General features: G+C 69.7%; 62 protein-coding genes and 1 riboswitch (2 of these 63 only partly in view). Of the genes, 35 read left to right on the top strand and 27 right to left on the bottom strand.

The features are described from left to right. A protein-coding gene (locus ACE3T2_RS12035; protein ID WP_374657612.1) for a GNAT family N-acetyltransferase crosses the window boundary here: on the bottom strand, positions 1-132 show its beginning. The gene continues 552 nt to the left of window position 1, outside the view; only the first 132 of its 684 coding nucleotides appear in the window; the start codon lies at positions 130-132; its stop codon lies beyond the left edge, outside the window. A 90-nt stretch (positions 133-222) separates the two neighbouring features. Between ACE3T2_RS12035 and ACE3T2_RS12030 the strand changes: the two genes are divergently transcribed. Next, on the top strand, positions 223-747 hold the full coding sequence (locus ACE3T2_RS12030) for a dihydrofolate reductase family protein (RefSeq protein ID WP_374657610.1): 525 nt from the start codon (positions 223-225) through the stop codon (positions 745-747). A 60-nt stretch (positions 748-807) separates the two neighbouring features. On the opposite strand, the gene ACE3T2_RS12025 is transcribed toward ACE3T2_RS12030, so the two are convergent. The 3 genes from ACE3T2_RS12025 to ACE3T2_RS12015 all read right to left on the bottom strand — a co-directional run bounded on the left by ACE3T2_RS12025 (position 808) and on the right by ACE3T2_RS12015 (position 2,606). Beyond that, positions 808-1,485 carry a nitroreductase gene (locus tag ACE3T2_RS12025; RefSeq protein WP_374657608.1) on the bottom strand — a complete coding sequence of 226 codons (678 nt, stop codon included), beginning with the start codon at positions 1,483-1,485 and terminating at the stop codon, positions 808-810. Positions 1,486-1,567: 82 nt separating this feature from the next. Next, positions 1,568-1,969: a GFA family protein gene (locus ACE3T2_RS12020; RefSeq protein ID WP_374657606.1), complete on the bottom strand. Its 402-nt coding sequence runs from the start codon at positions 1,967-1,969 to the stop codon at positions 1,568-1,570. A gap of 10 nt (positions 1,970-1,979) precedes the next feature. After that, positions 1,980-2,606, bottom strand: coding sequence for a LysE family translocator (locus tag ACE3T2_RS12015; RefSeq protein WP_374657604.1), 627 nt, complete (start codon positions 2,604-2,606; stop codon positions 1,980-1,982). A 218-nt stretch (positions 2,607-2,824) separates the two neighbouring features. Here ACE3T2_RS12015 and ACE3T2_RS12010 point away from each other — a divergent pair, with 218 nt between their 5' ends. The 7 genes from ACE3T2_RS12010 (at position 2,825) to ACE3T2_RS11980 (ending at position 9,620) form a co-directional block, all read left to right on the top strand. Next, entirely contained in the window at positions 2,825-3,895 is a 1,071-nt protein-coding gene (locus ACE3T2_RS12010) for a DUF898 family protein (protein ID WP_374657602.1), read from the top strand. After that, positions 3,870-4,223, top strand: a complete 354-nt coding sequence (locus ACE3T2_RS12005) for a YciI family protein (protein WP_374657600.1) — start codon at positions 3,870-3,872, stop codon at positions 4,221-4,223. The genes ACE3T2_RS12010 and ACE3T2_RS12005 overlap by 26 nt, the downstream gene beginning before the upstream one ends. 4 nt (positions 4,224-4,227) lie before the next feature. Continuing rightward, positions 4,228-5,433, top strand: a complete 1,206-nt coding sequence (locus ACE3T2_RS12000; RefSeq protein WP_374657598.1) for an RNA polymerase sigma factor — start codon at positions 4,228-4,230, stop codon at positions 5,431-5,433. 217 nt (positions 5,434-5,650) lie between these two features. Then, the gene (locus tag ACE3T2_RS11995) at positions 5,651-7,420 is read left to right on the top strand and encodes a feruloyl-CoA synthase (protein ID WP_374657596.1); all 1,770 of its coding nucleotides are present in this window, start codon (positions 5,651-5,653) and stop codon (positions 7,418-7,420) included. A 2-nt stretch (positions 7,421-7,422) separates the two neighbouring features. After that, positions 7,423-8,964: an acetolactate synthase large subunit gene (locus ACE3T2_RS11990; RefSeq protein ID WP_374657594.1), complete on the top strand. Its 1,542-nt coding sequence runs from the start codon at positions 7,423-7,425 to the stop codon at positions 8,962-8,964. Between the two features lie 31 nt (positions 8,965-8,995). After that, positions 8,996-9,448 (top strand): four-helix bundle copper-binding protein, encoded by a 453-nt coding sequence (locus ACE3T2_RS11985; RefSeq protein WP_374657592.1) that lies wholly within the window; start codon positions 8,996-8,998, stop codon positions 9,446-9,448. A gap of 49 nt (positions 9,449-9,497) precedes the next feature. Continuing rightward, complete coding sequence (locus tag ACE3T2_RS11980; RefSeq protein WP_374657590.1) at positions 9,498-9,620, top strand: hypothetical protein; 123 nt, start codon at positions 9,498-9,500, stop codon at positions 9,618-9,620. A 63-nt stretch (positions 9,621-9,683) separates the two neighbouring features. Here ACE3T2_RS11980 and ACE3T2_RS11975 read toward each other — a convergent pair whose 3' ends face one another. Next, a complete protein-coding gene (locus ACE3T2_RS11975) occupies positions 9,684-10,805 on the bottom strand; it encodes a hypothetical protein (RefSeq protein ID WP_374657588.1) in 1,122 nt (373 codons plus the stop codon). A 120-nt stretch (positions 10,806-10,925) separates the two neighbouring features. Here ACE3T2_RS11975 and ACE3T2_RS11970 point away from each other — a divergent pair, with 120 nt between their 5' ends. The 3 genes from ACE3T2_RS11970 (at position 10,926) to metA (ending at position 14,037) form a co-directional block, all read left to right on the top strand. After that, a complete protein-coding gene (locus ACE3T2_RS11970; RefSeq protein WP_374657586.1) occupies positions 10,926-11,417 on the top strand; it encodes a GNAT family N-acetyltransferase in 492 nt (163 codons plus the stop codon). A 112-nt stretch (positions 11,418-11,529) separates the two neighbouring features. Continuing rightward, entirely contained in the window at positions 11,530-12,912 is a 1,383-nt protein-coding gene (locus ACE3T2_RS11965) for an RNB domain-containing ribonuclease (RefSeq protein WP_374657584.1), read from the top strand. 56 nt (positions 12,913-12,968) lie between these two features. Continuing rightward, a riboswitch (SAM-I-IV-variant riboswitch) is annotated at positions 12,969-13,075 on the top strand. A 44-nt stretch (positions 13,076-13,119) separates the two neighbouring features. Further along, positions 13,120-14,037: a homoserine O-succinyltransferase gene (gene metA / locus ACE3T2_RS11960; protein WP_374657582.1), complete on the top strand. Its 918-nt coding sequence runs from the start codon at positions 13,120-13,122 to the stop codon at positions 14,035-14,037. A gap of 63 nt (positions 14,038-14,100) precedes the next feature. Here the strand turns inward: metA and ACE3T2_RS11955 are convergent, their stop codons facing one another. After that, a complete protein-coding gene (locus tag ACE3T2_RS11955) occupies positions 14,101-15,423 on the bottom strand; it encodes a hypothetical protein (RefSeq protein WP_374657580.1) in 1,323 nt (440 codons plus the stop codon). Between the two features lie 163 nt (positions 15,424-15,586). On the opposite strand from ACE3T2_RS11955, the gene ACE3T2_RS11950 reads away from it, so the two are divergent. From ACE3T2_RS11950 to ACE3T2_RS11940, 3 genes are all read left to right on the top strand, one after another. After that, positions 15,587-16,651 (top strand): MBL fold metallo-hydrolase, encoded by a 1,065-nt coding sequence (locus ACE3T2_RS11950; protein WP_374657578.1) that lies wholly within the window; start codon positions 15,587-15,589, stop codon positions 16,649-16,651. Positions 16,652-16,869: 218 nt separating this feature from the next. Then, positions 16,870-17,649 carry an enoyl-CoA hydratase-related protein gene (locus ACE3T2_RS11945; RefSeq protein WP_374657576.1) on the top strand — a complete coding sequence of 260 codons (780 nt, stop codon included), beginning with the start codon at positions 16,870-16,872 and terminating at the stop codon, positions 17,647-17,649. Positions 17,650-17,652: 3 nt separating this feature from the next. Then, the gene (locus ACE3T2_RS11940; protein ID WP_374657574.1) at positions 17,653-18,612 is read left to right on the top strand and encodes an oxidoreductase; all 960 of its coding nucleotides are present in this window, start codon (positions 17,653-17,655) and stop codon (positions 18,610-18,612) included. 50 nt (positions 18,613-18,662) lie between these two features. Here the strand turns inward: ACE3T2_RS11940 and ACE3T2_RS11935 are convergent, their stop codons facing one another. Then, positions 18,663-19,004 (bottom strand): TfoX/Sxy family protein, encoded by a 342-nt coding sequence (locus ACE3T2_RS11935; protein ID WP_374657572.1) that lies wholly within the window; start codon positions 19,002-19,004, stop codon positions 18,663-18,665. Between ACE3T2_RS11935 and ACE3T2_RS11930 the strand changes: the two genes are divergently transcribed. After that, the gene (locus tag ACE3T2_RS11930; RefSeq protein ID WP_374657570.1) at positions 19,003-19,509 is read left to right on the top strand and encodes an N-acetyltransferase family protein; all 507 of its coding nucleotides are present in this window, start codon (positions 19,003-19,005) and stop codon (positions 19,507-19,509) included. The two genes, ACE3T2_RS11935 and ACE3T2_RS11930, sit on opposite strands and share 2 nt — an antisense overlap. Before the next feature lie 4 nt (positions 19,510-19,513). Next, positions 19,514-19,837 (top strand): hypothetical protein, encoded by a 324-nt coding sequence (locus tag ACE3T2_RS11925; RefSeq protein ID WP_374657568.1) that lies wholly within the window; start codon positions 19,514-19,516, stop codon positions 19,835-19,837. A gap of 48 nt (positions 19,838-19,885) precedes the next feature. Here ACE3T2_RS11925 and ACE3T2_RS11920 read toward each other — a convergent pair whose 3' ends face one another. Next, on the bottom strand, positions 19,886-20,575 hold the full coding sequence (locus tag ACE3T2_RS11920; protein WP_374657566.1) for a cation transporter: 690 nt from the start codon (positions 20,573-20,575) through the stop codon (positions 19,886-19,888). Between the two features lie 43 nt (positions 20,576-20,618). Between ACE3T2_RS11920 and ACE3T2_RS11915 the strand changes: the two genes are divergently transcribed. Further along, the gene (locus tag ACE3T2_RS11915; protein WP_374657564.1) at positions 20,619-21,041 is read left to right on the top strand and encodes a helix-turn-helix domain-containing protein; all 423 of its coding nucleotides are present in this window, start codon (positions 20,619-20,621) and stop codon (positions 21,039-21,041) included. Positions 21,042-21,066: 25 nt separating this feature from the next. Here ACE3T2_RS11915 and ACE3T2_RS11910 read toward each other — a convergent pair whose 3' ends face one another. Next, positions 21,067-21,870: a hypothetical protein gene (locus ACE3T2_RS11910; RefSeq protein ID WP_374657562.1), complete on the bottom strand. Its 804-nt coding sequence runs from the start codon at positions 21,868-21,870 to the stop codon at positions 21,067-21,069. An 84-nt stretch (positions 21,871-21,954) separates the two neighbouring features. Beyond that, a complete protein-coding gene (locus ACE3T2_RS11905; RefSeq protein ID WP_374657560.1) occupies positions 21,955-22,512 on the bottom strand; it encodes a TetR/AcrR family transcriptional regulator in 558 nt (185 codons plus the stop codon). A 66-nt stretch (positions 22,513-22,578) separates the two neighbouring features. On the opposite strand from ACE3T2_RS11905, the gene ACE3T2_RS11900 reads away from it, so the two are divergent. Together ACE3T2_RS11900 and ACE3T2_RS11895 are read left to right on the top strand one after the other, a co-directional pair. After that, positions 22,579-23,019 carry a tautomerase family protein gene (locus tag ACE3T2_RS11900; protein ID WP_374657558.1) on the top strand — a complete coding sequence of 147 codons (441 nt, stop codon included), beginning with the start codon at positions 22,579-22,581 and terminating at the stop codon, positions 23,017-23,019. A gap of 64 nt (positions 23,020-23,083) precedes the next feature. After that, on the top strand, positions 23,084-23,689 hold the full coding sequence (locus ACE3T2_RS11895; RefSeq protein ID WP_374657556.1) for a GNAT family N-acetyltransferase: 606 nt from the start codon (positions 23,084-23,086) through the stop codon (positions 23,687-23,689). A gap of 52 nt (positions 23,690-23,741) precedes the next feature. Here the strand turns inward: ACE3T2_RS11895 and ACE3T2_RS11890 are convergent, their stop codons facing one another. The 3 genes from ACE3T2_RS11890 to ACE3T2_RS11880 all read right to left on the bottom strand — a co-directional run bounded on the left by ACE3T2_RS11890 (position 23,742) and on the right by ACE3T2_RS11880 (position 26,627). After that, positions 23,742-24,311 carry a hypothetical protein gene (locus ACE3T2_RS11890; protein ID WP_374657554.1) on the bottom strand — a complete coding sequence of 190 codons (570 nt, stop codon included), beginning with the start codon at positions 24,309-24,311 and terminating at the stop codon, positions 23,742-23,744. Between the two features lie 118 nt (positions 24,312-24,429). Next, a complete protein-coding gene (locus ACE3T2_RS11885) occupies positions 24,430-25,338 on the bottom strand; it encodes an SDR family NAD(P)-dependent oxidoreductase (protein WP_374657552.1) in 909 nt (302 codons plus the stop codon). A 32-nt stretch (positions 25,339-25,370) separates the two neighbouring features. Further along, positions 25,371-26,627 carry an MFS transporter gene (locus ACE3T2_RS11880; RefSeq protein ID WP_374657550.1) on the bottom strand — a complete coding sequence of 419 codons (1,257 nt, stop codon included), beginning with the start codon at positions 26,625-26,627 and terminating at the stop codon, positions 25,371-25,373. A 240-nt stretch (positions 26,628-26,867) separates the two neighbouring features. Between ACE3T2_RS11880 and ACE3T2_RS11875 the strand changes: the two genes are divergently transcribed. The 6 genes from ACE3T2_RS11875 to ACE3T2_RS11850 all read left to right on the top strand — a co-directional run bounded on the left by ACE3T2_RS11875 (position 26,868) and on the right by ACE3T2_RS11850 (position 30,955). Next, positions 26,868-27,353, top strand: a complete 486-nt coding sequence (locus ACE3T2_RS11875) for a GNAT family N-acetyltransferase (RefSeq protein WP_374657548.1) — start codon at positions 26,868-26,870, stop codon at positions 27,351-27,353. A gap of 202 nt (positions 27,354-27,555) precedes the next feature. Beyond that, the gene (locus ACE3T2_RS11870; RefSeq protein ID WP_374657546.1) at positions 27,556-28,125 is read left to right on the top strand and encodes a DUF1285 domain-containing protein; all 570 of its coding nucleotides are present in this window, start codon (positions 27,556-27,558) and stop codon (positions 28,123-28,125) included. Next, positions 28,122-28,763: a CoA pyrophosphatase gene (locus ACE3T2_RS11865; RefSeq protein ID WP_374657544.1), complete on the top strand. Its 642-nt coding sequence runs from the start codon at positions 28,122-28,124 to the stop codon at positions 28,761-28,763. Before ACE3T2_RS11870 ends, ACE3T2_RS11865 begins: the two co-directional genes overlap by 4 nt. Further along, entirely contained in the window at positions 28,756-29,031 is a 276-nt protein-coding gene (locus tag ACE3T2_RS11860) for a hypothetical protein (protein WP_374657542.1), read from the top strand. The genes ACE3T2_RS11865 and ACE3T2_RS11860 overlap by 8 nt, the downstream gene beginning before the upstream one ends. Positions 29,032-29,057: 26 nt before the next feature. Then, positions 29,058-30,266, top strand: coding sequence for a CCA tRNA nucleotidyltransferase (locus tag ACE3T2_RS11855; protein WP_374657652.1), 1,209 nt, complete (start codon positions 29,058-29,060; stop codon positions 30,264-30,266). After that, the gene (locus ACE3T2_RS11850) at positions 30,263-30,955 is read left to right on the top strand and encodes a type 1 glutamine amidotransferase (RefSeq protein WP_374657540.1); all 693 of its coding nucleotides are present in this window, start codon (positions 30,263-30,265) and stop codon (positions 30,953-30,955) included. The genes ACE3T2_RS11855 and ACE3T2_RS11850 overlap by 4 nt, the downstream gene beginning before the upstream one ends. 76 nt (positions 30,956-31,031) lie before the next feature. Here ACE3T2_RS11850 and hemF read toward each other — a convergent pair whose 3' ends face one another. After that, positions 31,032-31,910 (bottom strand): oxygen-dependent coproporphyrinogen oxidase, encoded by an 879-nt coding sequence (gene hemF, locus ACE3T2_RS11845; protein WP_374657538.1) that lies wholly within the window; start codon positions 31,908-31,910, stop codon positions 31,032-31,034. Next, on the bottom strand, positions 31,907-32,368 hold the full coding sequence (locus ACE3T2_RS11840) for a tRNA (cytidine(34)-2'-O)-methyltransferase (protein WP_374657536.1): 462 nt from the start codon (positions 32,366-32,368) through the stop codon (positions 31,907-31,909). Before ACE3T2_RS11840 ends, hemF begins: the two co-directional genes overlap by 4 nt. Before the next feature lie 227 nt (positions 32,369-32,595). Here ACE3T2_RS11840 and petA point away from each other — a divergent pair, with 227 nt between their 5' ends. The 4 genes from petA (at position 32,596) to ACE3T2_RS11820 (ending at position 37,234) form a co-directional block, all read left to right on the top strand. Next, on the top strand, positions 32,596-33,153 hold the full coding sequence (petA, locus tag ACE3T2_RS11835) for a ubiquinol-cytochrome c reductase iron-sulfur subunit (protein WP_374657534.1): 558 nt from the start codon (positions 32,596-32,598) through the stop codon (positions 33,151-33,153). Positions 33,154-33,158: 5 nt separating this feature from the next. Beyond that, the gene (locus tag ACE3T2_RS11830; protein WP_374657532.1) at positions 33,159-34,478 is read left to right on the top strand and encodes a cytochrome bc complex cytochrome b subunit; all 1,320 of its coding nucleotides are present in this window, start codon (positions 33,159-33,161) and stop codon (positions 34,476-34,478) included. Positions 34,479-34,485: 7 nt separating this feature from the next. Then, complete coding sequence (locus tag ACE3T2_RS11825) at positions 34,486-35,334, top strand: cytochrome c1 (protein WP_374657530.1); 849 nt, start codon at positions 34,486-34,488, stop codon at positions 35,332-35,334. Positions 35,335-35,464: 130 nt separating this feature from the next. Next, positions 35,465-37,234 (top strand): tetratricopeptide repeat protein, encoded by a 1,770-nt coding sequence (locus tag ACE3T2_RS11820; protein WP_374657528.1) that lies wholly within the window; start codon positions 35,465-35,467, stop codon positions 37,232-37,234. Positions 37,235-37,240: 6 nt separating this feature from the next. Here ACE3T2_RS11820 and ACE3T2_RS11815 read toward each other — a convergent pair whose 3' ends face one another. After that, positions 37,241-38,020: a hypothetical protein gene (locus tag ACE3T2_RS11815; RefSeq protein WP_374657526.1), complete on the bottom strand. Its 780-nt coding sequence runs from the start codon at positions 38,018-38,020 to the stop codon at positions 37,241-37,243. 116 nt (positions 38,021-38,136) lie between these two features. Here ACE3T2_RS11815 and ACE3T2_RS11810 point away from each other — a divergent pair, with 116 nt between their 5' ends. After that, positions 38,137-38,613 carry a hypothetical protein gene (locus tag ACE3T2_RS11810; protein ID WP_374657524.1) on the top strand — a complete coding sequence of 159 codons (477 nt, stop codon included), beginning with the start codon at positions 38,137-38,139 and terminating at the stop codon, positions 38,611-38,613. Here the strand turns inward: ACE3T2_RS11810 and ACE3T2_RS11805 are convergent. The 8 genes from ACE3T2_RS11805 to ACE3T2_RS11770 form a co-directional block, all read right to left on the bottom strand. Next, entirely contained in the window at positions 38,610-39,113 is a 504-nt protein-coding gene (locus ACE3T2_RS11805) for a GNAT family N-acetyltransferase (protein ID WP_374657522.1), read from the bottom strand. The two genes, ACE3T2_RS11810 and ACE3T2_RS11805, sit on opposite strands and share 4 nt — an antisense overlap. Further along, positions 39,110-39,790: a dienelactone hydrolase family protein gene (locus ACE3T2_RS11800; protein WP_374657520.1), complete on the bottom strand. Its 681-nt coding sequence runs from the start codon at positions 39,788-39,790 to the stop codon at positions 39,110-39,112. The genes ACE3T2_RS11805 and ACE3T2_RS11800 overlap by 4 nt, the downstream gene beginning before the upstream one ends. A 3-nt stretch (positions 39,791-39,793) precedes the next feature. Further along, positions 39,794-40,462, bottom strand: a complete 669-nt coding sequence (locus ACE3T2_RS11795; RefSeq protein WP_374657518.1) for a dienelactone hydrolase family protein — start codon at positions 40,460-40,462, stop codon at positions 39,794-39,796. A 179-nt stretch (positions 40,463-40,641) separates the two neighbouring features. Then, on the bottom strand, positions 40,642-41,739 hold the full coding sequence (gene ychF, locus ACE3T2_RS11790; RefSeq protein ID WP_374657516.1) for a redox-regulated ATPase YchF: 1,098 nt from the start codon (positions 41,737-41,739) through the stop codon (positions 40,642-40,644). A 208-nt stretch (positions 41,740-41,947) separates the two neighbouring features. Further along, a complete protein-coding gene (gene pth, locus ACE3T2_RS11785) occupies positions 41,948-42,559 on the bottom strand; it encodes an aminoacyl-tRNA hydrolase (protein WP_374657514.1) in 612 nt (203 codons plus the stop codon). A 27-nt stretch (positions 42,560-42,586) separates the two neighbouring features. Further along, the gene (locus ACE3T2_RS11780) at positions 42,587-43,192 is read right to left on the bottom strand and encodes a 50S ribosomal protein L25/general stress protein Ctc (protein ID WP_374657512.1); all 606 of its coding nucleotides are present in this window, start codon (positions 43,190-43,192) and stop codon (positions 42,587-42,589) included. Positions 43,193-43,318: 126 nt separating this feature from the next. After that, positions 43,319-44,362, bottom strand: coding sequence for a hypothetical protein (locus tag ACE3T2_RS11775; protein WP_374657510.1), 1,044 nt, complete (start codon positions 44,360-44,362; stop codon positions 43,319-43,321). 158 nt (positions 44,363-44,520) lie between these two features. After that, positions 44,521-45,456, bottom strand: coding sequence for a ribose-phosphate pyrophosphokinase (locus tag ACE3T2_RS11770; protein ID WP_374657508.1), 936 nt, complete (start codon positions 45,454-45,456; stop codon positions 44,521-44,523). 137 nt (positions 45,457-45,593) lie between these two features. Here ACE3T2_RS11770 and ACE3T2_RS11765 point away from each other — a divergent pair, with 137 nt between their 5' ends. Further along, positions 45,594-46,670, top strand: a complete 1,077-nt coding sequence (locus ACE3T2_RS11765; protein ID WP_374657506.1) for a calcium:proton antiporter — start codon at positions 45,594-45,596, stop codon at positions 46,668-46,670. Positions 46,671-46,767: 97 nt separating this feature from the next. After that, positions 46,768-47,838: a mechanosensitive ion channel family protein gene (locus ACE3T2_RS11760; protein WP_374657504.1), complete on the top strand. Its 1,071-nt coding sequence runs from the start codon at positions 46,768-46,770 to the stop codon at positions 47,836-47,838. On the opposite strand, the gene pgeF is transcribed toward ACE3T2_RS11760, so the two are convergent. Genes pgeF through lgt form a run of 3 tightly spaced genes read right to left on the bottom strand, consistent with a single transcriptional unit; the run spans position 47,835 to position 50,508 of the window. Beyond that, entirely contained in the window at positions 47,835-48,608 is a 774-nt protein-coding gene (pgeF, locus tag ACE3T2_RS11755; protein WP_374657502.1) for a peptidoglycan editing factor PgeF, read from the bottom strand. The two genes, ACE3T2_RS11760 and pgeF, sit on opposite strands and share 4 nt — an antisense overlap. Further along, on the bottom strand, positions 48,605-49,660 hold the full coding sequence (locus ACE3T2_RS11750; protein WP_374657500.1) for a class I SAM-dependent methyltransferase: 1,056 nt from the start codon (positions 49,658-49,660) through the stop codon (positions 48,605-48,607). Before ACE3T2_RS11750 ends, pgeF begins: the two co-directional genes overlap by 4 nt. Beyond that, on the bottom strand, positions 49,657-50,508 hold the full coding sequence (gene lgt, locus ACE3T2_RS11745; RefSeq protein ID WP_374657498.1) for a prolipoprotein diacylglyceryl transferase: 852 nt from the start codon (positions 50,506-50,508) through the stop codon (positions 49,657-49,659). The genes ACE3T2_RS11750 and lgt overlap by 4 nt, the downstream gene beginning before the upstream one ends. An 83-nt stretch (positions 50,509-50,591) precedes the next feature. Here lgt and ACE3T2_RS11740 point away from each other — a divergent pair, with 83 nt between their 5' ends. The 3 genes from ACE3T2_RS11740 to proC form a co-directional block, all read left to right on the top strand. Then, positions 50,592-50,837: an accessory factor UbiK family protein gene (locus tag ACE3T2_RS11740; RefSeq protein WP_374657496.1), complete on the top strand. Its 246-nt coding sequence runs from the start codon at positions 50,592-50,594 to the stop codon at positions 50,835-50,837. Positions 50,838-50,979: 142 nt separating this feature from the next. Then, complete coding sequence (locus tag ACE3T2_RS11735; RefSeq protein WP_374657494.1) at positions 50,980-51,483, top strand: YbjN domain-containing protein; 504 nt, start codon at positions 50,980-50,982, stop codon at positions 51,481-51,483. 93 nt (positions 51,484-51,576) lie between these two features. Further along, a protein-coding gene (proC, locus tag ACE3T2_RS11730) for a pyrroline-5-carboxylate reductase (RefSeq protein WP_374657492.1) crosses the window boundary here: on the top strand, positions 51,577-51,980 show its 5' portion. Its footprint extends 391 nt past the window's final position; only the first 404 of its 795 coding nucleotides appear in the window; its start codon is at positions 51,577-51,579; its stop codon lies off the right edge, out of view.

Here is a 51,980-nt window from a genome sequence, read left to right as displayed (position 1 = left end):
GCCGCCATAGGCCGAGCTCGGGGGCGCGGTTCCGCGCGAGCGCGCCCAGCCTTCGACCCAGGCCCTCACGATCTCATCGAGCGTTTCGGGCGCGGGGCGGGCGATCATGGCGGCGGCGTCGTCCGGGGGCATCGAACTCATCTCCTGGCGAGCGCGCATTCTTGCCCCGGGCGGCGCCAGAACATGGCAGCATGGTGCGGGGTTTCGAGAGGGAGTTTGCGCATGGCCAAGCTGGTGTTCGGGATGAACCTCTCGCTGGACGGCTATGTCGACCACGACGCGATGGAGACCGGGCCGGAGCTGTTCCGGCACTGGACCGAGCACGTGGGCGGCCTGGCGGGCAGCGTCTATGGGCGGCGCATGTACGAGATCATGCGCTACTGGGACGAGGACGATCCCACCTGGGACGATGCGCGCCGGGACTTCGCAAGGGCTTGGCGGGCGCAGCCGAAATGGGTCGCCTCGCGCACGCTCAAGTCGGTCGGCCCTAACGCCACGCTGATCGAAGGCTGCGTCGAGGCGGCGGTCGCCGAGCTGAAGGGCCGGCTCTCCGGCGAGGTCGCGGTCTCCGGCCCGGTGCTAGCGGGGAGCTTGCCTGGGCTGATCGACGAGTACCGCCTCTATCTGCATCCCGTCGTGCTGGGGCGCGGCGCGCCGTTCTTCACCGGCCCGCGGCCGCCGCTGCGGCTGGCGGCGCAGGAGATGATGGGCGAGGGCGTGCTGCGGCTTACCTACGTGCCGGCCTAGTCGCTCAGACTGCAAAAGAGGCGGTCATCCCGGGATGACCGGAGGGTAGGGGCGGCGGGCCTAGTCCCCGAAGCCGACGAAGACGGCGGCTTCCTCGACGCTCTTGCGCTCCGACACCACGGCGTTTGCGGGGAAGCTGTCGTCGGGCCAGCCGAGGGCGACGCTCTTCATGATCACCTGGTCGTCGGCGATGCCGGCGTGTTCGCGCACCACCGGGGACTGCATGATGCCCTGGCTGTTGATCACCGCGCCCAGGCCGCGCGACCAGGCGGCGTTGACCAGGGCGGTGGTGACCGCGCCGCAGTCGAAGGGGGTGTCGTCGCTGCCGTCCAGGACCTTGTCGTAGGTCACGATGATGCAGACCGGGGCGTCGAACTGGCGGAAGCCGCGCAGCACCCAGTCCTGGCGGCCCTCCTTGTCCTCGCGGGCGATGCCCATGGCGGCGAAGAGCTGCTTGGCCACCCCGACCTGGCGGTCGCGGTGCGTGCCGGCGAACGGCTGGCCGGTGCGGAATTCGCGCGAGTGCGGCACGCCGGCCAGGTTGCGCTCGGTGTTGCCGGCGCGGATGCGGTCGAGCGGCTCGCCGGTGATGACGTAGAAGTTCCAGGGCTGGGTGTTCATCGAGGACGGCGCGCGCATGGCCAGGCCGATGATCTCCTCGATCAGCTTGCGCGGCACCGGGTCGGGCTTGTAACCGCGGATGCTGCGGCGGCCGAGGATGACGTCGTCGAACTGCATGAATGGCTCTCTGAAATGGTCGCGCGGTCCAATTTCGGGAAGCTGTCAGCTTTCGCGGGCCAAGCCAATCGGCGCCGCAGCGTCAGGTCTTCGGAAAGCCTTCGGGGAACTGCGGGTGGGCGGCGTCCGGGTCGTACCAGCTGGCGCCGTCCGAGCGCCAGATGTGCGCCTGGCGCGCGACCGTGACCGGGGTGTCGAGGCAGCCGAGCCGCAGCATCAGCATCGGAGCGCCCTCCCGCTCGGCGACCAGATGCGAGCCGCAGGCCGAGCAGAAGCGGCGGGTCTTGCCGGGCGAGGAGTCGAAGGCGGCCAGGGCCTCCTCGCCCCGCGTCCAGCGGAAGCGCTCGCGGGGGACGGCGGCCAAGCTGGAGAAGGCCGCGGCGTGGGTCTTGCGGCAGGTCTCGCAATGGCAATGGACGATGGCCTCGAGCTGCGTGTCGGCCTCGTAGGCGACAGCGCCGCAGAGGCAGCTTCCGGTCAACATCGTGGGCTCCTCAGCTCTGGGCGGTGGCGAGTTTCGCCGCCAGGCCGACGAAGATCAGGCTGGCGACGCGGTTCATGGTGATCTGGGCCTTTTCCGATCGCATCAGCCGCGCGCTGATCACCCCGGCCATCACCGAGATCAGCGAGAAGGCGAACAGCGAGCAGGCGATGAACACCACGCCCAGCACCGCGACCTGGGGCGCGAAGGGGCCGGCGGCGGGGGTGATGAACTGCGGCAGGAAGGCCAGGAAGAAGATCGCGACCTTGGGATTGGTCACGTTCATCACGATGCCGCGCAGGTAGAGGCGCCAGAACGGCTGGGGCTTGAGCGCCTCGCCCTCGATCGAGGCCGGGCCGGCGCGGAAGGCGCCCCAGGCCAGATAGAGCAGGTAGGCTGCGCCGGCGAACTTCAGCAGGGTGAAGGCGAGCGCCGACTTCTGGAAGATCACCGCCAAGCCGAAGGCGACCAGGGCGGTGTGGACCAGGAGCCCCGTGCAGAGGCCGAGGGTGACGCTGACCCCGACCTTCCAGCCGCGCATGGCCGCCTGGGTCAGGACGAAGATGTTGTCCGGCCCGGGGATGAAGGCCAGCACCAGGGAGGCGCCGACAAAGGCGATCAGCATCTCGGGCGAAGGCATGGGCGGCTCCGGGTCTGGATGACGTCGTCCTGACTGCCACAAAATCGCGGCCGGCCCACGCGGCAATTCGCTCCGTTTCGGAAACGTGCGCCGATGCGGCCGAAGGCGGCCGGCCTTCGGTTCTCGGAAACTCTTGGCGGCTAGGCTATAGTCGCCTGAGCGGGGTGGCGCTTCGGCGCCGCAGTGACAGGCTCGGTCACGCGCGTAGTGAGGAGTAGATGTCGCGAACCGACGTCGCACCCGGCGGCACGAGCCTGTCGCCTGAACAGCACCTGGACACGGAAGCCTTCCGGGCCTTGAGCCTGCGCGGCGCGCTGCTGGCCGTTCCGACCCTGACCCTGCACCGGTTCTGGGGGCGCAGCGAGACGCGGCGCTGGCTGTGGGACGCCACCGACCTGGGCGGCGATCCGCTGGATTACGGCGGCAGCGGCGGCGAGCTGCTGGCCGGCTTCCTGATCAAGTGGCTGGTGATCGGAGGCTGCCTGCTCGGCGCCTGGACCAGCCTGCAGGCCATGGGCGCGTGGGGAGCGCCGCTGATCGTGCTGCTGGTCGCCGGCGCGGTCTACGCACATGGGTTCACCCGCTTTGCAGGCTTCGTCTACCTGGCCAGCCGCACGGCCTGGCGTGGGGAGATGTTCGAGGTCGAGGGCTCGCCCGTCGCCTTCGCCGCGCGCGAGCTGCGCGACGCGGCCCTGATGGTCGTCACCGCCGGCTGGTGGGCGCCCCGTGCGCAGCGGGCGCGGACCGCCGCTCTGTGGGGCGGGCTGCGACATCCGGGCGCGCGGCTGGGCTTCGACGCCGGGGCGGCGGGGCGCGAGCCGCTCTACAGCGCCTTCGCCATCGGCTGGTTCGCCAGCGTGATGATCTTGCTGTTCATCGCCGGCGTGATGCTGGGTCTGGCCTCCGGCTTCTTCCCGACCCCCGACGTAGGCGCGGCGCCGAGCGTGGGGCAACTGGCGGCGCTGGCCCTGCTGCTGGCCGGGCTGTGGGTGCTGCTGCGGGCGGCCTGGGCGCCCTATTGCGAGGCGACGCGCGCGGCGACGGCGGCCGGCTTCCATCTGCGGCTGCGGCGCGACGAGAAGGCCGCGGCGCGCGCCGCCCTGACGGACGGGGCGATTCTGGCAGGATCCCTGGGCCTGCTGGCGCCCTGGGTGGCGGCGCGGAAAAGCGCGCGATTGTTCGCGGCCCTGTCGAATCGCGGCGAGCCGGCGCGTCTATCTGTCGACGCGGAGCGCGCGTCGCTGCGAACCAGGGGTGAGACCCATGCAATACATGCTGCTGATCTATGAGCCCGAGGCCGCCTACGAGGGCGAGCCGGGGCAGGCGCTGCTGATGGAGATCGTCGGCAAGCACATGGCGCTGTCGGGCGAACTGCGCGAGGGCGGGGTCCTGGTGGGCGGCGACGGGCTGGAGCCTGCGTCCACGGCGACCACGGTGGCGACCGACGCGACCGGCAAGCAGACCCTGCACGACGGGCCTTACGCCGAGACCCGCGAGACCCTGGGCGGCTACTACCTGATCCAGGTCGAGGGGCTGGACGCCGCCCTGGCGGTGGCGCGGCGCATACCGGTGGTTCCGGGCGGCAAGGTCGAGGTCCGCCCCGTCTCGCAATACTGACCCGATGGACATCGGACGCGCCGTCGAGGACGCCCGGCTAAAGGTCGTGGCCGGCCTGGCGGCGCGGTTCGGCGACCTGGACCTGGCGCAGGACGCCTTCGCCGAGGCCGCCGCCGCGGCGGTGAGCGCCTGGCGGAGCGAGCCGCCGCGCGATGCGGCCGCCTGGCTGTGGCGGGCGGCCCTGCGCAAGGGGCTGGACGCGCGGCGGCGGGCCGGCGTGCGCAGCCGCGCCGTCCATGATCGGCCCGAGCCGGAGCCGACCCCGGAGGAGGCGCTGATGGCCGCGCAGGCCCCGATCCCCGACGAGCGGCTGAGCCTGATCTTCGCCTGCTGCCATCCGGCCCTGGCCGCGGAGGCGCGCATCGCCCTGACCCTGAAGGTGGTCTGCGGCCTGTCGAGCGGGGCGATCGCGCGGGCCTTCCTGACGCCCGAGCCGACGATCTTGCAGCGCATCACCCGCGCCAAGAAGAAGATCGCCGCGGCCCGGGTGCGGTTCGAGGTCCCGGCCCGGGAAGCCTGGGCCGAGCGGCTGGAGGCGGTGCTGGCCACGGTCGAAATCGCCTACGCCCTGGCTTACGAGGACGCCGCCCTGGCCGGGGAGGGAGCGGTGTTCGCGGGCGAGGCCATGCGGCTGACCGGAGTGCTGGCGGCGCTGCTGCCCGACGAGCCGGAGGTGCTCGGGCTGGCGGCGCTGGTGCGGCTGGCCGAGGCGCGGCGGCCGGCGCGGCTGGACGCCGGCGGGGCGATGGTCCCGCTGGCCGAGCAGGTCGTCGAAGAATGGGACGCGGTGCAGATCGGGCAGGCCGCGCGGCTGCTGGACCGGGCGGCGGCGATGCGGCGGACCGGCCCGCGGCAGGTCCTGGCGGCGATCCACGCGGCGCACGTCTCGCGCCTGCAGACCGGCGTGACGCCCTGGCGCGAGATCGCGACGCTGTACGAGGCGCTGGCGGTGCTGCGGCCGGGGCCGATCAGCGCGGTGAACCGGGCGGTGGCGATCGGCCATGCCGACGGCGCGCAGGCGGGGCTGGCGGCGTTGGAGGCGAGCGAGCGGCTGGAGGCCTGGCTGCCCTGGCAGGTCGCGCGGGCATGGCTCAGCGCGCAGGCCGGGCGACCAGAGGCGGCGAAGGACGCCTATCGCGCGGCCCTGGCCCTGGGCCCCGCGCCGGCCGAGCGGCTGTATCTGGAGCGGCGGCTGGCGGAGCTTCCATAGGTGTCATCCCGGTTTGCGAAGCAAGACCGGGACCCATTGCCGCCAGATGGCCGAGGAGATGGCGCGGCCGAGCCCCTTTCTGATCCATCCGGTGTTCATGGGTCCCGGTCTTCGGCCTTCGGCCGAAACCAGGATGACACGAGAGGGAGAGACACCTCGGGAGACGCGCGCGGAGGGGATAGCGCCCGCCGCGCGGCGCCGCTAAGGCTATCGGCCCATGGACGCTAGAATCCGCCTTGTCGACGCTCCCTTTCGCGATCCGCGCTACGCACCGCGGCGGCTGGAGGTCGAGGACCGGGGCGGGGGCGAGCTGATTCTCACCAACCCGACGCCGCACGCGACGAACTTCGTCACCATGACCCAGGCGATGGCGCGCTGGGCCGTCGAGGCGCCGGGGCGGACCTGGATCGCCGAGCGGTCGGGCGAGGGTTGGCGCGAGGTGTCGTTCAGCCAGGCCTGGGATGTCGTGCGAGCTTTGGCAGGCGGCCTTCGCGAACTGGGCGTGGTCGGAGAACGGCCGCTGCTGATCCTGGCCCGCAACGGCGTCGACCACGCGCTGATCAGTTATGGCGCGATGAGCCAGGGCATGCCGGTCGCGCCGGTCTCGCCGCAGTACGGCCTGCCGGGGGCGAACCTCGCGCGCTTGGCCCATGCGGTCGAGGTGCTGAAGCCCGCCGCGGTCTATACCGAGGATGCGGCCCTGTTCGGCGAGGCGCTCGACGCGCCGTTCCTGGCCGGCCTGCCGGTGATCGCGGGGAAGAACGCGCGGGGCGGGGACGTGCCGCTGGAGCGCCTGCTGGCCGCAACGCCGGCCGAACCGACGGCCCAGCCTGAGGACCACGCCAAGTACCTGTTGACCTCCGGCTCCACGGGCCTGCCCAAGGCGGTGGTCTGCCTGCACAAGGGGATCGCGACGAACGCGGCCCAGATCGACGCCTGCTTTACCGACGACGAGCCGCCGGTGATCGTCAACTCGGCGCCCTGGAGCCACAGCCTGGGGGCCAACTCGATCCTGCACATGGCCCTGCACCGGGGCGGCAGCGTCTATGTCGACGCCGGCCAGCCGGTGGCGGGGCGGTTCGGCGATACGGCGGCGAACCTGAAGCTGGTCTCGCCCACCTATCACAACATGGTGCCGGCGGGCTGGATGCTGCTGGCCGGCGAGCTGGAGCGCGACGAGGCGCTGGCGAAGATGTTCTTCGCGCGCGTGCGGGTGCTGCAATACGGCGGCGCGGCCCTTGGCCAGGACATCTGCGACCGCATCCAGGCGGTGGCGGTGGCGACTGTGGGCGAGAAGATCAGCTTCGCGTCCGGCTATGGCGCGACCGAGACCGGGCCGACCGCCTGCAACGTCCACTGGACCAACGAGAAGATGGGCCTGATCGGCCTGCCCGTGCCGGGCACCCAGGTGAAGCTGACCCCCGCCGCCGGCAAGCTGGAGTTCCGGGTGAAGGGGCCGCAGGTCTCGCCCGGATACCTGGGGCGTCCGGATCTGTCGGCGCAGAGCTTCGACGAGGACGGCTTCTACCTGCTGGGCGACGCGGCGCGGTTCGTCGAGGCGGGCGAGCCGCAGGCCGGGCTGGCCTTCGACGGACGGATTTCCGAGAACTTCAAGCTGGCCAGCGGCACCTTCGTGACGGTTGGCGACCTGCGGGTGAAGGCGGTCTCGGCGGTGGGCGACGCGGTCACCGACGCGGTCGTCTGCGGCGAGGGGCGCGAGGCGCTGGGCCTGCTGTTCTACCCCAACCCGACCTGGGCGCGGGCCGAGGTCGAGGCGGCCGTGCGCGAGGGGATCGCCCGCTACAACGCCGCGGCCAAGGGATCGGGCGGCCGGATCGCCCGGGCCCTGGTGCTGGCCACGGCCCCCGACCCGAACGCCGGGGAGATCACCGACAAGGGCTATATCGCCCAGCCCATCGCGCGGTCCTTGAGGGCCGGCGAGGTGGAGCGGCTGTTTTCAGAAGCAATTGATGTGATGGTGTTTTGAGCATGAACGGCGCCGACGCCCTGATTACGACCCTCGTCGACAACGAGGTCACCGCCTGCTTCGCCAATCCGGGCACCAGCGAGATGCAGTTCGTGGCGGCGCTGGACCGCCAGCCGAAGATGCGCCCGGTGCTGTGCCTGTTCGAGGGCGTGGCGACGGGGGCGGCGGACGGCTACGGACGCATCGCCGGGACGCCGGCCTGCACCCTGCTGCACCTGGGCCCCGGCTACGGCAACGGCCTGGCCAATCTGCACAACGCCCGGCGGGCCTTCACCCCGATCGTCAACGTGGTCGGCGACCACGCCACCTATCACCGCCAGTACGACGCGCCGCTGAACTCGGACATCCCGACCATCGTCGGGCCGAATTCGCTGTGGGTGAAGTCGGCCGACAGCCCCGACACGGTGGCCGACATCACCGCCGAGGCGATCGAGGCCAGCTATGGCCCGCCCGGCGGCCCGGTCAGCCTGATCCTGCCGGCGGACTCCGCCTGGCTGGAGACCGGCAAGGTCAGCGCCAAGGCCGAGCGTCCGGTGCGCGCCGCGCCCGGCGCCGGCGTGGTCGAGGACGTGGCCAAGGCGGTGCGGGCGAGCGCCAGGACCGTGGTGCTGCTGGGCGGCGACGCCACCGGCGCGGCGGCGCTGGAACAGGCCGCACGGTTGCAGGCGGCGGGCCTGCGGGTGATGGCCGACACCTTCTGCGCGCGCCAGCCGCGCGGGGCGGGGATCTTCCAACCGGCGCGGATGCAGTATTTCGGCGAGGCGGCGCTGGCCGATCTGGCCGGGACCGAGCTGATGGTGTTCGTCGGCACGACGACGCCGGTCGCCTTCTTCGCCTATCCCGACCGGCCCAGCGTGCTGGTCCCCGAGGGCTGCGAGACCATGACCCTGGTCCAGCGTTCGGAAGACGCCGTGGCGGGCCTGGCGGCCCTGGCCGACGCCCTGGGCGCGCCGGCCAGCGGGCCTTCGCAACCGCTGAAGGTGGCCGACGCGGCCCCGACAGGGCCGCTGACGCCGCAGTCGGCCGGGGTGTCGGTGGCGCGCCACCTGCCCGAGGGCGCGATCATCTGCGACGACTCGGTGACCTCGGGCGGCGGGATCGCCGTGCCCTGCGCGACCGCCAAGGCGCACGACGTGCTGGCCCTGACCGGCGGGGCGATCGGCATCGGCGGGCCGCTGGCGATCGGGGCGGCCACGGCCGCGCCGGATCGCAAGGTGGTCTCGCTGAACGGCGACGGTTCGGCCATGTACACGGTGCAGTCGCTGTGGACGATGGCGCGCGAGAACCAGGACGTGACCGTGGTGGTGTTCGCCAATCACAGCTACCGCATCCTGAACATCGAGATGGGCCGCACGGGGTCGGGCAATCCGGGGCCGTCGGCCAGCCAACTGCTGGACCTGGGCAATCCGAAGATCGACTGGGTGTCGCTGGCCAAGGGCCTGGGCGTGCCGGCCGTGCGCTGCGAGACGGCCGAGGACTTCGACGCCGCCTTCGCCCGCGCCATGGCCGAGCCGGGCCCGAAGTTCATCGAGGCGGCGATCTAGGAGCGGCGGAACATCGGCGCGGACCGGTGGGTTGAAGGGACATCCCCACAACCCACCCCGGAGCGGCGCCATGCACGTCCAGCAGATCATTTCCACGCACCCACAGGCTCACGGCGAGGCCAACGGCGCGCTGATCGCCTGTATCGAGGCCTGCTACGACTGCGCCCAGACCTGCACCTCGTGCGCGGACGCGTGCCTGGGCGAGGCGCGTGTGGCCGATCTCGCCCAGTGCATCCGAAGCTGCCTGGACTGCGCCGACGTCTGCGGCGTGGCCGGGACGCTGGCGACCCGGCGGACGGGGTCGAACCAACTGCTGGTCCAGCGGACGCTCGAACTCTGCCAGGAAGCCTGCCGGCTGTGCGCGGAGGAATGCGAGCAGCATGCCGCACACATGGCGCATTGCGCGGTCTGCGCCGAGGCGTGCCGCAGGTGCGAGAACGCGTGTCGCCAAGCTCTGACAGAGAATTTTGCGACGCAGCATTGATTTTTTGTGCGTCGCAACATAAGTGAGCCTCAGCAATTTGGAGGCGATCATGTTTGCCGATTACAGCAACGTCGAAGGCCAGCTTGCGATGCAGCGCGTCGTGTACGCCTTCGTCCAGAAGGTCCTGCACCGCCTGCGCGGCGAGGGCGCCCACGCCCACTCGGCCGCCTAAGCCGAACCGGACCTTCGACGAAAAAAGGGCCCGCGGAGCGATCCGCGGGCCTTTTTCGTGCGCCTAGTGCGGCAATCCCCAGCGCTTGGGATCGAGCAGGGCCTTCGGAGGCAGAACGTCGGCCATCCGCAGCTTGGCGCGGCTGACGAAGACAGCGGTGAAGTTGCGTTCCGTACCCCAGCTCCACTCGGTGATCTTTAAGGGCGCGCCGTCCGCGGCGCGGCACTCTCTGCGTCCGTCATCCTCGATGTCCGTTACGAGATTGACCCACTGGCACCGCTCTCCGTTGACGACCTCCCAGCGACCGAGCGTTTGGACGCGAGCACGTGTGCTGGGATTAGGTCTGCGGAAGTCCAGCGAACGGTCTGCGCCGCCGGCTGAAAGGGAGAAATACAGCGCTACGCTGTCGTCGGCCCTGCGGCTTTCGACGCTTCGGCCAGCAGGATAGCGGACGTCGTTGTAGAGCCAGTCGCCATGGCGGCGTATCGTGATGGACGACCCAGGCCGCGCCCCCTTAAGCATGACCTCGTAATCGCCCGCGGAGGGGGCGGCGGAGGCGTCGCCGACCCAGGGGGCAAGATCGAGCAGGTCGCGCGGAGGCTGGACCTCTTCGGCGTCGAACCGCCGGCGCGTCACCTGGACCGCCTCGGCCGGGTGTTGGTCTTCTCTACGACGCCAGAGTTCGATCCCATCGGCGGTGACGCAGCCGATCCGTTGCAGCGGTCTTTGCTTCGGGGCGGGCGGCTCTTCGCGCCAGACGCTCCAGACCTCGCAGGGCTCCCCGAGCACCTGTCTGCGTTCGCTGGTCTTGAAGCTGCGGTAGTCGGTTTTGGGCGAGGGCTTGGATCTGCGGATGAAGATCGAGGCGTAACGGCCTTGGGCGTCGCTGGCGACCACGATCTGGCTTCCTGTCGACAGGCCAACATAACTGGCGAACCTTTGCTCGGTCGTGCCTTCGCTCACCCGCAGCCAGACACCCTTTCGGTGGACGATCACGGGGTCTTTGCCGCGGAGGAAGACGGCTTCATAGTCGGCGCCGTGCGAAGGATCTGGCACAAAGACGCCCTGCAGGCTGGCCAGCCAGCCAGGCGAGAGTGTGGTCTGGCCAGGCGCGGGACCTGCTGTCAGCAGGGCCACGGCCATGACCGCCGCGATGGCGGAACCCTTCAGCCAAGGCTGGGGCATAGGCGCCTCGTCAATCCGCGCGATTATCGATTTTCCTACAATCTGACATTGTGATTGTCCGGGGCTTAACGCCCCGCGCGCTGGCTCGTCCTGGCGCGATCACGGTGGTAGCAACGGGCCATGAGCGCCTTTTCCTTCCGACGCTACGCCGCCGCCGACGCCGAGGCGATCGGGCGGCTCTATTTCGACTCCGTGCGGGCGCTGGGCGTGCGGGCCTATACCGAGGCGCAGGTCGCGGCTTGGGCGCCGGCGCCGGTCGCGGCCGAGCAGGTTCAGGCGCGGGCCGGCGACGGGCGGCTGACCCTGGTGGCGGAGGACGGCGCCGGACAGGTGGCGGCGTTCGGCGACCTGGAGGCCGACGGGCATGTGGACATGCTTTACGCGCGGCCTGACGCCGCCGGAACCGGGGTGGCGGGCGAGCTGCTGGACCGGCTGATCGCCGCGGCGCGCGAGGCGGGAGCCGATCGCCTATACGTCGAGGCCAGCGAACTGGCGCGGCCGCTGTTCGCGCGCAAGGGCTTCGCCGTCGTGCGGCGGCGGGATTTCGAGGTGCGCGGCGTGGCGATCCACAACTACGCCATGGAGATGAGGCTGGAGCCGGATCCGGCCTGACCTGATCCGGCTCCAGGCCCTTTGAATTCGGAGCATTTTCTTCGCCGAACCGGCATCCACTTCGGCGGAAAATGCTCTGGCCTGATCGGCTTCGACCTGAGAGACCTTGGGCATGAAAGCCCTTGTCGATCCCGGCGCCGCCCTGAGCCAGGGCGTGGCCGAACTCCGCCGCCGCTACAAGGTTCCCGGGGACTTCCCGCCGCAGGTGCTGGCTGCGGCGCAGGCGGCGGTCGGGCGCAGGCCTACCGAGCACGCCGACCGCACGGACAGGCCGTTCGTGACCCTCGACCCGGCCAGTTCGACCGACCTCGACCAAGCCTTCGCCATCGAGGCCAGCGGCGGCGACCTCTTGCTGCATTACGCCATCGCCGACGTCGCCTGGTTCGTCGACAACGGCGGGCCGATCGACGAGGAGGCCTGGCGGCGCGGGACCACCACCTACATGCCCGGCGCCAAGGCCGGGCTCTATCCGCCGGTGCTGAGCGAAGGGGCCGCGAGCCTGCTGCCCGATGGCCCGCGGCCGGCGGTGGTGTTCACCGTGCGGGTCGGCGCGGACGGCGAGGTCGCGCTGGAGGGCGTGGAGCGGGCGGTGATCGCCAGCCGGGCCAAGCTGGCCTACGAGACCGTCAGGCCCGAGGAACTGCCGGCGGGCTTCGCCGAGCTGGCCGCGCGGATCGCCGCGGCGGAAGCCCGGCGCGGGGCTGCACGGGTCGATCCGCCCGAACAGGAGGTGGCGGTGGTGGATGGGCGGCTGCAGCTGCGCTTCCGCCCGCGCACGGAGGCGGAGGCGCAGAACGCGGCCCTGTCGCTGGCCACCAACCTGGCGGTGGCCGGGACGCTGCACGTCCACCGCACGGGCCTGTTCCGGGTGATGCCCGAGCCGGACGCGCGGGCGGTGAAGCGGCTGCGGCAGACGGCGCGGGCCTTTGGCCTTGTCTGGCCGCAGATGGAGAGCCTGGCGCAGTTCGAGCTTGGCCTCGACCCGGCAGATCCCAAGCAGGCGGCCTTCATGCTGGCGGTGCGGCGGGCCAGCGCCCCGGCCGGCTACGTGCCCTATCGCGAGGGCGCGCCGCCCTGGCATGCGGCCATGGCGGCGACCTATGCGCATGCCACCGCGCCCTTGCGGCGCCTGGCCGACCGCTATGTGGTGATGGCGGCCCTGGCGGTCGCGAACGGCAAGCCGGTCCCGGAAGCGGCGAGCGCGGCGTTCGAGAAGCTGCCGGAGGTGATGGCGCGGGCCGACTCCCGCTCGGGGCAGCTGGATCGGGCGGCCATCGACATGGCCGAGGCCTTGATGCTGCAGGGGCGGATAGGCGAGACCTTCCGCGCCGTCGTCACCGACATCGACGAGCGCGGCGCGCGCATGCAGCTCTGCGACCTGCCGGTGGTGGCGCGGGTGGCCGCGCACAAGGTCGAGATCGGCGACGAGATGACCGTGCGCCTGACCGCCGCCGACGCGGCCCAGCCTTCGACGAGCTTCCAGCGGACGGGGTGACGCGCTTTGGGGCAGGCCCCAGGACTTGCGGCCCGTGCCCGGCGGCGATAGAGCAGACCTCGCATCAAGAGTCGGGCCTTCGCCCGACGCCAACCTGCTTCCCGAGCAAGGTGGCGCTCCCGCAAGGGGGGATGTGGCCGAGACGGCAACGAAACGGGTGATCCCAGCTCCGTCGTCCCGCGCCGATTTCGAGACGAGGGCGAAGTCATGCCGATCAAGATTCCCGACACCCTGCCCGCGCGCGCCACGCTCGAGGCCGAAGGCCTGGTGGTGATGCGCGAGACCGATGCGGCGCGCCAGGACATCCGGCCGCTGCAGTTCGGCCTGCTGAACCTGATGCCCGACAAGCCGCGCACCGAGGCGCAATTCGCCCGGCTGCTCGGGGCGACGCCCCTACAGGTCGAGCTGTCGCTGATCCAGCTGGCGAGCCACACGCCGCGCAACACGTCGGCCAGCCACATGTCGGCCTTCTACCGGACCTGGGACGAAGTGCGCGAGCGCACCTTCGACGGCTTCATCGTCACCGGGGCGCCGGTCGAGACCCTGCCGTTCGAGGAGGTCGGCTACTGGGACGAACTGCGGCGGATCTTCGACTGGACGCGGACCCACGTGCATGCGTCGTTCAACGTCTGCTGGGGCGCGCAGGCGGCGTTGCAGCACTTCCACGGCGTGCCCAAGCACCAGCTGCCGCAGAAGCTGTCGGGGGTCTATGCGCACCAGGTCGTGGCGCCGGCCTCGCCGATCCTGCGCGGGTTGGCCGACGAGATCGACGTGCCGGTGTCGCGCCATACCGAGGTGCGACGGGAAGACCTGCCGGCCGACGGGCGGCTGAAGGTGCTGCTGGACTCCGAGGAATCCGGCCTGTGCCTGATCGAAGACGCCGGGCAGCGGGCGCTGCACATGTTCAACCACCTGGAATACGAGGCGACCACCCTGGCCGACGAGTTCGCCCGCGACGTCGCCAAGGACCCCTCGACCGCGCCGCCCGCGCACTACTTCCCCGGGGGCGATCCGGCCCGGACGCCCACCAACCGCTGGCGCAGCCACGCCCATCTGCTGTTCGCCAACTGGATCAACGAGATCTACCAGACCACCCCCTTCGACCTCGCCGCCATCGGGCGATAGGCCAAAGAAAAAGGCCCCGGGGAGCGATCCCCGGGGCCTTCGTCGTTCGGATCGGTCGGCCGATCAGGTGTTGCCGGGCAGCTTGCACTGGCCCGAGAAGGCGCAACCGATGGACTCGATCGGCTTCAGGTCGGCGGCGTACTCGATGACGTAGCCCTTCAGACCGTCGGCGCAGGCGACTTCCATATAGGTGGTGCCCTTGGCGGTCTTGCCGATGATGCGGGCGTTGGACACCGCGCAGGAGGCCTTGCCGGTCGCCTTCAGGTCGGCGGTGACGGCGCCGTAGCTATTGGCGTCCAGCTTGGTGAACGAGCAGCGATAGCCGGCGATCGGCGCGCGGGCGCAGTCATAGACCAGCGGCTTCTCGTTCGGGCCGCCGAAGACGCCGACGCCGCCGTCCGGACGGTTCGAGCAGGCCATCTCGACGATGTCCTTGCCGGCCGGGCCGGGGAAGGGCGCGTACTTGGAGACGTCGCAGTTGAAGCCGGCCGCCTTGGAGAGGCGGGTGTAGAGCCCGTTCTGCTCCATCATGGCTTCCTTGGCGTCGGTCAGGGTGCAGCCGCCCATGATCGCCGAGGCCTTGGCGCACTCGTAGGTCTGGGCCAGCTTGCCGGCGTCGACACGGTACATGTAGCCCTTGCCGTCGTTGCAGGACGCTTCGAAGAAGGTCGAGCCCGACTGCGACTGGCCGACGTACTTGCGGTCCTTCACGGCGCAGCCGTTGTTGGCGGCGGCCGCGACGGTGTCGACGATGGCCAGGCGCTGTTCCTTGGTGCGCAGGGTGCAGGAGATGTTCGACTGGCCGCCGTCATACAGCATGCAGTCGGTGGCCTCGGCCGGCTTGGCCGCATCCATCGGCGAGCTGGTCTTCAGGACATAGCCCTGGGGCGAGCCCTGGCAGGCGACTTCCAGATAGGTGGCGCTGGCGCTCTGGCCGATGCCGCGGACGGCCTCGGGAGTGCACTGCACCTTGGCGGCGGCCAGGATCGGGCCGAGATCCGACTTCGGATCGGCGTTGCCCGGCAGCTTGCAGGCCAGGCTGGACGGCTTGCCGTCCGGACCGGGCGAGTTCGCCTCGATGCAGGTGAAGGAGGTGGTCGCGCCGCCTTCCACGGCCGAGAGCACGAAGCCCACGCCCTGGTCGCAGTCGATTTCGTAGTAGCCGGTGGTCTGCTTGGTCTTCTTGTCGGCGTTCTTGCCGATGAAGCGCGCGTCGGTGACGTTGCAGGCGATGCCAGCGGCCTTGGCGAGGGCCGGAGCCTCGGCCATCCCCTGGGTGCGCGCCTTTTCCGGAATCTCCTCGGCCTTCTTGCCTTGGGAGATGGCGGCCGGCGCCAAGGCCAGCACGGCCAAGGTGGCGGCCAGCCCGGTGATGAATGGCCTCATGTCTCTCAAACTCCTGGGTGGTTCCCTTGCGGCGGACATAAGCCCCCCAGCGGCCAGTGGGTCAAGTTCGTCGTGAATGAGGGCTGAACTACGGTGCAGGTTGCATTTGCGCGGTTCGTCGGCGAGGCCGAAGATGGGCCGGTATGGACGAGAGGGCGGTGCTTTGCGTGACGGTTTCCAGGATGCTCAGGACGAGGCGCCGCGGGCGCGCCTGCACTATCCCTTCGCCGAGGGGCCGCAGGACGGCCAGGCCGTGGACGTCGCGCCGGGGGTGAAGTGGCTGCGCATGCCGCTGGGCGGCTCGCTGGCCTTCATCAACGTCTGGGCGATCGAGGAGGACGGCGGCTGGGCCATCGTCGACACGGGCATGGGCGGCTCGACCACGCGCCAGGCCTGGCGCGCGGCCTTCGCCGGAGCGCTGGGCGAGAAGCCGGTGACGCGGGTGTTCGTGACCCACATGCATCCCGACCACATCGGCATGGCCGGCTGGCTGACCCGCAAGTTCCAGTGCCGGCTGTGGATCAGCCGGCTGGAGTTCCTGATGTGCCGGAGCCTTGCCGCCGACACCGGCCGCGAGGCGCCCGAGGACGCGCTGAAATTCTATCGCGCCGCCGGCTGGGAGGAGGAGGCGCTGGAGGACTACCGCGCCCGCTTCGGCGGCTTCGGCAAGGCGCTGCACGCCCTGCCCGATTCGTTCCGCCGGCTCAGCGACCGCGACCTGGTCGAGATCGGCGGGCGCCCGTGGGAGGTGGTGGTCGGGTCGGGCCATAGCCCGGAGCACGTCTGCCTGTGGCAGAAAGACCTGAAGCTGTTCATCAGCGGCGACCAGGTGCTGCCGAAGATTTCGTCGAACGTCTCGGTGTTCCCGACGGAGCCGGACGGCGACCCGCTGACCGAATGGCTGACCAGTCTGGCGGCGATCAAGGCGCGGGTGAGCGACGACGTGCTGGTGCTGCCGGCGCACAACGAGCCGTTCAACGGCCTGCACGCGCGCATCGACCACCTGATCGGCGGGCACGAGCGGGGGCTGGCGCGGCTGCGCGAGCTGATCGCCGAGCCGAAGCGGGCGGTGGACGTGTTCCCGGTGCTGTTCCGCCGCAAGATCGACCACCATGTGCTGGGCATGGCCACGGGCGAGAGCCTGGCGCACCTCAACTGCCTGCTGACCCGCGGCGAGGCGGTGCGCGAGGCCGACGAAGCCGGGGTGGTCTGGTACCGGGCGGCCTGAGCTTGCCCCTAGGGTGTGACCCGGAAGTCGCGTCAGCGACTGCCCGGGACGCCGGGTTGACCGATAGGACTGCGCCGAGCCGCATCCTGACCCATCCGGCTGCGCCGAAACCGGGATGACACAGGATTGCAGGTGCGGAAAAGGTTGGCCCCTCCAACCCCGGCCGCGTTAGCATACGGCGTAAGTTCAAGACGCATTTCCGCAGGAGCGCATTTCCGATGTCCGACCATATCCTGATCGAGAAGTCCGGCGGGGTGCTGACCCTGACCATGAACCGTCCGGAGAAGAAGAACGCCCTGACGCGCGCCATGTACCAGGCGCTGGGCGACGCCATCGACCAGGCCGAGTTCGACAAGGACGTGCGCTGCGTGCTGATCCAGGCCAATGGCGATATGTTCACCGCCGGCAACGACATCAGCGACTTCGCGGCGGTGAACGCCGGCGACTCCAGCGCCAACGAAGCGCGGCGCGGCGGCAATCCGCTGCTGGCGGCGCTGGCGCGGGCCAAGACGCCTCTGGTGGCGGCGGTGAACGGCCGCGCCGTGGGCGTAGGCACCACCATGCTGATGCACTGCGACCTGGTCTATGTGGCCGAGAACGCGCTGCTGACCACGCCGTTCGTGAATCTGGCCCTGGTGCCCGAAGCCGCGTCCAGCATCACGCTGCCGAGCCGGATCGGCCATGCGCGGGCGTTCGCGATGTTCGTGCTGGGCGAGGCCGTCGACGCGAAGAAGGCGGTGGACTGGGGCGTCGCCAACGAGATCGTCCCGCTGGACCAGCTGCGCGCCAGGGCCCGCGCCGCCGCAGAGGCCGTCGCCGCCCGCCCGCCGGCCGCGGTGGCGATCACCAAGGCGCTGATGCGCGAGGAGACGCGCCTGGCCCAGCGCATGGACGAGGAGGGCGCGCACTTCGCCGCCCAGCTCAAGAGCCCCGAGGCCAAGGAGGCGTTCGCCGCCTTCGCCGAGAAGCGGGCGCCCGACTTCAGCAAGGTGTCCTGACCCATGATCCGCTCCCGCTTCGGCGCCTTCACCCCGGCCCGCGTGGTGGCCGGCGACCATGACCTCTCGGGCCGCAACGTCGTCGTCACCGGCGGGGCCAGCGGCATCGGCTACGAGACCGCCAAGGCGCTGGCCGCGGCGGGGGCGGACGTCATGCTGGCCGTGCGCGACCGGGTGGCCGGCGAGAAGGCGGCGGTGGCGATGAACGAGGCGATCGGCGCCGATCGGGTCGTCGCCGGCACCCTGGACCTTGCGAGCCTGGCCTCGGTGGGGTCGTTCGTCGACGCCTGGGGCGATCAGCCGCTGGACATCCTGATCAACAACGCCGGGGTGATGGCGACGCCGCTGCTGCGGACGGCCGAGGATCTGGAACTGCAGATCGGCACCAACCACTTCGGCCACTACGTTCTGACCGTGGGCCTGACCCGGGCGCTGCTGAACGCCGCCGAGGACGACCGCACCGCCCGGGTGGTGGCGCTGTCGTCGATCGGACACCGGCGCAGCGACATCAACTGGGACGACCCGAACTATCTCTCGCGCCCCTATGACAAGTGGGAGGCCTACGGCCAGTCGAAGACGGCCAATTCGCTGTTCGCGGTCGGCTACAACGCCCGCTTCGAAGAGCACGGCGTCACCGCCAACGCCGTCATGCCCGGCGGCATCATGACCCCGCTGCAGCGCTATCTGCCCAAAGAGGAGATGGTGGCGATGGGCTGGATGGACGCCGAGGGCAATGTCCGCGAGGGCTTCAAGACGCCCGAACAGGGCGCCTCGACCAGCGTGTGGGCCGCGGTCGGCGAGGAGCTGGAGGGAATCGGCGGGCTGTATCTGGAGGACTGCGCCGAGGCGGTTCCCTGGAGCGCGGACAACCCGATGAAGGGCGTCATGCCCTACGCGATCGATCCCGAGGCGGCCGACCGGCTGTGGGCGCTGTCGGAGGAGATCACCGGGGTTTCGGCTTAGGACCCTTCTGGGGTGTCATCCCGGTGTTCGGCGGCGCCGAAGCCGGGAGCTTATGATTTCTTCTTCGCCGCCTTGGCGCGCATCGCCGCATCGAGGGCGCGGGCGGTCCAGACGGCCATTTCGTCGGGGTCTTCGAGAGCTTCCAGGGGCACGGACCAGTAGCTCATCGGCTTGTCGCCGCCGAAGGGCTTGAAGGGCTCGCAGCCGGCGGCCTCGAAATCGGGGCGCGAGACCTCGTCGACCTTGAAGTAGAGGGCGTCCTCGGCGATGAGGGCGAAGAAGAGCTCGTGCCGGTAGAGGCCGATCCCGCCGAACATCCGGCGATGGCTGATCCCGCCCAGCGGGCTGAGCTGTTCGAGCGCGTAGTCGAGGAATTCCGGGGAGACGGCCATGAGCCAGGAGAAGACCGCCGTGGCGGCCAAGGTGCAAGTGCGGCCGGCGACGCCCGCCGACGCCGAGCTGATCTACGGCTTCATCCGCGCGCTGGCCGAGTACGAGAAGCTGCTGCACGAGGTCGAGGCGAGCCAGGCCGACGTGGAGGCGGCGCTGTTCGGAGCCGCGCCGCGCGCGTTCTGCGACATCGCCGAGGCGGACGGGGCGCCGGTGGGTTTCGCCCTGTGGTTCTACAACTACTCGACCTTCCGCGGCCGGCACGGGATCTATCTGGAGGACCTGTTCGTGGTTCCGCAGGCGCGCGGCCTGGGGGCCGGCAAGGCGCTGCTGCGCAGGCTGGCCGAGCGGTGCCGCGACGAGGGTTTGGGGCGGCTGGAATGGGCGGTGCTGGACTGGAACGCGCCGTCGATCGCGTTCTACGATTCGCTGGGGGCCAGCGCGCAGACCGACTGGATCGTGCGCCGCCTGACCGGCGAGCCGCTGGCGGCGCTGGCGGAGGGGTAGGGGCTTGTCCGACGGCTTCGCCGCACTGTTCCAGGAGGCGTCCGAGCAGCGGAAGTTGCGGCTGTTGGCCGAGCTCTCCTACGAGCTGACGATGCACGGGCGCGCGGCGTACGCCGCCGGGGCGGACGAGTTTGCTGACCCGCTGCGGATGCGCCTCGCTAACGAGGCGAACCATCGCATTCAGAGCTACCTGCGCGCCTATCTCGCCGACCGGTCGGACAGAATTCCGGATAAGGCGTTCGCGTTGGTTCTGCTGGAAAGCCTGGAACGGTTGGGGATTGCCGAATCCCGGCTGGTTGAAACGTTGGACGGGCTGTCAGGCGGATAGATCGTGGCCCCTCACCCTAACCCTCTCCCCCGCGGGGGAGAGGGGATTCTAAGCCGCCTGGGCTCTGAGTTCGTCGCGGGCCTGGCGGGTGATCTGCCAGGCGGTCGAGAGGAAGAGGCTGGCCATGATGGCGGCGACCGCCAGGTCGGCCCACTTCGTGGCGGTGGCCGCGACGATCCCGGCTGCGCAGAGCACCGCGACGTTGCCGATGGCGTCGTTGCGCGAGCAGAGCCAGACCGAGCGGACATTGGCGTCGCCGTCGCGGAAGCGCAGCAGCAACAGCGCTGAGATCACATTGGCGCTGAGGGCGAGCACGCCGACCCAGCCCATGGTCACCGCGTCGGGCGTTCCGGCCACGAAGGTGCGCCAGAGGGCGGCGGCCAGGACGTAGACGCCCATCAGCCCGAGGCTGACGCCCTTGACCAGGGCGGCCTTGGACCGGAAGGCCAGGCTCTGGGTGATGGCGAACAGCGACAGGCCGTAGGTGGCGGTGTCGCCGGCGAAGTCGAGGGCGTCGGCCTGGAGCGCCATGGAGCCGGCGAGCTGGCCCTGGATCGCTTCGAGCGCAAACATGCCCGCGTTGAGGCCGAGCACGATCCAGACGGCGCGGCGGAAGGCGGGCGAGCCGGTCTCGACGGCGCGGGCCGTGGCTTCGCAGCCGCAGCCGGCGCTGGCGCAGGCCGCGCCGTCTTCGACAGCGGGCGGCGGCGCCTTTCGGTGGACGATCTGGTAGGTCATGCCTAGATACTGACTCCTATAGTCACTGTAGGAGCAAGCGCCAATGCGCGGGGACCTCTCGATCGGCGAACTGTCGCGCCAGGCCGGCGTGAAGGTGACCACCATCCGCTTCTACGAGGGCGCCGGACTGATGCCCAAGCCGCCGCGCAGCGAGGGCGACCGGCGGCTCTACGAGCCCGCGCATGTGCGCCGGCTGTCCTTCATCCGCCACGCTCGCGAGCTGGGCTTCGAGATGGAGGACGTGCGCGCGCTGCTGGAGCTGAGCGACCGCCCCGACGGGGACTGCGGCCCGGCCGACGAGATCGCCGGGCGCCACCTGGCGGCGGTGGAGGAGAAGATCGCCAAGCTGACCGCGCTGAAGGGCGAGCTGGAGCGGATGATCGCGACCTGCAGCCACGGCGCGGTGGCCGAGTGCCGGGTGATCGAGGCCCTGGCCGACCACCGGCTGTGCGGCGGGGATCATTAGGGGGCGCAGTTCGAGGGTGCGCGAGTCAGCGCAGGCAGGCGTACCAAGTCTGGCCACGCACCTCGCGGCAGAAACTGGCGCCCCGATAGGTCTTGCCATCGGTCACGCAGATCGACCCAGCGAGGACGACGGTTGCGGCGCCGCTTCGGATGGCCTCCGCCTCCTCGATAGACAGGGCGACGGTCCGCGACAGGGTTTGGGGTGCATCCTCCGGGCCGATGAAATTGGCGTTCCGGTCAACGTCCCCGGTGCATTGCTTGATCTCGACTTGATCGCCGTTCCGACGGATGGACGTCGAGGACACGATCCAAAAGGTGCCGCTGGCTTCCGGGCGTCCGTTGGTCACGACGACGTCGAACTCGGGCTTGCCGCCGGCTTGGAAGCCGCGCCAGTTCATTTGGCGCTTCAACGACAGCAAAGGCCAACGCGCGTCCTCGGCGCGGCCACGCTCGAAGTCTAGGCGAGCGCGATCGGTCGCCGACAGCTCGACGGTCGCGTGGGCTGCGTTGCCGATAGAACTCGTCTGCTTCGCGCTCTCGCGGGCGATTGTGCCCTGGGACCGGGACGAACGCTCGGCCGCGTTCGCTTCGCGGACGTTGGCGTTCGCCGCTATGGCGCTAGTCTTGGCTATCGCCTCCATCGCCGCGAGGCGGCGTCGCGCGTCGGCGGCGTCTGCGCGAGCGCTGGCGGCCTGTTGGATCGCGACAATTGCGGCGGGCACGGCCAACGCGGCCGCGGCAATTGCGCCGAGGGCCGATACGGCGCCGGCGTGTTGCTTCCACCACGGTTCTTTTGCTGGCGGAACATTTCTGCGCGGCAGCTTTGACATGATGGCCCTCCCAAGCACAGCCTTGCAGAGAGTTCTGGCTATCACAACGCCTGTGGTTGAACCCTCCGGGAGGTTTACGGCAAGCTAATTGGCGGAAAGCTCACTGATCGCCAGCTGGAGGTTGGTCTCCAGCAGCTCGTCGGCCAGGGGGCCGTCGGGTGTGGCGCGAGCGAGCATCAGGGCGCCGACCATGCGGGTGACGACGCCGACCGCGCGGGCGCGGGCGTCGGACGTGTCGGGCAGGCGGGCCTGGACCCAGGCGATCATGCCCTCCACGCCGCCGGCGAAGGCGGTCTTGAGATCCTCGTCCCCACGCCCGGCGTCAGAGCCGAGGGCCGCGGCGGGGCAGCTTCGGCCCGGCGCCTTGCGGGCGGCCTGCGACAGGTAGTGGGTCAGCATTTCGGGCAGGTCGCGGGCCCGTTCGCGGTGGCCGGCCATGGTGGCGAAGGCCGCGCTGACCGCCTCGGCCGCCAGGGCGTCCTTGGACTTGAAGTGGTTGTAGAAGCCGCCGTGGGTGAAACCGGCGGCGCGGGTCAGGTCGCCGATGCCGATCCCGTCGAAGCCGCGCTCGCGGAACAGGGTGGCGGCGGTTTCGACGATCGCCTCGCGGTTGGCCTGGGCCTGTTCCTTGCTGATCTTCATGGCGGCTTGACTCGCTTTCGGACTCAATGATGATGATCGTCATTATTGAAGTCAAGGAGGCGGGCCATGCCGCTGTGGAAGATCTATCACCCGGTCGGGGTGTTCAGCCGGGAGGACAAGCAGGGGCTTTCGGAGGCGATCACGGCGATCTACGCCCGCAACCTGCCGAAGTTCTATGTGGGCGTCGTGTTCCAGGAGGTCGCGGCGGATTCGTTCTTCATCGGCGGCGAGCCGACGGGCGATTTCGTGCGCATCTGGGTCGACCACATCGCCCGGACCATGCCGACGCCGGAGATCCGGGCGAAGTTCATCGAGATGGTCGACGCGGTCCTGGCGCCCTATGTCCGCGACCGGGGCCTGCGGTGGGAGTGTCATATCGACGAGACGTCGTACGAGCTGTGGTCGATCCACGGCTATCGCCCGCCGCTGCCGGGCACCGAGGACGAGAAGCGCTGGCGGGCCGAGAACCGGCCGAGCCCGGTCGGACCGCGCGAGGTCACGGCCTGACGGAGGGGCTGGAAACGGCGGCGCGCAGGGATAGGCTCCTGGCCAGGCTTCAGGAGGACAGCTCATGAGCGCGCCGCCCAAGACCGTGCTGAAGGCCACGTCCGAGGAGGAGGCCGCGATCCGCAAGGCCGTGCGCGAGGCCGGCGACGGGGAGGGCCGCGTGGTCGCCGGGCCGCAGCACGTTGCGGGGCTGACGGCGCTGCTGGCCGACCCGCGCGTCTCCGATCCGATCTACGATCTGCCGCGGCCGATCACCCCGGAGAATGTCGGTCGCTGGGTGGCCGACAGCGCTGCGGCCCAGGCGCGAGGCGAATGCCTGCTGACCGTGTCGCTCGACGAAGCGGGCGAGGTGGCGGGCTATTCACGCTTCAGCGTCTGGCCCGACCGCTCGTCGGCGGAGATCGCCGGGGCGATGCGGGCCGACCGCCAGAACAGCGGCCAGGGCCGGGCGGGCGTCGGCCGCTCCATCGCCTTCATGTTCGAAACCCTGGGCGTGCGGCTGATCGGCCTGACCGCGGCGCTGGACAACGTGCGCTCGGCCGCGGCGATCGACGGGGCGGGCTTCCGCCGCATGGGCGAGGTGGCGAGCGTGCGGCCGGACGGGACCACGCGGCGCTCGCTCTATTGGGAACTGACCCGCGAGGAGTGGGAGAAGCGCCACCGACTGTAGCGATGTGTCATCGCGGTCTTCGGCTGCGCCGAAACCGGGCGGGTGAGCAGATCTAGCCCTTGCGGCCGAACAGGCGGGCGAAGAGGCCGCCAGGGCGGGGGCCGGCAGGGGCGTCCAGCGGGTGGAAGTCGGGCTGGCCCCAGTCGAACTCGGCGGCGTCGTGGCGGAAGCCGGTGACGGCCAGGGCCAGCTCGATCGGCGCCTCGAAAATGATGTCGACCTCGCTGTCGGTGATGTCCGAGGCCTCCTGTTCGGCGATCAGCCGCTCGAAGATCGCCTCGTATTCGGCTGGCGGACAGCCGGCGATCTCGGGGTGGCCGACCTCGCAGTCGTAATCGACGCGCCAGACCATGCGGCCGTCGTCGAACAGGGTGGCGGTGGCGCACATGACGGTCTCGGAGGCCTGGAGACCCACGACCGTGCGGCCGGCCGACAGGCGCTGAAGCCGCTTTTCAGATGCGAAGGCGAAGTCCTGCGAAACCAGGACCGTCCAGCCCGTCGGCAGCTCGGCCAGCGAGAAGCGGGCGCGGTCGGCCGGGCCGGCGGCCGGCGTCATGCCGAGGATGTCGAGGCACTCGGCGCGCCCGACGTTCTTGAAGCCGATCCAGGAAATGCTGCCCATGGCCAAGTTTCACCCCGAACGCGCGAAATGCGCAACCGCAGGCTGGGCTCTGAAACGGAAACGGCGGCGGAGCGTTTCGCCCCGCCGCCGTTCGGCGATTCAGCCTCTTGACGCGGGCTTACCCCTGGCTGGCGAGCGCCGGGCGCGACAGCGGGTAGAACTTGTCGGCCATGGCGGGCATGGCTTGCGACAGGATGGTCTCGACGCTCCAGCCGGTCTCGCTGGTCTGGGTGTCGATGGCGCGGGGCTGGCTGTAGAGGATGATGTCCTCGCCCGAGGCGCCGAAGATCTGGCCCGAGATGTGGGCCGCGGCCGGGGAGACCAGGGCCACCGACAGGCGGGCCGGCTGGTCGGGGCGGATCTTCTGGGCCATCACCGCGCGGCGGGCGGCGGCGGCCTCGTCCTTCACCGGCACCGACTGGGTCATGCGGGTCCAGGCGATCGGGGCCAGGCAGTTGGAGCGCACGTTGTTGCGCGCGCCTTCCATGGCGATGATCCGCGACATGCCGGCGATGCCCATCTTGGCCGCGCCGTAGTTGGCCTGGCCGATGTTGCCCAAGAGGCCCGAGGTCGAGGTGAAGAACATGTAGGCGCCGTCGTTCTGCTCGCGGAACAGCTCGATGGTGGCGCGCGCGACGTTGAACGAACCGCGCATGTGGACGGCGATGACCGCGTCCCATTCGGCTTCGGACATCTTGTGGAACATCGTGTCGCGCAGGATGCCGGCCGGGTTGATCACCGCGTGCAGGCCGCCGAATTCCTTCTTGGCCTGTTCGACCATGCCGTAGACGGCCTCGAGGTCGGTGACGCTGTCGGAGTTGGAGACCGCCTCGCCGCCCGCGGCGCGGATTTCCTGGGCGACCGCCTCGGCCGGACCCGCAGAGCCTTCGTCGCCGCCGCTGAGGCTGCCGCCGAGGTCGTTGACCACGACCTTCGCGCCTTCCTGCGCGGCGATCAGCGCGCAGTCCCGGCCAATGCCGTTGCCGCCGCCCGTAACCAGGACGACCTTGCCTGAAAGAGCACCCATCAAACTATCTCCCTAAAAGAATACCGTGTTTGTTATTCGAGCCGGTCGGCCTTGCGCAAGGCGGGAAAGAGCTTGGCCCAGAGGCCGGTGACGATCAACGCGGCCACCCCGCCGCTGACCGCGGCGGCCACCGCGCCCATGAAGCGGGCGGCGACCCCGGTGCGGAACTCGCCCAGCTCGTTCGAGGCGCCGATGAACAGGGAGGAGACGGCGGCGACGCGGCCGCGCATCTGGTCGGGGGTGACGATCTGGATCAGGGTCTGGCGGACATAGACGCTGAGCATGTCGGCCCCGCCGAGCACGGCGAGCGCTACGACCGAGAGCCAGAAGTGGCGCGAGACCCCGAAGACGACGGTGGCGAGCGCGAAGACCGCCACGCCCGCGAACATGATCGGGCCGGCGCGGCGGCGGATGGGGTTGGCGGCCAGCCAGACGGCGATGATCGTCGCGCCGATCGCAGGCCCGGCGCGCAGCATGCCGAAGCCCTCGGCGCCGACATGCAGGATGTCGCGCGCATAGACCGGCAGCAGGGCGGTGGCGCCGCCCAGCAGCACGGCGAAGAGGTCGAGCGAGATGGCCCCGAAGACGATCTTGTTGCCCCAGACATAGGCCAGCCCCTCCTTGATCAGGGTCCAGCCCGATCCCTCCTGCACCTCCGGCTGGGTGTTCATGGCGATCATCGAGACGGTGGCGACGGCCACGAGGTAGAGCGCGGTCGTGGCGCCGTAGGCGACGGCGGGCGAGAGCGAGACCAGCACCCCGCCCAGGGCCGGGCCGACGATGGAGCCGCCCTGCCAGGCCAGCGAGTTCCAGGCGATGGCGCGCGGCAGCAGGCTGCGCGGCACCAGCATCGGCCCCATGGCGGTGCCGGCCGGCCCCATGAAGGCGCGCGAGATCCCGAACATCACCGCCACGCCCAGCAGCAGCGGGATGGTGGCGAAGTTCAGCACCGAGGCGGCCAGCAGGACCAGGGCCGAGGCGATTTCGCCGGCGTAGCAGAACTGAAGGATGCGCTTGCGATCATAGCGGTCCGCGGCCTCGCCGGCCCAGAGCGCGAGCAGCAGCACCGGGATGAAGGTCACCAGCCCGATCATGCCGACATAGAAGGCCGATTCAGCCACCGTATGGGTGCGCCGCGCGACGGCGTAGACCTGCCAGCCGAGGGCCACGCTCTGGATCTGCACCCCGAGCGTGGAGGCCACGCGGGTGGACCAGAACAGCATGAAGTCGCGGCTGCGCAGCAGGGCGGCGGCGCTTGGATACGGCTCGGGCGGATCGTCTGACGGCATCGGAACTCTCGGCGGCCGGGGAGGGCGGGGCAACTTGCCGCGCGAGGGCTGTCACCGCAACGCGATTGACGTGCGGCCCCCATGGCCTTATGCGCGCGCTCCTGATCAACGGCCTGGATGACGTCGATGCGACGCCAGCGACGAACCGGGCGCGCCCGCCGCGCCGCTTGAGAGCCCCGCCCGCCGGCGCATGACGTCCGGCGGCGGACCCCGTCGTCCTCCGTCGCACAGTGCCCGCAAATGATCGCTCCCGCCGAACAGGCCCTTTCGTACACCCAGGAACAACCCGCCGACGCCGTCGCCATCGAGGCGCTGCTGGACCACGCCTTCGGTCCCGGCCGCTTCGTGAAGTCGTCCGAGCGCGTGCGCGAGTTCGCGCTGTTCCGTCCCGACATGTCGTTCTGCGCCTGGGACGGCGGGCGCCTGGTCGGCTCGGTGCGCATGTGGCAGGTGCGGGTGGGCGATACGCCTGCGGTCTTCCTGGGACCGCTCGCCGTGCAGGCGGCCGGCCGCAAGTTCGGCGTCGGCGGCGAGCTGGTGCAGATGGCCAGCGCCGCGGCTCGGGCTGCGGGCTTTCCTGTGCTGCTGGTCGGCGACGAGCCCTACTTCGGCCGTTTCGGCTACTCGGCCGCGCCCTGCCGGGGCGTGGTGATGCCGGGACCGGTCGACCAGCGCCGGGTGCTGGCCCTGGGCGCGGACAAGCTGGAAGGGCCGGTGCGGGCTTAGGGTCTTCCAAGAGTGTCATCCCGGTTTCGGCGCAGCCGAAGACCGGGACCCATTATCGCAGGGCAATGACGCTTGTGGCGCGGCCGAGCCGTATTCTGGCTGATCAGGTGTTCATGGGTCCCGGTCTTGCTTCGCAAACCGGGATGACACTTTCAGCAAAACGGCATTGAGGCGGCCCGCGGGGCTCCCTAATTTCCCGGGCATGGGAGACGCATCCGGAAGACTCGACGGCGTGATCGCGGCGGCCAAGCAGGCGCCGGGCCGGGGATTGCCGCCGGTGCACCTGTGGAATCCCGCGCACTGCGGCGAGATCGACATCGTGATCCGCAAGGACGGAACCTGGTTCCACGAGGGCACGCCGATCGGGCGCGAGGCGCTGGTGCGGCTGTTCTCGACGGTGCTGCGCAAGGACCCGGACGGCTTTCACCTGGTGACGCCGGTCGAGAAGATGAAGATCACGGTCGAGGACGCCCCGTTCATCGCCACCCGCGTCGACCGCGAGGGCGAGGGGCTGAAGTTCCTGACCAATGTCGGCGACGAGGTGACGGCCGGTCCCGACAACGAGATCCGCGTCGAGATGGACGAGGCCACCGGCGAGCCGCGGCCCTATCTGCACGTTCGCCGCGGGCTGGAGGCGCTGATCGCGCGTCCGGTGTTCTACGAACTGGTCGAGATGGCCGCCGAGCGGGAGACGCCGGAGGGGCCGCGCCTGGGCGTCGCTTCGGACGGCGCCTGGTTTCCGGTCGGGCCGGCCGGAGCCCACCGCCTGTGAGCCCGAGGGCCCCTTCCGCCGATCTGCGCGACTGGATCGCCGGGCATCTCGACCCGCTGGAGGTCGGGGCGAGCGCCCATGTCGCTTCGGACTTCGACCTCGGCCCCAACGCGTTTCCGAACGAGCCGGTGGACCTGAAACCGGCCGCGGTGCTGGTCGGTCTGATCGAGCGGCCGGCGGGCTATTCGGTGCTGCTGACCAGGCGCGCCGACACCCTGCGCCGCCACACCGGCCAGATCGCCCTGCCGGGCGGCCGCTCGGACCCGGGCGAGACGCCCTGGACCACCGCCCTGCGCGAGGCGCACGAGGAGGTGGGGCTGGCGCCGGACTTTGTCTCGGTGGCCGGGTTGTCCTCGCCCTATCGGACCGGCACCGGGTATCTGGTCACGCCGGTCGTGGGCTTTATTCAGCAAGGCTTCACGCTACAAGCCAATCCGGCCGAGGTGGCCGACATCTTCGAGACGCCGTTCGGGTTCCTGATGGACCCGGCCAATCACGAGCAGCACGAGCGCCAGGGACCGGGCGGGGAGACGCGGCGCTTCTACGCCATGACCCATGAGGACCGCTTCATCTGGGGCGCGACGGCGGGGATGCTGCGGGCCCTCTACGAGCGGCTCTACGGGGCGGCGGTTGCTTAGGATTTTCCTGACCCGGGCGCTGCTGGCGGCGGCGCCCTTCGCCTTCTGGTTCGCCTGGCGGGAGGTCGCCCGGCGGACCGGCCGGCCGATGGGATCCACCCCGTGGGGCTGGCTGATCGCGGCGGCGGGCGTGCTGGTCGGCGTCTCGCTGATGGCCAGCGTGGTTTTCCATAGCGACAATCGCGGCGAGACCTATGTTCCAGCCGAGGTGACGAGCGACGGCCATGTCGCCCCCGGACATTTCGAGAAGAAGGCGCAGCCCAAGTGACGCAGAGCATCGGACCCCGCCCCTGGATGAAGCCCGCCGCGCCGGTGATCGCGGCGCTGGAGGCCGCGGGCGGCGAGGCCCGGTTCGTCGGCGGCTGCGTGCGCAACGCGCTGCTGGGCGCGCCGATCGGCGACGTCGACATCGCCACCACCTTGACGCCCGAGGCGGTGGTCGCCGCGCTGGAGGCGGCCAGGATACGCGCCGTCCCCACCGGCGTAGACCACGGCACGGTGACGGCGGTGCTGGACAGCCAGCCGTTCGAGGTCACGACCTTGCGCCGCGACGTCGAGACCGACGGGCGACGGGCGGTGGTGGCCTTCACGACGGACTGGAGCGAGGACGCCCAGCGCCGGGACTTCACCATGAACGCGGTCTATGCCGACGCCGAGGGGACGCTGACCGATCCGACCGGGACGGGCGTCGCCGACGCCAAGGCTGGGCGGCTGGTGTTCGTGGGAGACCCGGCCACGCGCATCGCCGAGGATTCCCTGCGCATCCTGCGGTTCTTCCGGTTCCTGGCCTGGTACGGCAAGGGCGAGCCCGACGCGGCGGCGCTGGCGGCCTGCGAGGCCGGGCGCGGGCTGATGGCCAACCTGGCGGCCGAGCGGGTCTCCAAGGAACTGCTGAAGCTGCTGGAAGCGTACGACCCGCGACCGGCGGTGAGGCTGATGGCCAGGACCGGGGTGCTGGGCGCGCTGATCCCGGCGCCGGAGGACCTCTCGGTCTTCGAACAGTTGGTGGAAGTCGAGACCGAGCAGCTGTTCGAGTGCGACCCGCTGCTGCGGCTGGCGACCCTGTCGCCGGCCGACCAGGTCGGCGTGGCCAAGGCGGCCGAGGCCCTGCGCCTCTCCAACGAGCAGCGGGACCGGCTGGTCGCCGCGCGCGGCGTCAGCCCGAAGATCACCTCGTGGATGAGCCCGCGCGAGAGCCGGCGAGCGGTGTACCAGATCGGGGCGACGACCTTCGCCGACCGCATCAAGCTGGCCTGGGCGGCCTCGAGCCGTTCGGCGGCGACCCATCAGTGGCGCGGGCTGCTGGCCCTGTCGCAGAGCTGGACCCCGCCGCCGTTCCCGCTGACCGGCGAGGACGTGCTGAAGTCGGGCGTGCCCAAGGGGCCGATGGTCGGCCAGGTGCTCCGCGAGGTCGAGGACTGGTGGATCGACCACGACTTCATCGACGACAAGTTCTCGGCCATCGAGAAGCTGAAGGCCGTCGCCCAGGGGATGGCGTATTGAAGCTCGGCATCCTTGAGACCGGCGCGCCGCCCGAGGAGATTCGCGGGCGGTACGGATCCTATCCCTCGATGTTCCGCCGGTTGCTGGGCGAGGACGCCTACGACTATGCGGTGTTCGACGTCGCCGCAGGCGAGCTGCCGCAGGGCGTCGAGGCCTGTGGGGCCTGGCTGGTCACCGGCTCGTCGGCGGGCGTCTATGACTCGCTGCCGTGGATCGCGCCGCTGGAGGACTTCCTGCGCGCGGCCAAAGGGCGGGCGCCGCTGATCGGGGTCTGTTTCGGACACCAGGTCATGGCCCAGGCGTTCGGTGGCAAGGTGATCAAGTCGCCCAAGGGCTGGGGCCTGGGGCTGCAGCGCTATCGCGTCCACGAGACCCGCGGCTGGATGGACGGCGCCGAGCCGATCGCCGTGCCCGGATCGCACCAGGACCAGGTGGTCGAGGCGCCGGAGGGCGCCAGCGTGCTGGCCGGCAACGACTTCTGCACCCTCGGGATGCTCGACTACGGACAGCGGGCGATCTCGATCCAGCTCCATCCCGAGTTCGAGCCCGACTACGCCAAGGCCCTGATCGAGACCCGGCGCGGCACGCGGCTGACCCAGGAAGAAGCCGACAAGGCGGTGATGAGCTACGAGCAGCCTGACGACCGCGTGCGGGTCGGCGGCTGGCTGGCGCGCTTCATCGAGGGGTAGGCGGCGCCGAAGCTGTCACGTGTCATCCCGGTCTTCGGCTGAGCCGAAACCGGGATGACACCGAAGGTAGAGACGGTCAGGGCCAGCTGACCATAGGGGGCATGGACGACAGGATGGTGTCGATGTTGCCGCCTGCCTTGAGGCCGAACATGGTGCCGCGGTCGTAGAGCAGGTTGAATTCGACGTAGCGACCGCGACGGACAAGCTGTTCCTGGCGCTCGGCCTCGCCCCACGGCTCGCTCATCCGATGACGGACGATCTTGGGATAGACGTCGAGGAACGCCTCGCCGACCGCACGGGTGAAGGCGAAGTCCTTCTCGAAGTCGCCGCTGTTGTGGCGGTCGTAGAAGATGCCGCCGACGCCGCGCGGCTCGTTCCGGTGCGGCAGGTGGAAGTACTCGTCGCACCAAGCCTTGTACTTCGGGTGCCATTCGGGATCGTAGGGGTCGCAGGCTGCCTTCATGGCGGTGTGGAACAGGCGCGCGTCGTCGGCGTCCTGGCTGCGCTGCTCGTCGAGCATGGGCGTGAGATCCGCGCCGCCGCCGAACCAGCTTTCCGCCGTCGAGAGGAAGCGGGTGTTCATGTGCACGGTCGGCACGCGCGGCGAGACCGGGTGCACGATCAGGCTGATGCTGGCCGAGACATAGGTCGGGTCCTTGTCGGCGCCCGGCATCTGAGCGGCCATCTCAGGCGAGAAGCGGGCGAGCGCCGCGGAGGTGTGCACGCCGGCCTTTTCGAACAGGCGGCCCTTCAGGTGGCCGCCGATCCCGCCGCCGACGCCGGCCTGGCGGGTCCAGGGGCGCTGCTCGAACTGGCCGGGCTCGCCCGGATAGAGATCGGCGGGCGCCTCGTCCTCCAGGCGCTCCAGTTCGGCGAAGATGCGCAGCTGCAGGGATTCGAACCATTCCTTGGCGCGGTCGCGACGGGCTTCGATTTCGGGAGGCAGGCTGCTCATGGCGTCGGATTAGGAAATTGCCCGGTCTGGCGCAACGCCTCCGACAGGCCGATTGCGGCCGAGACGGTGACGTTCAGCGAGCGGCGGCCGGGGGTGAGGGGAATGAACACCCGCTCGTCCGCGGCCTCGTGCACCTCGTCCGGGACGCCCAGGCTCTCGCGTCCGAACAGCAGGATGTCATCGCGCCGGAAGGCGAAATCGTGCAGCGGCGAGGCGGCCTTGGTCGAGAACAGCACAATTCGACCCTGGCCCTTCGCGGCCTGAAAATCGCCCCATCCGGCGTGACGCACGACATCGGCCGGATCGCCGTAATCCATGGCCGCACGGCGGATAGCCTTGTCCGAAAGCGGGAAACCACAGGGCTCTATGACGTGCACCGGCACCCCCATACAGGCCCCGAGACGAAGGGCCGCGCCAAGGTTTTGCGGAATGTCCGGTTGAAAAAGCGCGAGCAGCATTCTAAGCGGTCCAGCCACGGGATTAGCCGGGGCCAGGGGCGAATCACGGAAGGTGGGCTGCATACTGCAATCCACAAGCCTTCCGCGGGTTTGCCCGGCGCCAGCGATTAATACCGATGGCCCTTACCAGAACCGCTGGCGGGGGTAGAAGGCGGGATCTCTTCGGGTCACACCGGGGAGGTCTGAAGGGTCGCGGTCCGCGGCCCCCAACGAAGGGTAGCTTTAAGGTGGCCGACACCGTCGCGGGCGCAAATCCCGATACCCACGCCGCGGGCGACGACCCGAACCGGCGTGATTTCATCCATATCGCGGCGGCCGTCGCGGCCGGCGGCGCCGTCGCGGGCCTGGCCTGGCCGTTCATCGACCAGATGAACCCGTCCGGCGACACGCTGGCGCTGGCGTCGGTCGAATTCGACCTGACCAAGGTCGAGGAAGGCCAGCAGGTCACGATCAAGTGGCGCGGCAAGCCGTTGTTCATCCGCAACCGCACCGGCGCCGAGATCGCCAAGGCGATCAAGGACGACAACGCGCCGGACCTGCGCGATCCGCAGAAGGACGAAGACCGTCACAAGCCGGGCAAGGCCCAGTGGCTGGTGCTGGTCGGCACCTGCACGCACCTGGGTTGCGTGCCGACCTTCGGCGGCGGCGACTACGGCGGCTGGTTCTGCCCGTGCCACGGCTCGCACTACGACACCTCGGGCCGCATCCGTAAGGGGCCGGCGCCTAAGAACCTGGCGGTGCCCGACTACACCTTCCTTTCCGACACCAAGGTCAAGGTGGGCTGACCCAGATGAGCGGACATTCCAATTACGAACCCAAGACCGGCATCGAGCGCTGGCTCGACACCCGTCTTCCCGTCGTGCGCCTGGCGTACGACTCGATGATCGACTTCCCGACCCCGAAGAACCTAAACTACTGGTGGACCTTCGGCGGCATCCTGGCGGTCTGCCTCGGCATCCAGCTGGTCACCGGCATCGTGCTGGCCATGCACTACGTGCCGCACGTCGACCACGCCTTCGCCTCGGTCGAGCGCATCATGCGTGACGTCAACTACGGCTGGCTGATCCGCTACATGCACGCCAACGGGGCCTCGATGTTCTTCATCGCGGTCTACATCCACATGTTCCGCGGCCTCTATTACGGCTCGTACAAGGCGCCCCGCGAGGTGCTGTGGATCCTGGGCTGCGTGATCTACCTGCTGATGATGGCCACCGCCTTCATGGGCTACGTGCTGCCCTGGGGCCAGATGTCCTTCCACGGCGCCGTCGTGATCACCAACCTGTTCGGTGCGCTGCCGGTCGTGGGCGAAGCGATCACCACCTGGCTGTGGGGCGGCTTCGCGGTCGACAACCCGACCCTGAACCGCTTCTTCTCGCTGCACTACCTGCTGCCGTTCATGATCGCCGGCGTCGTCGGCCTGCACATCTGGGCGCTGCACGTGCCGGGCAACAACAACCCGACCGGCGTGAACGTGAAGTCGAAGGCCGACACCGTTCCCTTCCACCCGTACTATACGGTGAAGGACGGCTTCGCGATCGCGGTGTTCCTGATCCTGTTCGCGACCTTCGTGTTCTACAACCCGAACGCCCTGGGCCACGCCGACAACTACATTCCGGCCAACCCGCTGGTGACCCCGTCGCACATCGTGCCCGAATGGTACTTCCTGCCCTTCTACGCGATCCTGCGCGCGGTTCCGGACAAGCTCGGCGGCGTGCTGCTGATGTTCGGCGCCATCGCGGTGATGTTCGTGCTGCCCTGGCTGGACACCAGCAAGGTGCGCTCGATGCGCTACCGTCCGACGGCGAAGCTGTACTTCCTGATCTTCGTCCTGGCCTGCCTGATCCTCGGCTATTGCGGCGGCCAGCTGCCCGACGACCACGTGATCCCGGGCCTGTCGACCTTCAAGCTGATCGACGCGGACCTGAACAGCTTCGTTTGGCTGTCGCGCTTCGCGGCGCTCTACTACTTCGCCTACTTCCTGGTCGTCCTGCCGGTCCTGGGCCTCACCGAGACCCCGCTGCCGCAGCCGGAATCGATCAGCGAACCTGTGCTTTCGCATCCCGCCAACGCGCCGGCCGGCGCCGCGGCTTCGCCTGAAAAGAGGGGTTGAGCCTAAGATGCTGCGTAAAGGTATCGCGCTCGCGGCGCTTGGCTTGGCCGTTCTGGCGGCCCCGGCGGCGCACGCCGCCGGCGGCGCCCTGCCGCCCAAGCATGTCGAGTTCAGCTTCGAAGGCCCGTTCGGCAAGTTCGACCAGGCTCAGCTGCAACGCGGCTACAAGGTCTATCGGGAGGTCTGCTCGGCCTGCCACTCGATGAACCTGATGTACTTCCGCAACCTCGGCCAGAAGGGCGGGCCGTTCTACGATCCGAAGTATCCGAACCCGAACGACAACCCCTATGTGAAGTCGGTCGCCAAGGACTATCAGATCAAGGACATCGACTCCGAAACCGGCGACGTCATCGACCGTCCCGGCACCTCGGCGGACAAGTTCCCCTCGCCGTTCCCGAACGAGGCCGCGGCCCGCGCGTCCAACGGCGGCGCGCTGCCGCCGGACCTGTCGGTCATGGCCAAGGCCCGTCACCATGGGCCGCAGTACATCGTCTCGATCCTGACGGGCTACAAGGAGCCGCCTCCCGGCCTGAAGGTCGGCGTCGGGCAGCACTACAACCCGTACATGAACGGCGACGTCTCGGCCGCGTGGACCGGTCCGCACGACCAGGTTCCGAAGGGCGGCTTCATCGCCATGGCCCCGCCGCTGGCGGCCGGCCAAGTGACCTTCGACGACGGCACCAAGTCGACGCTGGAGCAGCAAGCCAAGGACGTCGCGGCGTTCATCGCCTGGGCTTCCGAGCCCAAGATGGAAGAGCGCAAGGCGTTCGGCATGGCCGCCATGATCTATCTCTTCATCTTCGCGGGGCTGCTGTACGCCAGCTACCGCAAGATCTGGAAGAACGTCGCCCACTAGGGCTCGGTGCTTCCGACACGATACGAGAAGGCCCCGGAGCGATCCGGGGCCTTTTTCGTTGCGCAGCCCCTTGCTTGACTTCGCAGTTTCAAAAACCAACGATATGCGAACGGCTGGTGGAGGGACCGCTATGGGCGCTGGGTTGAAGGCTGCGGCCGTCGCCGGGATCGGGCTCTCGCTCATGAGCTTCCCGCTTGAGCGGCCGATATCGCCCAAGGTCCTGGCCGCGCTCGATCCGACCCTGGCCGCCGGGTCGATCTGCGCCACGCGGGACGGGGGACGGGCTTTTCTGCGCAGACTGCTCGCCGCGCAGGCGGTGGCGGCGCCGGCGAGCCAGGCCGGGCCCATCCCGCTCTACGAGGACCTGACCAAGTCCTCGTTCCCCCTCACCACGGCCGATCCGCAGGCGCGGCGGTACTTCAGCCAGGGCCTGCTGCTGACCTACGGCTTCAACCACGCAGGGGCCGTCCGCTCGTTCCGGGAGGCTCAGAAGCTGGATCCTTCCTGCGCCATGTGCTGGTGGGGCGAGGCGGTCGCGCTGGGCCCGAACATCAACGCGCCGATGGACGAGCGCGACCGCGAGGCGGCGCTGGCCGCCATGGACAAGGCCATGGCGCTGCGCGAGCGCGCCTCGCCCGTGGAGCGGTCGCTGATCGAGGCGGTGGCCCGCCGCTATTCGCGAGATCCCAAGGCGGACCGCGCAGCGCTGGACGGCGCCTATGCCGATGCGATGCTGGACGCCGCCCGCCGCTTCCCGGCCGACGACGACGTGGCGGTGCTTGCGGCCGAGGCGGCGATGGACACCACGCCTTGGAACTACTGGGAGGCCGACAAGAAGACGCCCATCGGGCGCAGCGGCGAGGCGGTGCGGCTGATCGAGACGGTTCTGGCCCGCAATCCGGCCCACGTACAGGCCGCGCACCTCTATATCCACCTGCTGGAATCGGCCGACGCCAAGCGGGCGGAGGCCGCGGCCGACCGGCTGGGCGCACCCCTGGCGCCCAGCGCCGCACACCTGGTGCACATGCCCTCGCACATCTACCAGGTGCGCGGGCGCTATCTGGACTCGATGCGGGTCAATGTGGCCGCGGCTCGGGCGGACGAGGCCTTCATCCGCAGCGCCGGAGACCACGGGCTGGTCCGGTACGGCTACTATCCGCACAACGTCCATTTCATCGTGACCTCGGCCCAGATGGCCGGCGACATGGACGCGGCGATCGCCGAGGCCTCGCGCCTGCGGGGCCTGCTGGACGTGGAGACCTCGGCGAAGATCGGCTGGGTGCAGGTGATCGACGCCGCGCCCTACCAGGCCATGGCCCAGTTCGCCGCGCCCCAGGCCATCCTGGACATGCCGGCGCCGGACACGCGGCTGCCCTATGCGGCGGCGATGCGCCACTACGCCCGCGCGGTGGCCTACGCCCAGATGCGCGACGCCAAGGGGTTCGAGGCCGAACTCGCGGCGATGGAGGCCTTGCCGAAGCGCGGCGCCTTCGCCGACCTGATCGCGCAGGGCGTACCGGCCGGCGACCTGACCATTCTGGCCGCCGCGGTGGCGCGGGGGCGGCTGGCGACGGCGCAGGGGCGCTATGGCGAGGCGGTCGACCACTATCGCAAGGCCGTCGCGATAGAGGCGACGCTGCCCTACCAGGAGCCGCCCTACTGGTACTATCCCGTCAACCAGTCGCTGGGCGCCGCGCTGTTCCTGGCCGGCCGGCCGGCGGAGGCCAGCGAGGCCTTCCGCGCAGCGCTGGCGCAGACGCCGCGCAACGGTTGGGCGCTGTACGGCCTGGCCCGCAGCGAGGCGGCGCAGGGGCGCAAGGCTGACGCGCAGGCCGCTCGCCAGGCCCTGGCCGGCGCCTGGGCGGGCAAGCCGCAATGGCTGCGGATGGACCGCCTCTGAGCGGGTTCAGCCGGCAGGCGCGAGCAGCAGCCGCCCGTGCGGGAAGTCGAACCGCAGCCGCCAGCGGGCCAGCAGCGGGGCGCCGATGACGCCGGCTGACCGCGCAGAGGCGGGCGAGAGGCCGCCGGGCAGGTTCTCGAACAGGGTCCCGGCGAAGGAGGCCGCGCGCAGGCTGGCGCGCCGCTCACCGCCCGGCAGAACGTCCTGCGGCTTGGCGCCCGGCGCCTGGGCCAGGCCCTCGCTCACGCGCACGGGCGCATCGCCCCCGGTGGCGACCACGAAGTCGGCGGCAAAGGCGCGCGGGCCATCGGACACCGCCGCCCGGGCGGTTGCGACCCCATCGATGGTCTTGAGCGGCACGACGGCGGCGCTGGCGAAACGCGGCGCCTGGCGCAGCGGATAGATGGCGACCCGGCAGGGGGCGAAGCTGACGTCGACCACGTAGTTCGACAGGAGGTCCGCGCCGATCACTCCGGCGATCGGGGTGGGGAAGGCGTAGGTGCGCGCATCGAGGTCGGCGACCGCGAAGGGGCGGGCAGGCAGGGTGAGGCCCGCGATGCGAATCTCGCCGGTCTGGGCCGTCTCGACCATGCCCGCGGCCTGGGCCTTGGTCTCGTGCAACTGGGTCGTCGGCGTGCCGGTGTCGAGGATGTAATCGCCCGCCAGGCCGGCGATCGAAGCGGGCGCCACGAGGACGCCCTGCTCGAACCAGCAGGCGCTCTCGCCGGCGCGGGCGACGGCCGGGGCGAGGACGGCGAGGGCGAAGGCCAGGGCGGCGGGCTTCATGACATGCGGCGACGAGAGGGCGGGGCGTCTGTCGGCCCCTCGCGGCCAGCATAGGCATGAGCGGCCGCTGCGAGATAGGCCTTACCCATGCCGCATCCATCGCCTAAGTCGTTCGGATGACCTTCATCAGGGCTTGGCGCGATTTCCGCCGCATGCAGGACGTGGCCGTCGGGGCCGCCGCGCTGATCTACGCCGGGGCGGTGGTCAACGCCTTCCAAGTGCTGCCCGGCGGGGCGGCGCTGATCGCCCAGCGGACGCTGATCTGGCCGGGGATGTTCCTGTTCCTGTCGCTGGTGCTGCCGCTGCTGGTCCCCGCGCTGAAGAGGATGCTGGCGCGCTATGTCTGGCTGAGCTTCCAGGCGGGTTTCGGCCAGACGCCGATCTCGGTGCTGACCGGGGTGGGATTGCTGGCCGCCGCGGCGCTGTTCATCTACTGGCAGGTCTGGGCGGTGGGGCACGGGGGCCGCTATCCGGCCGGCGTGTTCTCGGGCTATGCGGCTGGCATCGGCATACTGGGCGCCCAGGCGATCCTGGTGCGGGCGCTGGAGACCGTGCCCGAGGTCCGGGCGCAGATCGAAGAGCGCGAGGGCTAGGACGCGACCTGCTGGGCGGGGCGGCGCAGACGCAGGGTCGGCAGTCCGTATTCGTCGGTCTCCATGGCGAGCTCTGCGAAGCCCAGCTTGCGCAGCACGTGGAGAGAGGCGGCGTTTTCCGGATCGATGGTGGCGTCCACCTCGCCGAGGGCCGCGGCTTCCAGCACCGCACCGGCCGCCTCTGTAGCGAAGCCCTGGCCCCAGTAGGGACGCGCGAAGCCGTAGATGATCTCCAGCCGGTTGGGGGCCGGCGTCGGGATCAGCCCCACCCAGCCGATCAGGCTGCCGCAGGTCTTGAGCGTCACGCCCCGGCTGCCGACCTCGCTGAGCCGCAGGCTGGCGGCGGCGTTGGTGATCCACAGCGCCGTGGCGGCGCGGCTGAGCGGCCGTCCGTCGCCGACGTGCACCATCACCTGAGGGTCCGAGGCGATGGCCGCCAGAGCGTCGAGATCGGTCTCCGCCAGGGGGCGAAGACGCAGCCGGGTGGTTTCCAGGATCACGCCGAACTTCGCCCCCCGCCGTTGTTGGCGAAATGCGCCAGGGTGCGCAGCCGCGCGAGCCGGGCGCTGTCGGGATCGTAGTCCGCGCGGCGGTCCGACACGAAGCCGTGGCCGGCGTCATAGAGATAGATCGGCAGTTCGGGATGGGCCTGGCCGATTTCCTCCACCCGCTCCATGGGGATGGAGGCGTCGGTCTTGCCGAAGTGCAGGATGGTGGGGATGCGTGGAACCTCGTCCTTCAGCTCGGTGATCCGGCGGCCGTAGAAGGCTGCGGCCGCCGAGAGGCCGGTGCAGCGGCAGGCGGCCAGCCAGGTCGCCGCGCCGCCCCAGCAGAAGCCGGTCACGAACACCGGCGGCGCCAGGGCGTCGATCGCCGCCTGGGCGTCGGCGGCCACTTGGTCCCAGGGCGTGGCTTGGGAATACTGAACGCCCTTGGCGATCGCCTCCTGGCTGTAGTCGGCGGCGAAGTTCTTTTCCAGGCGGTCGTAGAAGGCCGGCGCGATGGTCTCGTAGCCCTCGGCCGCGAAGCTGTCGGCCAGTTCGCGGATGTGATCGGTGACGCCGAAGATTTCCTGGATCAGCAGCAGGCCCCCACGGCGCGCGTCGGTCGGACGCGCGCGATAGGCGGCGAACTCGAAGCCGTCCAGCGGGCTTTTGAGGGTGATGGTCTCGCCCATCGTTCAGGCGGTCTCGAAGAGTTCGCGAGTGCGCGCCCGCGCGAGGTCGGCGGCTTCCTCGTGGTAGCGTTCCGGGCTCTCGTTGTTGAAGCCGTGGCCGGCCCCTTCGTAGATGTAGACCGGCACCTGCGGATTGTGGGCGTGCACCGCCTTCTCGACCTCCTCGGCGTGGATGCCGGGATCGGTGTGGCCGAGATGGATGATGACCGGGCACAGGGGCTTGAGGTCCGCATTGGCCTGGACCAGGCTGCCGTAATAGCTGGAGGCGGCGGCCAGGCCCTCGACCTTGGCGGCGCTGAGCCAGGCCAGCGAGCCGCCGTAGCAGTAGCCGACCACGCAGACCTTGCCCCGCGTGGCGAGGAAGTCGCGGCAGGCGCCGATGTCGTTCAGGGCCTGCTCCAGCGGCGTGGCGCGGGCATGGGCGACCCCGGCGGCGAGGCCCTCGGGGTCATGTCCGGCGGTGAAGCCGCGTTCGCGGCGGTCGTAGAGCGACGGGGCGATCGCCTCGTAGCCAGCCTTGGCCCAGCGCTCGACGTCGGCGCGGACGTGGCGGTCGATGCCGAAGATCTCCTGGATCACGATCACGCCGCCCTTGCGGGGCGTGAAGGCCTGCTCGTGGTAGGCCGAAAACTCGAAGCCGTCGGCTCCCTTGAGGGTGATGGTCTCGCCCATGCGCGCTCTCCCGTCTGTGTTAGACGCGAGTGAAGCAGGAAACCTCAGCGGGGGCGACGGAAAGGCGGCGGAAAAAATCCGCGCGCCTGGTGTTCATGGGGCCCGGTCTTCGGTCTGCGACCGAAACCGGGATGACAGCATGAGGTTGCTCCTCCCGATGAGGAGCATCTCAGCGCTTCCTAGACGTTGAAGCGGAAGTTCATCACGTCGCCGTCCTTGACGACGTATTCCTTGCCTTCGGCGCGCAGCTTGCCGGCGTCGCGGGCTCCGGCCTCGCCCTTGAGGTTCACATAGTCCTCGTAGGCGATGGTCTCGGCGCGGATGAAGCCCTTCTCGAAGTCGGTGTGGATCACGCCGGCCGCCTGCGGGGCGGTGTCGCCCTTGTGGATCGTCCAGGCGCGCGCTTCCTTCGGCCCGACCGTGAAGTAGGTCTGCAGACCGAGCAGGTGGTAAGCCTCGCGGATCAGCTTGTTGAGGCCAGGCTCGGTCAGGCCGAGGGTCTCCAGGAACTCCACGCGTTCGGCTTCGTCGAGCAGGGCGATCTCGCTCTCGATCTGGGCCGAGATCACCACGTGGTCGGCGCCGTCGCGCTTGGCGCGCTCGGCGACCTGGGCCGAGAGGTCGTTGCCGGTCGCCGCGGACGCTTCATCGACATTGGAGACGTAGAGGGCGGGCTTCGAGGTCAGCAGCTGGAGCATCCGCCAGGCCTTCTCGTCCTCGGCGGAGACCTGCGCCTTGCGGGCCGGGCGGCCGGCGTTGAGCTCGGCCAGGGCGACCTGGACCAGGCGCAGGGTCTGGGCGCTTTCCTTGTCGCCGGTCTTGGCGCGCTTCTCGAGGTTGACGACGCGCTTCTCCAGGCTCTCCAGATCGGCCAGCATCAACTCGGTTTCGATGGTCTCGAGGTCGGCCAGCGGGTCGATCTTGCCCTCGACGTGGGTGATGTCGTCGTCGATGAAGCAGCGGGCCACGAAGGCGACGGCGTCGCAGTCGCGGATGTTGGCCAGGAACTGGTTGCCCAGGCCCTCGCCCTTGGACGCGCCGCGCACGAGGCCGGCGATGTCGACGAAGTTCATTCGGGCCGGGATGATCTCCTTGGACGGGATGATCGCGGCCAGGGCGTTCAGGCGCGGCTCGGGAACCGCCACATCGCCGGTGTTCGGCTCGATGGTGCAGAACGGATAGTTGGCGGCCTGGGCCGCGGCCGTCTGGGTGAGCGCATTGAAGAGAGTCGACTTGCCGACGTTCGGCAGGCCGACGATGGCGACTTTGAGAGCCATGGGGAGAGCGGTTCCTGAATTTCGAGCCGGCGACCTAGCACGTTAGGGGGCAAGGCCCAAGGGGCGGGGGCTTTTCCCTCCCCCTTGTGGGGAGGGACAGACCGCGAAGCGGTCTGGGTGGGGGACTGCTGAGATGCAGGAGGCCCCACCCGTCTCGCCGCTTTGCGGCGATCCAATCTCCCCATGACGGGGAGCGAGAGGGGCGCGACTATCCCCGCCCGCGCGGCACGTCGCTCTTGTCGGCGGGGGCCAGGCGCATGACTTCGGTCTGGTACTTCTCGTCCTCGCCTTCGGCCAGCAGGGGGGCGGCGTCGGCGACCGCGCGCAGCAGCGCCTCGACCCAGGCCTGGTCGACCTTGTGGAAGTCGGAGAGCACATGGCCCTGGACGCGATCCTTGTGGCCCGGATGGCCGACGCCGAGCCGGGCTCGGCGGAAATCGGGGCCGATATGGGCGGTGACCGAGCGCACGCCGTTGTTGCCGGCCGCGCCGCCGCCCAGCTTCATGCGGAAGCGGCCGGGCGCCATGTCGATCTCGTCATAGAACAGGACGAGGTCGGCGGGCTTGAGCTTGTAGAATTTCAGCGCCTCGGACACGGAGCGGCCGCTCTCGTTGTAATAGGTCTGAGGCTTTAGGATCAGGGTGCGGACCGGGCCGCTGGGCGTCTCGATCTCCCCCTCGCGGACGAGGGAGGAGAAGCGAGAGCGTTCGGGACCGAAGCGCCAGCGGCGCGCGATCTCGTCGACGGCCATGAAGCCGATATTGTGCCGGTTGCCCGCATAGCGGGCTCCCGGATTGCCCTGGCCGGCCAGGACGAGCATGCGCCCTCCGAACCGGCCTGGAGCGGCTTAGGCTTCGCCTTCGGCGGCTTCGCCGGCGGCTTCCGAAGCCCCGGCGGCCGAGCCGGCGACGGTGGCCACGACGAAGTCGCGGTCAACGGCCGGGGTGACGCCCTTGGGCAGGTCGAAGGCGCCGATGCGGATGGTGTCGCCGATTTCCAGACCGGTCAGGTCGAAGACCAGCTCTTCCGGGATGGCGTCGGCATGGCACGACAGTTCGACTTCGTGACGCACGACGTTCAGGGTGCCGCCCTTCTTCAGGCCCGGCGCGGCGTCGTGATTCTTGAAGTGCACCGGCACGGCGATCTTGATCGTCTGGTGCTCGTCGACGCGGTACAGGTCGAAGTGCATCGGCTCGTCGGTGACGGGATGCATGTCGACGGCCTTGGCGATGACCGGCTGGGTTTCCTTGCCGTACTTCAGGGTCACCAGGTGGCCCAGCAGCTTGCCGGTGTAGAGCGCCTTGCGGAACTCGTTGCTCTTCACCGCGATGGCGACCGGATCCTTGTCGCCGCCGTACAGCACGCCGGGAACCAGGCCCGCGCGGCGGGTTTCGCGCGCGCCGCCCGTGCCGGTGCGCTCGCGGACTTCAACGTTCAGGATGATATCGGCCATGGCCTCGCCTCAAAACGAAGCCGCCGCGCGAAGACCCGCGCGGCGACGGAACGACCCGTTAGGGCCGAAAGGTGCGCGTAGATACACAAAACCCCCGGCCGTGGCAACGGGCCAGGGGAAGGATTCCTAACCCTTTTTCGCAGCCTTCTTCGCCGGCTTCTTGGGCGGGGTCGGCTTGTAGCTGGCGTTCTCGCGGACGGTGGGGACGAAACGCGGCTCGTAGGGCTCGGGTTGGCCCGAGGCTTTGATGACGCAGCGGGCGGTGTCCATCATCGCGTGCTGGCCCAGGCAGAAGACGTCCTCGTAGTGCGGCTTGGCGACGGCCAGGCACTGATAGAGGTTCAGCTTGGCCATGTTGGCGCAGGACGTGACGTTCGGCTCGACCATGATGGCGTTGAGCGTTTCGAGATTCGCGTCGGTCGCATGGCCGAGCACGCCGAGGGCGGCGATCGCCAGGCTGCGAATCACCAGCGGGGTGAAGGGCGGGGCCGCGGTGGTCCCGACGACGCCCAGCGACTGGCCGCCGCTGACCGCCTGCTGCAGGCGCGCGGTCTGGGCGACGTCGCCGACCACCGGCGTGGTCCCCAGCGCCTTGGTCTGCATCAGCCGCACGTCGCGAGCGGGCACGTCGGCCTTGGACCACGGCTGCTTCTGTACGTCGTAGGCGGCTTGCTTCACCGTCTTGCCGGCCTGATAGAACTTGTTCCCGTCGTCGCCGAGCGCGGCCATGACCATGCCCGCAGCGCTGTGGGAGCCGGAAAGGCCGACCACATAGGCCGGGTCCTTCATGATCTCGTAGGCGATCTGCTGACGCTGCTGGGCGTTGCCGGCGTACTGCTTGACGCCGGCGACGAAGGCCGGGTCCTGGAGCGCGACGATCGCGCCGTAGGCCATGGCGCCCTGCAGGAACTGCTTGGGCTCGTAGGAGGCGCCGACCTTCAGGCCCTCGGCCACGGTGGCGCCGTCGACGAAGGCCGGCGAGATCGCCGCGGCCTTGTCCATGTAATAGCGGTAGGCGGCGGCCTGCTCGACCAGCTTGGGGGAGAGCGAGACGGCCGGCGGGGGCGGCGGCGCGACCGCGACCGGCGGCGGTGGTTCGGCGCAAGAGGCCAGAATTGCGGAAAATGCGATGGCCGCGGCCGAGAGGGCCGCGCGAGGCGCCTTGGTCATCCTGTGCCTTCCCCAGGTATTCAGGCGCCGGAACATAGCACCTTGGAGCGGGCGAGAATGTGTCCGCGACGTGGTTAACGAGGCTTAACCAAGCTGGGCCTTAGGCGTGGAGCGCCGATCATATCGCCGTGAGGGGGCGCGAAGGCTCGCCCTCGGCGTCAGTCGAACAGCTTGGAGACCGATTCTTCGTTGGCGATGCGGCGGATGGCTTCACCCAGCAGCTTGTCGCAGGAGACGTAGCGGATCTTGCCGCCGTCGCGGGCGCGGTCCGGGGCGGGGATGGAGTCGGTCATGACCAGTTCCTTGAGCACCGAGCCGTTGACCCGCTCGACCGCCGCGCCCGAGAGCACGCCGTGGGTGACATAGGCCGAGACCTCCTCGGCGCCCGAATCGATCAGGGCCTGGGCGGCGTTGCAGAGGGTGCCGCCGCCGTCGATCATGTCGTCGAACAGGATGCATCGGCGGCCGGAGACGTCGCCGATCACGTTGGCGACCTCGCTCTTGCCCGGACCCGAGCGGCGCTTGTCGACGATGGCCAGCTCAGCGTTGAGGCGCGAGGCCACCGCCAGGGCGCGGACCACGCCGCCGACGTCCGGCGAGACGATCATGATCTCGGAGGGCTTCTGGTAGTTCTCCTTGATGTCGGTCGCCAGCAGCGGCGCCGACAGCAGGTTGTCGGTCGGAATGTCGAAGAAGCCCTGGATCTGGCCCGAGTGCAGATCCATGGTCAGGACGCGGTCGGCGCCGGCGCGCTCGATCAGGTTGGCGACCAGCTTGGCCGAGATCGGGGTGCGGCCGCCGGTCTTACGGTCCTGACGGGCGTAGCCGAAGTAAGGCATCACCGCGGTGATGCGCTTGGCCGAGGCGCGCTTCAGAGCGTCGATGCAGACCAGCAACTCCATCAGGTTGTCGTTGGCGGGGTAGTTCGTCGACTGAAGGATGAAGACGTCCTCGCCGCGGACGTTCTCGTCGATGGTGACCCAGACCTCGTTGTCGGCGAAGCGCTTCACCTGGGCGCGGGTCAGGGGGAGATCCAGGTGCGAGGCCACGGCCTCCGCCAGCGCACGGTTGGAGTTGCCAGCCAGCAGCTTCATCGGTCCCCCAGGGGCAGGTGTCGGTATTTGCGCGGCTTTTATCAGGCGCGAGCGTGAGGGCAAGGCCAAGAACATCGTGAACGAACACAGGTGCGCGGCGGGTCGCCGCATGGCGAGGCTTGGTTTACGGTTCAGCCATGCAAAAGATCGGACTGCCTGCCTGGACCTGGCTCTCACCCATCATCGGCTCGCTGCTGCTCCTCGGGGCGAAGCTCGGCGGGCCTTACGACATCGCCCTGGCCGCCGGCCTGATCGCGTGCGTGCTGGCCGCGGTGCACCACGCCGAGGTCGTCGCCCACAAGATCGGCGAGCCCTACGGGACGCTGGTCCTGGCGGTGGCGGTGACGGTGATCGAGGTGTCGCTGATCGTCTCGCTGATGCTGTCCAGCGGCCCGTCGGGGGCCGGACTGGCGCGCGACACGGTGTTCGCCGCGATCATGATCATCCTGAACGGCCTGGTCGGGCTCTGCCTGCTGCTGGGCGGGGCGCGCCATCTGGAGCAGCGCTACGGCCAGGCGGGGGTGAGCGCGGCGCTCGCGACCCTGGCGGCCCTGGCCATCCTGACACTCGTGCTGCCGAACTATACGACGAGCGTCCCGGGCCCGACCTATTCGAGCAGCCAATTGGCCTTCGTCGGGCTGGTGTCGCTGGTGCTGTACGGAACCTTCGTGCTGGTTCAGACCGTACGCCACCGCGACTATTTCCTGCCCAGCGGCTCGGCCGCGCACGACGAGGACGCCCACGCCGCGCCGCCGAGCGCGCTGGCGGCCTGGGTGAGCCTGGGCCTGCTGGTCGTCGCCCTGGTGGCGGTGGTGCTGCTGGCCAAGTCACTGGCCTATACGATCGAGTCGGCGGTGGCGAACGCCGGGGCGCCGAAGGCGGTGGTCGGGGTGATCATCGCGGCCCTGGTGCTGGCGCCCGAAAGCCTGGCGGCGGTGCGCGCGGCGCGGGCCGACCGGCTGCAGACCAGCCTCAACCTGGCGCTGGGCTCGGCGCTGGCCTCCATCGGCCTGACCATTCCGGTGGTGGCGGTGGTGTCGCTGACGATGGGCTGGCCGCTGGCGCTGGGCATCGACGCCAAGGCGATGGTGCTGCTGGTGCTGACCCTGCTGGTCACCACGCTGTCGCTGGGCACCGGGCGGACCACGGTGCTGCAGGGCGTTGTCCATCTTGTGATCTTCGCGGTCTACCTGTTCACGACGATCGTGCCGTAGGCTGAGCTCGCGCGCGGCGATCCATCCTGCGCCTCACGCGTTGGGATGGCGTCGCCCCTCCGCCCGCCTGGCGGGCGCAATCGCGAGACGATCGGACATGATGGAATGGATGGAAGGCCTGGCGCCCGCATGGACGCCGGGCTGGGTGCTCAGCATCATCGTGCTGGCGGCCGGCGCGCTGGCCGCCCTGGCGATCCATCAGGCGGTGGTGGCCGGGGTGCGCAAGGCCATGGCGCGGCGCGACGAGTTCTGGCGCGAGCTGGTGCGTCGCACGCGGCGACCGACCCGCTTGGCCGCCCTCATCGTGGGCCTTGGAGTCGCTGCGCCGCTGGCCCGTCTTGGGGCGGCGCCGCTGGACGCGCTCAGCCGGGCGCTGCTGATCGGCTTCATAGTGCTGTGCGGCTGGACCGCGCTGACCGCGCTGGACATCGCCGAGCTGATCTACACGCGGCGTTTCCGCATCGACGTCGAAGACAACCTGCTGGCGCGCAAGCACCTCACCCAGACTAATATCCTGCGCCGGACGATAGCGGCGTTGATCGTCGTGCTGACGGTGGCCTTCGCCCTGATGACCTTCAGCGGGGTGCGGCAGTACGGGGTCAGCCTGCTGGCCTCGGCGGGCGCGGCGGGCATCATCGCGGGCCTGGCGCTGCAGCCGTTCCTGACCAACCTGATCGCCGGCATCCAGATCGCCACCACACAGCCGATCCGCATCGACGACGCGGTGATCGTCGAAGGCGAGTGGGGGCGGATCGAGGAGATCAGCTCGACCTATGTCGTGGTGAAGCTGTGGGACTGGCGGCGGATGGTGCTGCCGCTGACCTACTTCATCCAGAAGCCGTTCCAGAACTGGACGCGGGAGAGCGCCTCGCTGATCGGGACGGCCATGCTCTACGTGGACTATTCGACACCGATCGAACCGCTGCGGCGCAAGCTTTCGGAGATCGCGGCCGGATCGAAGCTGTGGGACGGCGATGTGGTGAACCTCGCCGTGACCGACCTCACCGAACGGACGATGCAGGTGCGCTGCCTGGTCAGCGCGCGCAACGCCGGCGAGGCGTTCGACCTGCGCTGTGAAGTGCGCGAGAAGATGCTGGCCTATCTGCAGGCGGAGATGCCCCGCGCCCTGCCGCGCGATCGCTTCGACCTGTCGGGCGCGCGGACCTAGACCAGGGCGATGGCCGACAGCAGGCGGCCGAAGTCGCCTTCGCCGCGCTTGAAGGCGCGGCGGTTGGAGAAGAACAGGTCCTCCTCGGCGCAGGTGTCGCGGCCGATCCACGCGCAGGCGCCGACGCCGGCGCGGCGCAGGCGGTGCAGGACGAAGGCGGGCAGGTCGAACATCGCCTTCTCCGCGCCGTCGACCGGAGTGAAGAATTCGACATTCTCGGCCTCGTCGGCGACGAAGCGCTCGAGGAACTCCAGGCCCACCTCGTAGGAGGCCGGGCCGATGCAGGGGCCGACCACGGCGACGACGTCGGGCAGGTTCGCGCCTTGCTCGGCCATCCGCGCCAGGGTCGCCTCGGCGACGCCGCCGAGCGCACCCTTCCAGCCAGCATGGGCGGCGGCGACCACGCGGGCCTTGGGATCGGCGAAGAGGATCGGGGCGCAGTCGGCGGCCAGGGCGCCGCAGGCGAGTCCGCTCACGCGGGCGACGACGCCGTCGGCCTTGGGCCGCTCGCCGTTCCAGGGGGCGTCGGCGACCAGGGCGTCCGCCGAATGGATCTGGTAGCAGGTGTTCAGCGCGCCTTCGGCGAGGTCGAAGTGGGCGGCGGCGCGGCGGCGGTTCTCGACCACGTCGCCCGGCTCGTCCAGCGAGCCGCGCCCGACGTTGAGGCTGTCATAGACGCCGCGGGACACGCCGCCCCGGCGGGTGAAGAAGGCGTGGCGAACGCCGGGCAGGTCCAGCAGCGGCGAGGTCAGGACGGGCAGGTCGGTCACGGATAGGCCTCGAAGGCGGGCGGGACGAAGCCCGGCGAATGGATGCAGGCGGCCTTGAACAGTTCGCCCATCTGGTCGGGGGCGACCAGGCGTTCGAGTTGGCGCTCGATCGTGTCGGAGAGGTCCGGCCGGGCGGCGGCCAGGGCCTCGGCGCGGGCGCCGATCCCCAGGCGCACGAGGAACTCGCCCTGAGTCAGGATCTGCGGCGTCTGGGCGCCCTGGGCGGCGGCGGCGGCCATCACCGCGGGGAAGTCGGCGTGAACGGTTAGATCGGCCTCGCCGGGGTTCTCCAGCGGGCCTTCCTTGCGGTGGCGGCGCAGAGCCTGGAGCGTATCGCCAAAGCCGGGGACCGCGCGGCCGTAGTCGATCAGCAGAGCCGCGCCGCCGTCGCGGATCAGGCGCGCGGCGATCTCGTCGCCGAGCGCGGCCTGGGCGGGAGCGGTCTCGAGGATCGCGCCGACCGGGGCGACCTGATCGAGCCTCGGCGCACCGGTAAGCCCGAAGGCGAGGGCGTCCGCCTCGTCGAGGCCGACCACGCGCTCGGCCCAACCCCGCTCGGTGCGGACGAACTGGCGCACGGGCAGGCAGTCGAGCAGTTCGTTGGCGACCAGGATCGTCGGCGCCTGCCCGGGCACGTCGGCCAGGGCGTCAGCCCAGGAGAGACGGTCGCCCAGGGCCTGGCGCTGGCGGTCGCGCAGCGGGCGGGAGGTCTCGACGAGCCAGACGTCGGCCGCTTCGGTGAAGGCGGCCGAGAGCCTTGCCGCACGCAGCAGGTCGCTCATCAGCGTGCCGTCGCCAGGCCCCATCTCGATCAGGCGGAACGGGGTAGGGCGGCCCATGCGATTCCAGGTCTCGACGGCCCAGAGGCCGATCAACTCGCCGAACATCTGACTGACCAGCGGGGCGGTGATGAAGTCGCCGCCTTCGCCCAGGGCCGGCCGGGTCGCGTAATAGCCGTAGTCCGGATCGTGCAAACAGGCGGTCATGTACTGGGCGAGGCTCATCGGCCCGCTGGCCCGGATCTGGGCCGCCAGGCGCTCGCGCAGGGTCATGGGCTCTCGGTCTTGGCTTGAACCGGCGGCTCGGCGGCTTCAGGCGCGAGCGGCTCGCGCAGGCCGCGCCAGATCAGGTAGAGGCCGCCGATCACCATCGGCGCCGACAGCATCATTCCCATGGTGAGGCCGAACGGGAAATGCTGGAGGTAGCGGTCGGGCTCGCGGAAATTCTCGACGATGGTGCGGAACACGGCATAGCCGAGGAAGAACATGCCGGCGACGACGCCGCGGCGCTTCAGCAAGCCGGCGCCGTGGGTCGCCCAGCGCAGGATCAAGAAGAGCAGGACGCCTTCCAAGGCCGCTTCATAAAGCTGGCTGGGATGGCGCGGCTCGGGGCCGGCCTGCGGGAAGATGATGGCCCAGGGCGCATCGGTCGGACGGCCCCAGAGCTCGCCGTTGATGAAATTGGCTACGCGGCCGAAGAACAGGCCGATTGGGGCGCAGGCCGTGATCGCATCGCCCACGCGGAAGACGTCGAGTTTGTTCTTCCAGCAGAAGCCGAAGACCGCGATCAGCACGCCCAGGGTCCCGCCATGGAAGCTCATGCCGCCATGCCAGACCTTCACGATCTCGGCCGGGTCTTCGACGATGATCGAGGGCGTATAGAAAAAGACGTGGCCGAGACGGCCGCCGAGGATGACGCCAAGGGTGATCCAGAGGATCAGGTCGTCGATCTGGGCGGTGGTGGCCGGAGCCCCGCGCGGGCCCCAGAGCGCCTGATTCTTCACCAGTCCCGCGACATAGCGCCACCCCAGCAGGATGCCCGCGACATAGGCCAGGGCGTACCAGCGGATTGCGAGAGGCCCGATCTGGACGAGGACTGGATCGAAATCGGGGAATTGCAAAGCCGGGGTCTCCGAATGTTTCGCCCCCAGGGTTTAGACGAGAAGCCCTTCGCTTTCATCCCCCGCCGGGCCATATAGGGGCTATGCAGACCCAGAACCCTTTCCTGGACGAGTTCGCCAAGATCACCAGCGCCGCGATGGGCCTGGCCCAGACCGCGAGCGAAGAGGCCAAGGCCGCCTTCCGCGCCCAGGCCGACCGCTTCGTGGCCGACTTCGATCTCGTCCGCCGCGACGAGATCGACGTCCTGAAGGCCGAGATCGCCGCTTTGCGCGCCGAGATCGAGGCGTTGAAAGCGCCCGCGGCCAAGAAGACGGCCAAGAAAGACTGAGCGTTGCAACACGCGAATGTGGCTCGCCCGCGGCAAGAAAGCCGATGACGGGAAGCCCGCAAAGCAGCTTACTTTCAATGTCGCAGGCGATTCGATGGCCGGCTCGGCCCGCGACGCCTTTTGCGAAAGGACCGCCGGTCTAATGGACACTCCGCTTCCTGACGAAGACGTCCTGGTCGCGCTCGATCCGCTGGATGTCGTCGAGCACGTCCTCACCGCCGAGAATCTTCAGTTCGACCGCACGGAAGACGGGGATCTCGCCTTCGCTCTCACCGGCGACTGGAAGGACTACGAACTGTGGTTCGCCTGGCGCCCCGAAGCCGACTGCCTGCAACTGTGCCTGTCGTTCGACCTGCAGGCCAAGGCCGAGCAGCGCGCCGCCGCCCACGAACTGATCTCGATCCTGAACCAGCGTGTCTGGCTGGGGCATTTCGAGGTCTGGGAAGACGGCGAGATCATCTTCCGCCACGCCATGGCGCTGATGACCGGCGAACGTCCCAGCTTGGCCCAAGCCGCGGCGATGATCGACGTGGCGATGGAAGCGGCCGACCGCTTCTATCCGGCGTTCGACTTCCTGGTGCGCGGCTCGAAGTCGGCCACCGACGCTGTCGCCGCCTGCATGTTCGAGACCGTCGGCGAGGCCTGATCCCCTTCGGGCGTTGAAACGGGCGCCGATCTGAAACAAAGAGCGTGATGGCCGCCGAACGCGCTTCGGCTATCACGCTCTGGGGACTTTGGAATGACGCCGATCCTGATGCTGGGCGCCGGCCGCATGGGCGGGGCGCTGATCGAGGGCTGGCGGGCGGCCGGGGCGTTCCAGGCCGCCGAGTTGATCATCCGCGAACCCTTCGAAAGCCCGGCGCTCGACGCCTTGCGCGCCGCCGGCGCAGCGGTGAATCCGCAGGACGCGGCCCTTGCCGCCGCCCGGACGGTGCTGCTGGCGGTGAAGCCGCAGATGTGGCGCGAGGCGGCCGCCCAGGTCGCCGCGCACCTGGCCCCCGACGCGGTGATCGTCTCCATCGCCGCCGGCGTGCGCGCGGCCGACATCTCGCAGGCTTTCGGCGGACGGGCCGTGGCGCGGATCATGCCGACCACGGCGGTGGCCGTGCGCCAGGGCACGGCCAGCGTCTATGCGCCCGACCC

Source organism: Phenylobacterium sp., from assembly GCF_041919955.1.
In the GTDB taxonomy this organism is placed as follows: domain Bacteria; phylum Pseudomonadota; class Alphaproteobacteria; order Caulobacterales; family Caulobacteraceae; genus Phenylobacterium.
Note: the sequence above shows the minus strand (reverse complement) of the source record. Positions and strands in the feature narration are given on the sequence as shown.

Excerpts from the sequence above, each read along its gene's own strand:
- ACE3T2_RS12000 (WP_374657598.1), top strand. The coding sequence starts at position 4,228 with ATGGACATCGGACGCGCCGTCGAGGACGCCCGGCTAAAGGTCGTGGCC.
- ACE3T2_RS11750 (WP_374657500.1), bottom strand. The coding sequence starts at position 49,660 with ATGACCCTGCGCGAGCGCCTGGCGGCCCAGATCCGGGCCAGCGGGCCG.
- ACE3T2_RS11775 (WP_374657510.1), bottom strand. The coding sequence starts at position 44,362 with ATGACCAAGGCGCCTCGCGCGGCCCTCTCGGCCGCGGCCATCGCATTT.
- metA (WP_374657582.1), top strand. The coding sequence starts at position 13,120 with ATGCCGATCAAGATTCCCGACACCCTGCCCGCGCGCGCCACGCTCGAG.
- hemF (WP_374657538.1), bottom strand. The coding sequence starts at position 31,910 with ATGAGCAGCCTGCCTCCCGAAATCGAAGCCCGTCGCGACCGCGCCAAG.
- ACE3T2_RS11980 (WP_374657590.1), top strand. The coding sequence starts at position 9,498 with ATGTTTGCCGATTACAGCAACGTCGAAGGCCAGCTTGCGATGCAGCGC.
- ACE3T2_RS11975 (WP_374657588.1), bottom strand. The coding sequence starts at position 10,805 with ATGCCCCAGCCTTGGCTGAAGGGTTCCGCCATCGCGGCGGTCATGGCC.
- ACE3T2_RS11855 (WP_374657652.1), top strand. The coding sequence starts at position 29,058 with ATGAAGCCCGCCGCGCCGGTGATCGCGGCGCTGGAGGCCGCGGGCGGC.
- ACE3T2_RS12030 (WP_374657610.1), top strand. The coding sequence starts at position 223 with ATGGCCAAGCTGGTGTTCGGGATGAACCTCTCGCTGGACGGCTATGTC.
- ACE3T2_RS11890 (WP_374657554.1), bottom strand. The coding sequence starts at position 24,311 with ATGGGCAGCATTTCCTGGATCGGCTTCAAGAACGTCGGGCGCGCCGAG.
- ACE3T2_RS11825 (WP_374657530.1), top strand. The coding sequence starts at position 34,486 with ATGCTGCGTAAAGGTATCGCGCTCGCGGCGCTTGGCTTGGCCGTTCTG.
- ACE3T2_RS12015 (WP_374657604.1), bottom strand. The coding sequence starts at position 2,606 with ATGCCTTCGCCCGAGATGCTGATCGCCTTTGTCGGCGCCTCCCTGGTG.
- ACE3T2_RS11885 (WP_374657552.1), bottom strand. The coding sequence starts at position 25,338 with ATGGGTGCTCTTTCAGGCAAGGTCGTCCTGGTTACGGGCGGCGGCAAC.
- ACE3T2_RS11870 (WP_374657546.1), top strand. The coding sequence starts at position 27,556 with ATGGGAGACGCATCCGGAAGACTCGACGGCGTGATCGCGGCGGCCAAG.
- ACE3T2_RS11935 (WP_374657572.1), bottom strand. The coding sequence starts at position 19,004 with ATGGCCGTCTCCCCGGAATTCCTCGACTACGCGCTCGAACAGCTCAGC.
- ACE3T2_RS11895 (WP_374657556.1), top strand. The coding sequence starts at position 23,084 with ATGAGCGCGCCGCCCAAGACCGTGCTGAAGGCCACGTCCGAGGAGGAG.
- ACE3T2_RS11915 (WP_374657564.1), top strand. The coding sequence starts at position 20,619 with ATGCGCGGGGACCTCTCGATCGGCGAACTGTCGCGCCAGGCCGGCGTG.
- ACE3T2_RS11920 (WP_374657566.1), bottom strand. The coding sequence starts at position 20,575 with ATGACCTACCAGATCGTCCACCGAAAGGCGCCGCCGCCCGCTGTCGAA.
- ACE3T2_RS11930 (WP_374657570.1), top strand. The coding sequence starts at position 19,003 with ATGAGCCAGGAGAAGACCGCCGTGGCGGCCAAGGTGCAAGTGCGGCCG.
- ACE3T2_RS11765 (WP_374657506.1), top strand. The coding sequence starts at position 45,594 with ATGCAAAAGATCGGACTGCCTGCCTGGACCTGGCTCTCACCCATCATC.
- ACE3T2_RS12020 (WP_374657606.1), bottom strand. The coding sequence starts at position 1,969 with ATGTTGACCGGAAGCTGCCTCTGCGGCGCTGTCGCCTACGAGGCCGAC.
- ACE3T2_RS11875 (WP_374657548.1), top strand. The coding sequence starts at position 26,868 with ATGATCGCTCCCGCCGAACAGGCCCTTTCGTACACCCAGGAACAACCC.
- ACE3T2_RS11910 (WP_374657562.1), bottom strand. The coding sequence starts at position 21,870 with ATGTCAAAGCTGCCGCGCAGAAATGTTCCGCCAGCAAAAGAACCGTGG.
- ACE3T2_RS11995 (WP_374657596.1), top strand. The coding sequence starts at position 5,651 with ATGGACGCTAGAATCCGCCTTGTCGACGCTCCCTTTCGCGATCCGCGC.
- ACE3T2_RS11820 (WP_374657528.1), top strand. The coding sequence starts at position 35,465 with ATGGGCGCTGGGTTGAAGGCTGCGGCCGTCGCCGGGATCGGGCTCTCG.
- ACE3T2_RS12010 (WP_374657602.1), top strand. The coding sequence starts at position 2,825 with ATGTCGCGAACCGACGTCGCACCCGGCGGCACGAGCCTGTCGCCTGAA.
- ACE3T2_RS11965 (WP_374657584.1), top strand. The coding sequence starts at position 11,530 with ATGAAAGCCCTTGTCGATCCCGGCGCCGCCCTGAGCCAGGGCGTGGCC.
- ACE3T2_RS11830 (WP_374657532.1), top strand. The coding sequence starts at position 33,159 with ATGAGCGGACATTCCAATTACGAACCCAAGACCGGCATCGAGCGCTGG.
- ACE3T2_RS11795 (WP_374657518.1), bottom strand. The coding sequence starts at position 40,462 with ATGGGCGAGACCATCACCCTCAAGGGAGCCGACGGCTTCGAGTTTTCG.
- ACE3T2_RS11940 (WP_374657574.1), top strand. The coding sequence starts at position 17,653 with ATGATCCGCTCCCGCTTCGGCGCCTTCACCCCGGCCCGCGTGGTGGCC.
- ACE3T2_RS12005 (WP_374657600.1), top strand. The coding sequence starts at position 3,870 with ATGCAATACATGCTGCTGATCTATGAGCCCGAGGCCGCCTACGAGGGC.
- ACE3T2_RS11945 (WP_374657576.1), top strand. The coding sequence starts at position 16,870 with ATGTCCGACCATATCCTGATCGAGAAGTCCGGCGGGGTGCTGACCCTG.
- ACE3T2_RS11735 (WP_374657494.1), top strand. The coding sequence starts at position 50,980 with ATGGACACTCCGCTTCCTGACGAAGACGTCCTGGTCGCGCTCGATCCG.
- ACE3T2_RS11970 (WP_374657586.1), top strand. The coding sequence starts at position 10,926 with ATGAGCGCCTTTTCCTTCCGACGCTACGCCGCCGCCGACGCCGAGGCG.
- pth (WP_374657514.1), bottom strand. The coding sequence starts at position 42,559 with ATGCTCGTCCTGGCCGGCCAGGGCAATCCGGGAGCCCGCTATGCGGGC.
- ACE3T2_RS11900 (WP_374657558.1), top strand. The coding sequence starts at position 22,579 with ATGCCGCTGTGGAAGATCTATCACCCGGTCGGGGTGTTCAGCCGGGAG.
- ACE3T2_RS11780 (WP_374657512.1), bottom strand. The coding sequence starts at position 43,192 with ATGGCCGATATCATCCTGAACGTTGAAGTCCGCGAGCGCACCGGCACG.
- ACE3T2_RS11955 (WP_374657580.1), bottom strand. The coding sequence starts at position 15,423 with ATGAGGCCATTCATCACCGGGCTGGCCGCCACCTTGGCCGTGCTGGCC.
- ACE3T2_RS11800 (WP_374657520.1), bottom strand. The coding sequence starts at position 39,790 with ATGGGCGAGACCATCACCCTCAAAAGCCCGCTGGACGGCTTCGAGTTC.
- ACE3T2_RS11760 (WP_374657504.1), top strand. The coding sequence starts at position 46,768 with ATGATGGAATGGATGGAAGGCCTGGCGCCCGCATGGACGCCGGGCTGG.
- ACE3T2_RS12025 (WP_374657608.1), bottom strand. The coding sequence starts at position 1,485 with ATGCAGTTCGACGACGTCATCCTCGGCCGCCGCAGCATCCGCGGTTAC.
- ACE3T2_RS11840 (WP_374657536.1), bottom strand. The coding sequence starts at position 32,368 with ATGCTGCTCGCGCTTTTTCAACCGGACATTCCGCAAAACCTTGGCGCG.
- ACE3T2_RS11810 (WP_374657524.1), top strand. The coding sequence starts at position 38,137 with ATGACCTTCATCAGGGCTTGGCGCGATTTCCGCCGCATGCAGGACGTG.
- ACE3T2_RS11990 (WP_374657594.1), top strand. The coding sequence starts at position 7,423 with ATGAACGGCGCCGACGCCCTGATTACGACCCTCGTCGACAACGAGGTC.
- ACE3T2_RS11815 (WP_374657526.1), bottom strand. The coding sequence starts at position 38,020 with ATGAAGCCCGCCGCCCTGGCCTTCGCCCTCGCCGTCCTCGCCCCGGCC.
- ychF (WP_374657516.1), bottom strand. The coding sequence starts at position 41,739 with ATGGCTCTCAAAGTCGCCATCGTCGGCCTGCCGAACGTCGGCAAGTCG.
- ACE3T2_RS11740 (WP_374657496.1), top strand. The coding sequence starts at position 50,592 with ATGCAGACCCAGAACCCTTTCCTGGACGAGTTCGCCAAGATCACCAGC.
- ACE3T2_RS11770 (WP_374657508.1), bottom strand. The coding sequence starts at position 45,456 with ATGAAGCTGCTGGCTGGCAACTCCAACCGTGCGCTGGCGGAGGCCGTG.
- ACE3T2_RS11905 (WP_374657560.1), bottom strand. The coding sequence starts at position 22,512 with ATGAAGATCAGCAAGGAACAGGCCCAGGCCAACCGCGAGGCGATCGTC.
- ACE3T2_RS11880 (WP_374657550.1), bottom strand. The coding sequence starts at position 26,627 with ATGCCGTCAGACGATCCGCCCGAGCCGTATCCAAGCGCCGCCGCCCTG.